At 70.6% G+C, this 55929-nt stretch carries 55 protein-coding genes and 1 pseudogene (1 of these 56 cut by a window edge); 26 read left to right on the top strand and 30 right to left on the bottom strand.

Translation table 11 applies throughout. From position 1 onward, the window contains the following. Positions 1–95 precede the first annotated feature (95 nt). Positions 96–1382: an adenylosuccinate synthase gene (locus tag OG943_RS35345; protein ID WP_328605264.1), complete on the bottom strand. Its 1287-nt coding sequence runs from the start codon at positions 1380–1382 to the stop codon at positions 96–98. 75 nt (positions 1383–1457) lie between these two features. Here OG943_RS35345 and OG943_RS35350 point away from each other — a divergent pair, with 75 nt between their 5' ends. From OG943_RS35350 to OG943_RS35360, 3 genes are all read left to right on the top strand, one after another. Continuing rightward, entirely contained in the window at positions 1458–2135 is a 678-nt protein-coding gene (locus tag OG943_RS35350; RefSeq protein WP_442874613.1) for a hypothetical protein, read from the top strand. A gap of 109 nt (positions 2136–2244) precedes the next feature. Beyond that, entirely contained in the window at positions 2245–2883 is a 639-nt protein-coding gene (locus tag OG943_RS35355) for an HNH endonuclease family protein (protein ID WP_328605265.1), read from the top strand. Between the two features lie 149 nt (positions 2884–3032). Then, positions 3033–3932 carry a glycosyl hydrolase family 18 protein gene (locus OG943_RS35360; RefSeq protein WP_328605266.1) on the top strand — a complete coding sequence of 300 codons (900 nt, stop codon included), beginning with the start codon at positions 3033–3035 and terminating at the stop codon, positions 3930–3932. 33 nt (positions 3933–3965) lie between these two features. Here the strand turns inward: OG943_RS35360 and OG943_RS35365 are convergent, their stop codons facing one another. Further along, on the bottom strand, positions 3966–5870 hold the full coding sequence (locus tag OG943_RS35365) for an FAD/NAD(P)-binding protein (RefSeq protein WP_328605267.1): 1905 nt from the start codon (positions 5868–5870) through the stop codon (positions 3966–3968). Between the two features lie 318 nt (positions 5871–6188). Here OG943_RS35365 and OG943_RS35370 point away from each other — a divergent pair, with 318 nt between their 5' ends. Together OG943_RS35370 and OG943_RS35375 are read left to right on the top strand one after the other, a co-directional pair. Next, the gene (locus tag OG943_RS35370; protein WP_328605268.1) at positions 6189–7448 is read left to right on the top strand and encodes an MFS transporter; all 1260 of its coding nucleotides are present in this window, start codon (positions 6189–6191) and stop codon (positions 7446–7448) included. Between the two features lie 367 nt (positions 7449–7815). Continuing rightward, a complete protein-coding gene (locus OG943_RS35375; RefSeq protein WP_442874827.1) occupies positions 7816–8943 on the top strand; it encodes a GGDEF domain-containing protein in 1128 nt (375 codons plus the stop codon). 125 nt (positions 8944–9068) lie between these two features. Here OG943_RS35375 and OG943_RS35380 read toward each other — a convergent pair whose 3' ends face one another. Beyond that, positions 9069–9479 carry a DUF3151 domain-containing protein gene (locus OG943_RS35380; protein ID WP_091625104.1) on the bottom strand — a complete coding sequence of 137 codons (411 nt, stop codon included), beginning with the start codon at positions 9477–9479 and terminating at the stop codon, positions 9069–9071. 231 nt (positions 9480–9710) lie between these two features. Between OG943_RS35380 and OG943_RS35385 the strand changes: the two genes are divergently transcribed. Genes OG943_RS35385 through OG943_RS35395 form a run of 3 tightly spaced genes read left to right on the top strand, consistent with a single transcriptional unit; the run spans position 9711 to position 11609 of the window. Beyond that, positions 9711–10898 (top strand): hypothetical protein, encoded by a 1188-nt coding sequence (locus OG943_RS35385; protein WP_442874614.1) that lies wholly within the window; start codon positions 9711–9713, stop codon positions 10896–10898. 32 nt (positions 10899–10930) lie between these two features. Further along, the gene (locus tag OG943_RS35390) at positions 10931–11212 is read left to right on the top strand and encodes a type II toxin-antitoxin system Phd/YefM family antitoxin (RefSeq protein WP_328605271.1); all 282 of its coding nucleotides are present in this window, start codon (positions 10931–10933) and stop codon (positions 11210–11212) included. Beyond that, a complete protein-coding gene (locus OG943_RS35395) occupies positions 11205–11609 on the top strand; it encodes a type II toxin-antitoxin system VapC family toxin (protein WP_328605272.1) in 405 nt (134 codons plus the stop codon). Before OG943_RS35390 ends, OG943_RS35395 begins: the two co-directional genes overlap by 8 nt. 63 nt (positions 11610–11672) lie before the next feature. On the opposite strand, the gene fbaA is transcribed toward OG943_RS35395, so the two are convergent. Continuing rightward, positions 11673–12704, bottom strand: a complete 1032-nt coding sequence (fbaA, locus tag OG943_RS35400; RefSeq protein ID WP_328605273.1) for a class II fructose-bisphosphate aldolase — start codon at positions 12702–12704, stop codon at positions 11673–11675. Between the two features lie 114 nt (positions 12705–12818). Next, positions 12819–13640 (bottom strand): LLM class F420-dependent oxidoreductase, encoded by an 822-nt coding sequence (locus OG943_RS35405; RefSeq protein ID WP_328605274.1) that lies wholly within the window; start codon positions 13638–13640, stop codon positions 12819–12821. 179 nt (positions 13641–13819) lie between these two features. On the opposite strand from OG943_RS35405, the gene OG943_RS35410 reads away from it, so the two are divergent. The 6 genes from OG943_RS35410 to OG943_RS35435 all read left to right on the top strand — a co-directional run bounded on the left by OG943_RS35410 (position 13820) and on the right by OG943_RS35435 (position 19729). Beyond that, on the top strand, positions 13820–14737 hold the full coding sequence (locus OG943_RS35410; RefSeq protein ID WP_328605275.1) for an aldo/keto reductase: 918 nt from the start codon (positions 13820–13822) through the stop codon (positions 14735–14737). 97 nt (positions 14738–14834) lie between these two features. Next, positions 14835–15731, top strand: coding sequence for an SDR family oxidoreductase (locus OG943_RS35415; protein WP_328605276.1), 897 nt, complete (start codon positions 14835–14837; stop codon positions 15729–15731). A gap of 71 nt (positions 15732–15802) precedes the next feature. Further along, positions 15803–16276: a pyridoxamine 5'-phosphate oxidase family protein gene (locus OG943_RS35420; protein ID WP_328605277.1), complete on the top strand. Its 474-nt coding sequence runs from the start codon at positions 15803–15805 to the stop codon at positions 16274–16276. Between the two features lie 83 nt (positions 16277–16359). Further along, positions 16360–17832 carry a flavin-containing monooxygenase gene (locus OG943_RS35425; RefSeq protein ID WP_328605278.1) on the top strand — a complete coding sequence of 491 codons (1473 nt, stop codon included), beginning with the start codon at positions 16360–16362 and terminating at the stop codon, positions 17830–17832. Next, positions 17829–18725, top strand: coding sequence for a metal-dependent hydrolase (locus OG943_RS35430; protein ID WP_328605279.1), 897 nt, complete (start codon positions 17829–17831; stop codon positions 18723–18725). Before OG943_RS35425 ends, OG943_RS35430 begins: the two co-directional genes overlap by 4 nt. Beyond that, the gene (locus OG943_RS35435; protein ID WP_328605280.1) at positions 18722–19729 is read left to right on the top strand and encodes a PDR/VanB family oxidoreductase; all 1008 of its coding nucleotides are present in this window, start codon (positions 18722–18724) and stop codon (positions 19727–19729) included. The genes OG943_RS35430 and OG943_RS35435 overlap by 4 nt, the downstream gene beginning before the upstream one ends. A gap of 29 nt (positions 19730–19758) precedes the next feature. Here OG943_RS35435 and OG943_RS35440 read toward each other — a convergent pair whose 3' ends face one another. Continuing rightward, positions 19759–20040 (bottom strand): YciI family protein, encoded by a 282-nt coding sequence (locus OG943_RS35440; protein WP_328605281.1) that lies wholly within the window; start codon positions 20038–20040, stop codon positions 19759–19761. 235 nt (positions 20041–20275) lie between these two features. On the opposite strand from OG943_RS35440, the gene OG943_RS35445 reads away from it, so the two are divergent. The 4 genes from OG943_RS35445 (at position 20276) to OG943_RS35460 (ending at position 24353) form a co-directional block, all read left to right on the top strand. Then, positions 20276–20851 (top strand): SigE family RNA polymerase sigma factor, encoded by a 576-nt coding sequence (locus tag OG943_RS35445; protein ID WP_328612230.1) that lies wholly within the window; start codon positions 20276–20278, stop codon positions 20849–20851. 58 nt (positions 20852–20909) lie between these two features. Further along, on the top strand, positions 20910–22103 hold the full coding sequence (gene nagA / locus OG943_RS35450; RefSeq protein WP_328605282.1) for an N-acetylglucosamine-6-phosphate deacetylase: 1194 nt from the start codon (positions 20910–20912) through the stop codon (positions 22101–22103). A gap of 34 nt (positions 22104–22137) precedes the next feature. Then, complete coding sequence (locus tag OG943_RS35455; protein WP_328612373.1) at positions 22138–23091, top strand: hypothetical protein; 954 nt, start codon at positions 22138–22140, stop codon at positions 23089–23091. A 548-nt stretch (positions 23092–23639) separates the two neighbouring features. Further along, positions 23640–24353, top strand: a complete 714-nt coding sequence (locus OG943_RS35460; protein WP_328605283.1) for a DedA family protein — start codon at positions 23640–23642, stop codon at positions 24351–24353. Positions 24354–24425: 72 nt separating this feature from the next. On the opposite strand, the gene OG943_RS35465 is transcribed toward OG943_RS35460, so the two are convergent. Together OG943_RS35465 and OG943_RS35470 are read right to left on the bottom strand one after the other, a co-directional pair. After that, positions 24426–25820 (bottom strand): FAD-binding oxidoreductase, encoded by a 1395-nt coding sequence (locus tag OG943_RS35465; RefSeq protein WP_328605284.1) that lies wholly within the window; start codon positions 25818–25820, stop codon positions 24426–24428. 354 nt (positions 25821–26174) lie between these two features. Next, positions 26175–27716 carry an MFS transporter gene (locus tag OG943_RS35470; RefSeq protein ID WP_328605285.1) on the bottom strand — a complete coding sequence of 514 codons (1542 nt, stop codon included), beginning with the start codon at positions 27714–27716 and terminating at the stop codon, positions 26175–26177. Between the two features lie 88 nt (positions 27717–27804). Between OG943_RS35470 and OG943_RS35475 the strand changes: the two genes are divergently transcribed. Further along, on the top strand, positions 27805–28335 hold the full coding sequence (locus OG943_RS35475) for a TetR/AcrR family transcriptional regulator (RefSeq protein ID WP_328605286.1): 531 nt from the start codon (positions 27805–27807) through the stop codon (positions 28333–28335). A gap of 699 nt (positions 28336–29034) precedes the next feature. Here OG943_RS35475 and OG943_RS35480 read toward each other — a convergent pair. Further along, positions 29035–29460, bottom strand: a complete 426-nt coding sequence (locus OG943_RS35480; RefSeq protein WP_328605287.1) for a PPOX class F420-dependent oxidoreductase — start codon at positions 29458–29460, stop codon at positions 29035–29037. Between the two features lie 229 nt (positions 29461–29689). On the opposite strand from OG943_RS35480, the gene OG943_RS35485 reads away from it, so the two are divergent. The 4 genes from OG943_RS35485 (at position 29690) to OG943_RS35500 (ending at position 34541) form a co-directional block, all read left to right on the top strand. After that, positions 29690–30208, top strand: coding sequence for a MarR family winged helix-turn-helix transcriptional regulator (locus OG943_RS35485; RefSeq protein WP_328605288.1), 519 nt, complete (start codon positions 29690–29692; stop codon positions 30206–30208). Positions 30209–30213: 5 nt separating this feature from the next. Further along, complete coding sequence (locus tag OG943_RS35490; protein ID WP_328605289.1) at positions 30214–32826, top strand: MFS transporter; 2613 nt, start codon at positions 30214–30216, stop codon at positions 32824–32826. After that, on the top strand, positions 32823–33647 hold the full coding sequence (locus OG943_RS35495; protein ID WP_328605290.1) for a YceI family protein: 825 nt from the start codon (positions 32823–32825) through the stop codon (positions 33645–33647). The genes OG943_RS35490 and OG943_RS35495 overlap by 4 nt, the downstream gene beginning before the upstream one ends. A gap of 219 nt (positions 33648–33866) precedes the next feature. After that, complete coding sequence (locus OG943_RS35500; protein WP_328605291.1) at positions 33867–34541, top strand: DedA family protein; 675 nt, start codon at positions 33867–33869, stop codon at positions 34539–34541. A gap of 76 nt (positions 34542–34617) precedes the next feature. Here the strand turns inward: OG943_RS35500 and OG943_RS35505 are convergent, their stop codons facing one another. The 7 genes from OG943_RS35505 to OG943_RS35535 all read right to left on the bottom strand — a co-directional run bounded on the left by OG943_RS35505 (position 34618) and on the right by OG943_RS35535 (position 40368). Next, a complete protein-coding gene (locus OG943_RS35505) occupies positions 34618–35031 on the bottom strand; it encodes a VOC family protein (protein WP_328605292.1) in 414 nt (137 codons plus the stop codon). Between the two features lie 243 nt (positions 35032–35274). Continuing rightward, the gene (locus tag OG943_RS35510; RefSeq protein ID WP_328605293.1) at positions 35275–36018 is read right to left on the bottom strand and encodes an SDR family oxidoreductase; all 744 of its coding nucleotides are present in this window, start codon (positions 36016–36018) and stop codon (positions 35275–35277) included. Next, complete coding sequence (locus tag OG943_RS35515; RefSeq protein WP_328605294.1) at positions 36015–36650, bottom strand: nucleoside/nucleotide kinase family protein; 636 nt, start codon at positions 36648–36650, stop codon at positions 36015–36017. The genes OG943_RS35510 and OG943_RS35515 overlap by 4 nt, the downstream gene beginning before the upstream one ends. Next, a complete protein-coding gene (locus tag OG943_RS35520) occupies positions 36647–37519 on the bottom strand; it encodes a PfkB family carbohydrate kinase (protein ID WP_442874828.1) in 873 nt (290 codons plus the stop codon). Before OG943_RS35520 ends, OG943_RS35515 begins: the two co-directional genes overlap by 4 nt. Before the next feature lie 7 nt (positions 37520–37526). Continuing rightward, a complete protein-coding gene (locus OG943_RS35525) occupies positions 37527–38360 on the bottom strand; it encodes an ATP-binding cassette domain-containing protein (RefSeq protein ID WP_328605296.1) in 834 nt (277 codons plus the stop codon). Next, the gene (locus tag OG943_RS35530) at positions 38357–39352 is read right to left on the bottom strand and encodes an ABC transporter permease (protein ID WP_328605297.1); all 996 of its coding nucleotides are present in this window, start codon (positions 39350–39352) and stop codon (positions 38357–38359) included. Before OG943_RS35530 ends, OG943_RS35525 begins: the two co-directional genes overlap by 4 nt. After that, the gene (locus OG943_RS35535) at positions 39349–40368 is read right to left on the bottom strand and encodes a substrate-binding domain-containing protein (RefSeq protein ID WP_328605298.1); all 1020 of its coding nucleotides are present in this window, start codon (positions 40366–40368) and stop codon (positions 39349–39351) included. The genes OG943_RS35530 and OG943_RS35535 overlap by 4 nt, the downstream gene beginning before the upstream one ends. Positions 40369–40481: 113 nt before the next feature. Between OG943_RS35535 and OG943_RS35540 the strand changes: the two genes are divergently transcribed. Both OG943_RS35540 and OG943_RS35545 read left to right on the top strand, forming a co-directional pair. Then, entirely contained in the window at positions 40482–41510 is a 1029-nt protein-coding gene (locus OG943_RS35540; RefSeq protein ID WP_328605299.1) for a LacI family DNA-binding transcriptional regulator, read from the top strand. A 107-nt stretch (positions 41511–41617) separates the two neighbouring features. After that, positions 41618–42484, top strand: a complete 867-nt coding sequence (locus OG943_RS35545; RefSeq protein ID WP_328605300.1) for a LacI family DNA-binding transcriptional regulator — start codon at positions 41618–41620, stop codon at positions 42482–42484. 54 nt (positions 42485–42538) lie between these two features. On the opposite strand, the gene OG943_RS35550 is transcribed toward OG943_RS35545, so the two are convergent. The 12 genes from OG943_RS35550 to OG943_RS35605 form a co-directional block, all read right to left on the bottom strand. Continuing rightward, complete coding sequence (locus OG943_RS35550; RefSeq protein WP_328605301.1) at positions 42539–43561, bottom strand: glycoside hydrolase family 76 protein; 1023 nt, start codon at positions 43559–43561, stop codon at positions 42539–42541. A 66-nt stretch (positions 43562–43627) separates the two neighbouring features. Further along, the gene (locus tag OG943_RS35555) at positions 43628–44287 is read right to left on the bottom strand and encodes a TrmH family RNA methyltransferase (RefSeq protein WP_328605302.1); all 660 of its coding nucleotides are present in this window, start codon (positions 44285–44287) and stop codon (positions 43628–43630) included. Positions 44288–44303: 16 nt separating this feature from the next. Beyond that, a complete protein-coding gene (locus tag OG943_RS35560; protein ID WP_328612231.1) occupies positions 44304–44690 on the bottom strand; it encodes a DUF2784 domain-containing protein in 387 nt (128 codons plus the stop codon). Between the two features lie 279 nt (positions 44691–44969). Then, positions 44970–45476, bottom strand: a complete 507-nt coding sequence (locus tag OG943_RS35565) for an Asp23/Gls24 family envelope stress response protein (protein ID WP_328605303.1) — start codon at positions 45474–45476, stop codon at positions 44970–44972. A 115-nt stretch (positions 45477–45591) separates the two neighbouring features. Further along, entirely contained in the window at positions 45592–45894 is a 303-nt protein-coding gene (locus tag OG943_RS35570; protein ID WP_328605304.1) for a hypothetical protein, read from the bottom strand. Next, a complete protein-coding gene (locus OG943_RS35575) occupies positions 45891–46304 on the bottom strand; it encodes an Asp23/Gls24 family envelope stress response protein (protein ID WP_328605305.1) in 414 nt (137 codons plus the stop codon). Before OG943_RS35575 ends, OG943_RS35570 begins: the two co-directional genes overlap by 4 nt. After that, positions 46301–46873: an Asp23/Gls24 family envelope stress response protein gene (locus OG943_RS35580; protein ID WP_328605306.1), complete on the bottom strand. Its 573-nt coding sequence runs from the start codon at positions 46871–46873 to the stop codon at positions 46301–46303. The genes OG943_RS35575 and OG943_RS35580 overlap by 4 nt, the downstream gene beginning before the upstream one ends. Continuing rightward, positions 46864–47430: an RNA polymerase sigma factor gene (locus OG943_RS35585; RefSeq protein WP_328605307.1), complete on the bottom strand. Its 567-nt coding sequence runs from the start codon at positions 47428–47430 to the stop codon at positions 46864–46866. The genes OG943_RS35580 and OG943_RS35585 overlap by 10 nt, the downstream gene beginning before the upstream one ends. Before the next feature lie 201 nt (positions 47431–47631). Beyond that, positions 47632–48195 carry an orotate phosphoribosyltransferase gene (gene pyrE, locus OG943_RS35590; RefSeq protein ID WP_328605308.1) on the bottom strand — a complete coding sequence of 188 codons (564 nt, stop codon included), beginning with the start codon at positions 48193–48195 and terminating at the stop codon, positions 47632–47634. Positions 48196–48232: 37 nt separating this feature from the next. Next, the gene (locus OG943_RS35595) at positions 48233–50761 is read right to left on the bottom strand and encodes an ABC transporter permease (RefSeq protein WP_328612232.1); all 2529 of its coding nucleotides are present in this window, start codon (positions 50759–50761) and stop codon (positions 48233–48235) included. Further along, positions 50761–51531 (bottom strand): ABC transporter ATP-binding protein, encoded by a 771-nt coding sequence (locus OG943_RS35600; RefSeq protein ID WP_328605309.1) that lies wholly within the window; start codon positions 51529–51531, stop codon positions 50761–50763. Before OG943_RS35600 ends, OG943_RS35595 begins: the two co-directional genes overlap by 1 nt. A 76-nt stretch (positions 51532–51607) precedes the next feature. Beyond that, a complete protein-coding gene (locus OG943_RS35605; RefSeq protein WP_328605310.1) occupies positions 51608–52375 on the bottom strand; it encodes an SDR family NAD(P)-dependent oxidoreductase in 768 nt (255 codons plus the stop codon). 69 nt (positions 52376–52444) lie between these two features. Here OG943_RS35605 and OG943_RS35610 point away from each other — a divergent pair, with 69 nt between their 5' ends. Then, positions 52445–53467, top strand: coding sequence for a hypothetical protein (locus tag OG943_RS35610; protein ID WP_328605311.1), 1023 nt, complete (start codon positions 52445–52447; stop codon positions 53465–53467). Positions 53468–53868: 401 nt separating this feature from the next. Here the strand turns inward: OG943_RS35610 and OG943_RS35615 are convergent. Together OG943_RS35615 and clpB are read right to left on the bottom strand one after the other, a co-directional pair. Next, positions 53869–54511 (bottom strand): annotated as a pseudogene (locus OG943_RS35615) (hypothetical protein); the annotation flags it as partial. Positions 54512–54711: 200 nt separating this feature from the next. Continuing rightward, on the bottom strand, positions 54712–55929 hold the end of the coding sequence (gene clpB, locus OG943_RS35620; RefSeq protein WP_328605312.1) for an ATP-dependent chaperone ClpB. Its footprint extends 1386 nt past the window's final position; the window shows 1218 of its 2604 coding nt (coding positions 1387–2604); the start codon falls outside the window, past its right edge; it ends in the stop codon at positions 54712–54714.

Here is a 55929-nt window from a genome sequence, read left to right on the forward strand (position 1 = left end):
AAGAGGGGCCGAGAGGTCAAGCCGGGTGTAAAAGGCTCGCCATCAAAGAAGCCCGCCACCGGCAGAAAACCAGTGGCGGGCCCCAAAGAACAGGCTCAGACGAAATCGTGTCGCACGATGGTCTGCTCGCGGCCCGGGCCGACGCCGATCGCGGAGATGCGGGCGCCCGAGAGTTCCTCCAGGCGTTCCACATAGGACCGTGCGTTGGCCGGCAGCTCTTCGAAGGTCCGGCAGGCCGAGATGTCCTCGAACCAGCCCGGCAGCTCCTCGTAGATCGGGATGGCGTGGTGCACGTCGGTCTGCGTCATCGGCATGTCGGCGGTCCGGAAGCCGTCCACCTCGTAACCCACGCAGACCGGCACCTTCTCCAGGCCGGACAGCACGTCGAGCTTGGTCAGGAAGTAGTCGGTGATTCCGTTGACGCGCACGGCGTAGCGGGCGATCACCGCGTCGAACCAGCCGGTGCGGCGCGAGCGGCCCGTGGTGACGCCGAACTCGCCGCCCTGCTTGCGCAGGTACTCGCCCGACTCGTCGTCCAGCTCGGTCGGGAACGGGCCGGAGCCGACGCGCGTGGTGTACGCCTTCAGGATGCCCAGCACGGTGGTGATGCGGCCCGGGCCGATGCCCGAGCCCGCGCTGGCGCCGCCGGACGTCGGGTTCGACGAGGTGACGAACGGGTACGTGCCGTGGTCGACGTCGAGCAGCGTGCCCTGCGAACCCTCGAGCAGCACGGTCTCGCCGCGCTCCAGGGCCTGGTTCAGCTGCAGCCGCGTGTCCGCGATGCGGTGCGCGAACTTCTCGCCCGCGGCGAGCACCTCGTCGGCGACCTCGTCGGCGTCGAGCGCCTTGCGGTTGTAGACCTTCACCAGCACCTGGTTCTTGAACTCCAGGGCGGCTTCGACCTTCTGGCGGAAGATCTTCTCGTCCAGCAGGTCCTGCGCGCGGACGCCGACGCGGGCGATCTTGTCCTGGTAGCACGGCCCGATGCCGCGGCCGGTGGTGCCGATCTTGCGGCTCCCGAGGTAACGCTCGGTGACCTTATCGATGGCGACGTGGTACGGCATGATCAAGTGGGCGTCGGCCGAGATGAGCAGCTTGCCGGTGTCGACGCCGCGCTCCTCCAGGCCCGCGAGCTCGTCCAGCAGGACACCCGGGTCGACCACGACACCGTTGCCGATGACGTTGGTGACGCCGGGGGTCAGGATGCCCGACGGGATGAGGTGCAGGGCGAAGTTCTCACCATTGGGCAGGACGACGGTGTGACCGGCGTTGTTGCCGCCCTGGTAGCGGACGACCCACTGGACTCGGTCACCCATCAGGTCGGTGGCCTTGCCCTTGCCTTCGTCCCCCCACTGGGCACCGATGAGCACGATGGCCGGCATGTGACACTCCAGGTGTTCGGCAACAGGGAAAAGTGTCCCCGGTGGGACACGGGTGGCGCTGGTAAATGCCGGTGCATGACTGTAACGGAGGTCGCCGGGGTGCGCGGAATCGTGGTGGCCTGCGGTGCTGATCAACACACGATCGCCGGCCTCGGCGACCAGCCCATGATCCGCGTCCCGAGCCGCCCGGGCAAGCCGGAAATCGACCCCTTGCTGGGCGAATACGACCGGCTGGTGATCACGGGGACGGACGCGGACCTCGCCGCCGTCGTAGTGCGGCTGCTGCGGAAGGACCGCGTCTCCGGCGTGTCGGTCGGTTTCGTGCCCACGGCCGCGGATTCGGCCGTCGCCGCGCTCTGGCGGCTGCCCGCGGACCCGGCCGAGGCCCTTGAACTCGCGCTGACGGGTGACGACGCCGCGGTCCCCCTCGTGCGCGAGGACAACGGCGGGGTGCTCGTCGGCCGGGCGACCCTGCGGGACGTCCACGGTCAGGGCTACTGCGACGAGACGGTCGCCTTCGACGGCACGGCCGCCACGATCGAGGTCTCGCCCGACGCTGCGGGCATTGCCGCGCGCGTCACCCGCGGCAAGCTGCTGAAACGGTCCACGACCCTGCGCGGGCGCGCGTTCCAGATCGGCTGCCACCCGACGTCGCTGGTCAGCGACGGTGTCCGCCATCCGCGTGAAGTGACGAAATGGACCTGGTACCGCCACATCGAGGACCTGCGACTGGTGCGACCAGCCGGAACGTGAACACGGGCCGTCTCGTAAAGGTCTGTTACATGTCACCCACAGGTGTTGCGAACGCCACTTCCGTGGTTAAAGGTGAATCCGTCCCCACACCTGACCCGGAGGCAGCAATATGCCTACAACGCGTACTGTTCGTAACTCCTTGACCATCCTGGCCAGCGCCGCAGTCCTCTCGGCGACGGTCGTCGGCGTAGCGAGCGCGACGCCGCCCGGCATCCCGTCGGCGGCGACGGCCAAGAGCGACCTGGCCGGGCTGACCGTGAAAGCCGACGGTTCGCAGGACGGCTACAGCCGCGACAAGTTCCCGCACTGGATCGACCAGGGCAACAGCTGCAACACCCGTGAGGTCGTGCTCAAGCGCGACGGCACCAACGTGCAGACCGGCTCCGACTGCGCGGCCACGTCCGGCAGCTGGTTCTCGCCCTACGACGGCGCGACCTGGACCGCGACGTCCGATGTGGACATCGACCACGTCGTCCCGCTGGCCGACGCCTGGCGCACCGGCGCGTCGGCGTGGACCACGGCGCAGCGGCAGGTCTACGCCAACGACCTGACCGACCCGCAGCTGATCGCCGTGACCGACAACGTCAACCAGCAGAAGGGCGACAAGTCTCCCGACCAGTGGAAGCCGCCGCTCACGAGCTACTGGTGCACCTACGCCGAAATGTGGGTGGCCGTGAAGGCGAAGTTCGACCTCACCGTGAACACCGCCGAGAAGGCCGCGCTGACCGACATGCTCGGACGCTGCTGACCTGCGCGTTCACCGCCGGGACGGGACCGGGCACAACATCGGCCTGGGGTATCTGGGGTAGCCCCGGTCCGTCCCGGCGGGCGCACGGGCCGCGGCGACCTACTGACGGTGGTACCGCGAACACCGCCGGCGAATTTATGGTCTGGACCATGAAGAAGATCGCTGCGGCCGGCCTGGCCGTGCTCCTGGTGCTTTTCGGCGCGGTGCCGGCTTCGGCCGCCACCGGGCGCAGAGTGATCGTTTACTACCAGACCATCTACGACGGCAGCACGTACGTCTCGCCGCTGACGCTGACGCAGAACAACTCCGGCGTGACCGACGTGGTCGTCGGCGCGATCCACCTCAACGACGGCGGCGTCGTCCACCTCAACGACGACCCGCCGGACGCGGCGAAGTTCACGCAGCTGTGGCAGGACCTGGGCACGCTCCGCAGCCAGGGCGTGCACACGCTCGCCTTCGTCGGCGGCGCGGCGCAGGGCAGCTTCGAGAAGCTCGAGAACGACTTCGACACCTACTACCCGGTGCTGCGCAAGCTGATCCAGGACTACTCGCTCTCCGGCATCGACCTCGACGTCGAGGAGCACATGTCCAACGCGGCGATGAACCGCCTGATCGACGCCCTGCGCGCGGACTTCGGCGCGGACTTCCTGATCACGCTCGCGCCGGTGGCCACCGAGCTGAGCGGCGGCGGCGGGCTGTCCGGCATGGACTACGACCAGCTCTACCGCGACCGCGGCGCGCAGATCTCCTGGTTCAACACCCAGTTCTACTGCGGCTGGGGCTCGCTGCAGGACACCAGCGGCTACGACGGCATCATCGGCCGCGGGGTGGTCCCGGCGAGCAAGGTCGTCGCGGGGACTGTGACGAACCCGGCCAACTGCAGTGGTTACGTCGACATGCCGACGCTGCAGTCGACCGTCGGCAGCCTCGTGCAGAAGTACCCGGACTTCGGCGGCGTCGACGGCTGGGAGTACTTCAACTCGCTGCCCGGCGGCACGGGCGCGCCGTGGCAGTGGGCGCAGCAGATCGCCCCGACGGTGAAGGCCTAGGCGACAAAAGACTCGTGAGTGTTTATGACGGTTCTAACCGTCATAAACACTCACGAGCTTCAGGATCTCCCGGGCCAGCGCGTCGTTCTGGCGGAACGACACGGCGTTGGTCCGGGGACGCGTGAACGCGCCGGCCGAGCGGATGCTGGTGTGCGGCCCCATCGCGAACCGGTGCGAGTGCACCGCGCCCGTGGCGTCGAGCAGGCGCGAATCCTTGATGCGCGTCGCGATACGGCCGGACGGCAGGTGGTCACCGGACGGGTCCGGCACGGTCTCCTCGGACAGGAGGCCCGCGACGCGCATCTGCCGCAGCAGCTCGTCGGCGGCGCGGGGGATGCTCGGCTCCGGCAGGCGGGCCTCGATCAGCGTCCGGGCCGTCACGGTCTCCGGGAAGCTCGCGCTGGACGCCGCGAACGCGCCCGCCTCCTCGTCGGCCCTGACGAGCGTTTCCGCGCCCAGGAAGGAAACCAGCCCGGCGTCGGCCAGGGCCAGCAGCTCCTCCAGGCGGCGCGGCGGCGGCCCGCTGGCGTAGTACGAGAAGAAGCCGTGGAACCAGCCGTCCATTTCGGACACCTGCGACGCCGCGGACAGCCGGCCGGTGACCAGCAGCGCGGGCAGCTGGCCGACCACCGAGAGCAGCGCCATGAACGCGCCGAGGTCCGCGCTGTGGCGGACGTCCGCGCGCCGCGCGAGGTCGGCCTCCACGTACTCGCGCACGACCTTGCCGAACTCCTCCGCCGAATCGTAGTGTTTTCCGGCCAGCGGCCGGTCCAGCTTCTCCAGGTCGAGCCGGTCCTCGGCGTCCGGCACGGCGGCGGCGATCAGTGCGTCCATTTCGGACGTTCCCCAGCCGGTGTCCGCGAAGGAGTCCGCGAACACCGCGAAGTCCGTCCGCACCCGGTCGGGGTGGCCGGTGAACAGCTCGGTGTAGTACGCCCAGGCGAGTTCCTTCGCGATCAGCGGCCACACGTCGGCGCGGAAGTCGAGCGGGCCGGGGCGCTCGCCGAGCTTCCCGATCGCGTAGGAGTCGAAGAACCTGGGCAGCTGCAACGGTTTCCCACGCAGGCGGTAGCCGGTTTTCGCGTGGTACGGCACGCCGCGCCGTGAGCCGACGTGCAGCACCGGCTCCGCGCCGCTCGGGTGGTAACGCAGGCCGCCGCCCGGCAGCTCCTCGAAGCGGCCGCCGCGGCCCTCCGTCAGCAGCAGCATGAGGTCGACGAACGCGAGCCCGAACCCGCGCACCAGCACGGGCTCACCCGGTGGCACGGCGGAGTAGTCGACGTCGGCGGTGTAGCCGGCCGGGTAGTAGGCCAGGTCGTGGCGCTCGGCGAAGTCCTGCAGCACCCGCTCGGCCGGGTCCGGCAGCGCGTCGAGGTGCCCGACGGTGAACACCACGGCGTCCGCGACCACCGGCTCCTCGACGTCCGCCAGCCACACCCGTTGCGGTGGCCCGTCTTCGACGCGCACGGCCGCGGCGCGGTGCTCCACCACCTCGATCCCGGGCGGCAGCTCGGCGAGCACCTTCCGGTAGAACCAGGTGAGGTACAGGCTCTGCAGCCGCCGGGTGGGGAAGTCCGTGCTGGCAAGCGATTCGAGTTCCGCGCGCAGGCCCGCGGGCACGTCCCAGCCGATGCGGCCGTCGCGCACCTGCCGGACCCACTCGATCAGCGACGGGCCGGGCCGCACCGGGCCCTCGATCAGCACGCTGTCGTCGGTGAACACGGTGACGTCCTCGGGCATCGAGTTCATCCGCAGCAGCGGCGACTGCTCGTAACGCCAGACCCGGCCCGCGCCCGGCGGGAACGGGTCGATCAGGTGGACGACGAGGCGCCGCCCGCCGAGGAGTTCGGGGGCGTTGGCGGACAGCCGCTCCAGGACGCCGGCCCCACGAGGTCCGGCGCCCACGATGGCGAGCGTGAACGTCGCGAGATCGGTCACCCGATCGAAGCTACGCCCGGCCAGGGCGCAGGCGGTCCGGGTCTCACAGTGCGGACGCGCTGGTCAGCCGGTGTGGCACAAACCACAAACCCGCCGTTCTCGTGATCGTGTCGGTGCGGAGCGCTATCGTCTGGACACTCGGAGAATTGCCTGTGACCCGTTGGATACCGGCGAAAGAACCTAGAGATTCACCAACAGTCACGAGACACTGACCTTGGCAACTCACGTTTTGTGATCGCGCCGTGACCAGTGGGTCCTAAGGTCACCGCCTGATCACCAGTGCGGCACGGTCTGCACACGATGTCGGGGAGAACACGCATGACGGCAGCACCGGAACGAGTCACGTTCCGCGAGGTGTTCGGAGTCGCCGAGTTCCGCGCCATGTGGTTCGGAGAGCTGCTGTCGATAGCCGGCGACCAGCTGGCCCGCGTCGCCCTCTCCGTGCTCGTCTTCACCAGCACCGGCTCCGCCACCCTGACGGGCCTGACCTACGCGCTCACGTTCTTCCCGTCGCTGCTGGGCGGCATCTTCCTGACCGGCATCGCCGACCGCTTCTCCCGGCGGTCGGTGATGGTGACGGTCGACCTGATGCGCGCCGTGCTGATCCTGCTCGTCGCCATCCCCGGGCTGCCGTTCTGGGCACTGTGCATCCTCGTCGGCTGCGTCTCGCTGCTGAACCCGCCGTTCAAGGCGTCCCAGCTCGCGCTGCTGCCGCAGGTGCTCGAGGGCGACCGGTTCGTGGTCGGCATGGGCATCCGCAGCATGACGGTGCAGTCGGCCCAGCTGCTCGGCTTCGCCGGCGGCGGCGCGCTGCTGCTGGCGCTCGACCCGCGGCTGGCGCTGGTGCTGGACGCCGGGACGTTCCTGCTGTCGGCCGCGTTCGTGCGCTTCGGCGTGAAGGCCCGCCCGGCCGCCTCGAGCGGCGAGAAGCGCAAGCCGTTCTTCTCCTCGCTCGGCGCGGGCAGCAAGGTCGCCTTCGCGACGACGGCGCTGCGCTCGCTGATGCTGTTCACCTGGCTGGCCGGGCTGATGCCGGTCTACGAAGGCATCGCCGCGCCGTACGTCGCCTCGTCCGGCGGCGGCCCGTCCGTGATCGGCCTGCTGCTCGCCGCCGACCCGGTGGGCAGCGTGATCTTCACGTTCGCCTACACGCGCTGGGTTCCCGCGCACGTGCGGCCGAAGCTGATCGGGCCGATGACGGGCCTCGCCGCCGTCCCGCTGCTGCTGTGCTTCCTGCAGCCGGGGCCGGTGGCGTCGATCATCCTGTTCGTGATCTCCGGCGGGTTCGGCACGATCGCGCTGCTGCAGGCGACCGCGTCGCTGACCCTCGCGGTGCCGGACGACACGCGGGCGCTGACGATGGGCCTGTCCAACACGGGGCTGACCACGACCATGGGCGTAGTTCCCCTGATTGGCGGAGTACTTGCCGATCACCTGACCGCACAGACGACGGTCGGCATCTTCGGTCTGGCGGGCCTGTTGATTACGATTCCGCTAACGATCATGTGGAAGCGGGCCCTGTCCGGGGGAACCGACGAGGGCACGGCGAAGGAAGCCACACGCGCCGAACATGCATGACATGTTCCACGCGTGGGCTTTGACCTGCGCGACCTTGCGGTGCTGCTACGCGGTCACTGTTCCTTGCTGCGCATAGCTGGTCACCCTTCCTCCGGCGTGTTCGGGAAAAATGTACACACCTAAGGCTCTTGTGGACAGGCGGCAAACGGTCCGAAACTGTCCGTGAGGAACTTGTCACCGGGCATCCGCGCAAGAGCATGGGGGAAAAATGGTCACATCGGGGGAATGGTCTGGACAAGGTTTGATCACCGCGGTCCGGGGGTGGGCGCTGTGGTCACGACCGCGACGGTGGATCACCGTCACGCTCACGAGCATGGCCGTCGCACTGGCCCTGACGATCGCGAGCACCCTGCTGATCTCGGTCACCATGGCCCAGGTCGGGATGTTCGCCCTGATCACCGGCCTGGCCATCGCCCAGACCGAGGTCACGCGGCGGATCGAGCGCCAGCGCCGGATGCTGAGCCACGGCCCGCACATCACCGTGACGTCCGTGTGGCTGCTGCCGGCCGCGCTGCTGGTGCCGCCGCAACTCGTGGCCGCCCTGGGCGTCGTGCTCTACATCTACCTCGCGTTCCGGAGCTGGAACGGCATCCGCCCGGGTGAGGCCCACCGCGTCGCGGCCAACGCGACGACGATGATCCTGTCCGGTTTCGGCGCCGGGCTCGCCGGCTACGTCACGGGCGAGCAGGGCGTCACGGCCGTCGCCGCGGCCGCGCTCGGCTACTTCCTGGTGAACACCGCGCTGACCGGCCTCGGCCTGTTCCTCGCCGACCCGGCGAAGGCGACGCCCGCGTCCTGCCTCGGCACCATGGACGACAACCTCCTCGAGGCGTCGATCCTGTGCGTCGGCGGCCTGCTGACGATGGTCCTCACCAACGAGCCGCTGCTGTCGCTGCTGGTCATCCTGCCGCTCTACATCCTGCAGCGGTCGGTGCTGATCAAGCGGCTCGAGGAGCTGGCCACCACCGACCAGAAGACGCAGCTGCTCAACGCCACCACCTGGCAGGACGGCGCGCAGCGCGAGATCTCCCGCGCCGAGCGCGAGGACAGCAGCTTCGGCGCGCTGATGATCGACCTCGACCACTTCAAGCACATCAACGACAGCTTCGGCCACCTAGCGGGCGACGACGTGCTCAAGGCCGTCGCCGCGGTGGTCAAACAGGAGACGCGCGCCCACGATCTAGTGGGCCGGTTCGGCGGTGAGGAGTTCGTGGCGCTACTACCGTCGACGTCCAAAGAGGACGCGATCGTGACGGCCGAGCGGATCCGGCAGCGCATCAGCGAACTGGTGATCCAGACCCGGACCAACGAAGGCGAACAAGTCGCGATCGAACGGCGGACCGCGTCGATCGGCGTCGCGGCCTTCCCGATGGACGGCTCCAGCATCGAGGAAGTGATGGCCGCCGCCGATGCCGCCGTGTACGTGGCGAAGGACAGTGGCCGTAACCGCGTCGTCGGCTCGGTCGTCAAACCGGCCTTGGCTTCGGTCGCCTGACGGCCGGCGGGCCCGGCCTCCTCCCCCCAGCGGCCGGGCCCGCTCCTTCAGCGCGCAAAAGCCGTTAAGGCCTCCTTACCCGCGTCCGACGCGGGTAAGGAGGCCTTAACGGTCTGGTCAGCGAGTCACTTCAGGCCGGTCGCCTCGGCCGCGGCCGGGTCGGAGTCGGCGAGGAAGGTGCGGCAGCGCTCGTACTCCTCGGTCTCGCCGATGCGGCCTGCGGCAAGGCCGAGCACGGCCAGCGCCCGCAGGAATCCCTGGTTCGGGGCGTGCGACCACGGCACCGGGCCGAAGCCCTTCCAGCCCGCGCGGCGGAGCTGGTCGAGGCCGCGGTGGTAGCCGGTGCGGGCGTAGGCGTAGGCGGCGACGGTCTCGCCGGATTCCAGCGCCTTCTCCGCGAGCGCGGCCCACGCCGCGCTGAAGTCGGGGTGTTCGGCGGCGACGGCGGCGGGATCGGTGCCCGCGTCGAGCGCGGCCTGCGCGGCGGTGTGCTCGGGCAGCAGGGTCGGCTCGGGGCCGAGCAGGTTGTGCGTCATGCCGCCATTCTGCCCACCGCCCGGCGGATCAGAGGAACAGGCCCGCGAGGACCCCGCCGCCGGCCAGCACCAGTGCGGCGATCACGACAGCGGCGACTACTCGTTTCGGCATCATGGCGCGACAGGATGCCGAAACCGGAGCCGCGGAGGCAAATCCGCCACCCGTAGGGGTGAACCCTGATCTTCGAGCGGTTTGCCACGTTTCGGCCCCTGCCGATACCCCGGCCGGGAATGATGTCCGCCATGACCAACGCAGTTGCCGACGTCGTCGTCCCGCGCAGCCCGCTCGGGAAGACCCTGCTCTTCTTCGCGCGGCACTGGCACCGCGGCGCCCCTGGGCAGCCGACGCCCGCGTGGGTCCTGCGGTTCTGCTACGGCATGTGGCTGACGGCGTTCGCGTTCAAGCTGGTCGGCTCGTCGTGGGACATGTCGTGGCACTTCATGTGGCTGCGCGACGACCTCGCGCCGCCGCACCTGATCAACACCGTCGGCACCGTGATCATCGTGGTGCTGGTGGCCATCCACAGCTACACGGGCCTCGGCTGCGACAAGCCTTCGCTGCGACTGATGCAGACCGGGCTCGTGGTGTTCCTCGTGGCCGCGCCGCTGGACGTGATCAACCACCGCGTGAACGGCCTCGACCTCACCGCGTGGAGCCCGTCGCACATGATGCTGTACCTCGGCACCGGCATCATGCAGGCCGGCGTGCTGCTCGCGTGGTTCCGGCTGGCGCCGCCGGGGCGCTTCCGCACCGGGGTGCTGCTGGCGCTGTGGGCGTTCTTCCTGGAGAACACGTTCTTCCCGAACGGCCAGCAGGAGTACGGCATCCTCGGCCTGCGCGCGTGGGAGCGCGGGGCGCCCGAGGCCGAGCCGTCGCTGCTGTCGTTCGCCGCGAACCAGATCGGCCACCCGGTGGACCGCACCGCGATCCTGCACTTCACGATGCCGATCCCGTCATGGGTCTACCCGCTGTGGGGCATCGCGGTGTCGGGCCTGATCCTGGCGCTGGCGCGGCACACGCTGGGCCGCCGCTGGTCGGCGCTCTCGGTGGCGGCCGCGTACGTCGCATACCGCTCGGTGATGTGGCCCCTGCTGCTGGGCCTTGGCTTCCCGGTCTCGACGGTCCCGTTCTACCTGCTGGCCGTCGGCCTCGCCGTGGACCTGGCCTTCCGCATCGGCGCCAGCCACCGCGTCGCCACGGCGGGCATCGGCGCGCTGCTGGTGACGGCCTTCGGGTACGGCGCTTTGTGGCTGCAGTCCCAGTTCCGCCCGTGGCTGCTCGGCGACGCGCACACGGAGTCCGCGCCGCCCGTCGCGTACTGGACGGCGCTGGCCGCCCTGGTGGGCGTCTTCGTCCTGTGGGCGGCGGCTTCCCCGGCGACCCGGTGGTGGGGAAACCGGCGGCGCGTCACCAAGTAGCCCTGTGTGCTACAGGTGGCTACACTGGGTCTATGACAATGAGCTTGATCAGCCAGCGGGAGTTCCGCAACAACTCGGCTGCGGTCATGGACGCGGTCGAGGCGGGCGAGACCTTCCGCATCACCCGCAACGGGGTCGAGGTCGCCGAAGTGCGCCCGGTCCCTCGTCGTCGTCGGCTGACCGCGGAGGAATTGGTGAGTCGTCACAAGCGGCTGCCACAGGTGGACGCCGCCGAACTGCGCCGGGACTCGGACGAGCACTTCGGCGACGACCGCCTCGACGCCACCGATCCGTGGGAGCGCTCGCGTGGCTGACCGCCACGAGGCCGGCATCCTCGACACCTGCACGTACATCGACCTCGCCACACTGGATCCCCGCGACCTGCCGCACTTCCCGGCGCTCACCTCGATCACCATGGCCGAGCTGCACCAGGGCATCGCGATGGCCAAGGATCCCTCGGTTCGCGCCGCGCGAACCGAACAACTGGGTGCCGCGCTCACCGAGTTCACGCCGCTGCAGTTCGACGACGAAGCCGCGGCCCGCTACGGAACCCTGGTCGCGCTGACGATCGCGGCGAACCGGGATCCCAAGCCCCGCAAGCTCGACCTGATGATCGCCGCCGTGGCGTCCGCGTGCGGGCTGCCGCTCTACACGCGCAACGCCGCGGACTTCAAGGGGCTCGAGAGCATGCTGGAAATGGTCGCGGTCTGAACGGAGAACGGCCCTTCCCGCCACCCGGCGGGAAGGGCCGTTCTCGTTGCTGCAGAACCAGAATCAGCCGAGCTTCTTGCCCGCCGCGCCCAGCGCCTCGACAGCCTCGACGACGCGCTTCGCCATGCCGGTCTCCGCGGCCTTGAGGTAGCTGCGCGGGTCGTAGACCTTCTTGTTGCCGACCTCGCCGTCGATCTTCAGGACGCCGTCGTAGTTCTTGAAGAAGTGGTCGGCGATCGGGCGGGTGAAGGAGTACTGCGTGTCGGTGTCGACGTTCATCTTCACCACGCCGTACGACACGGCCTCGCGGATCTCCTCCGGCAGCGAGCCCGAGCCACCGTGGAAGACGAGCTCGAACGGCTTCGAGCCGGCCGCCAGGCCGAGCTTCTTCGACGCCGCCTCCTGGCCGCCCTTGAGCACGTCCGGGCGCAGCTTGACGTTGCCCGGCTTGTAAACGCCGTGCACGTTGCCGAACGTCGCGGCCAGCAGGTAGCGGCCGTGCTCGCCGGAGCCGAGCGCGTCGATCGTCTTCAGGAAGTCGCCCTCGGCGGTGTAGAGCTTCTCGTTGATGTCGTGCGCGACACCGTCCTCCTCGCCGCCCACGACGCCGATCTCGACCTCGAGGATGATCTTCGCGGCGGCGGTCTTCGCCAGCAGCTCCTGCGCGATCTCGAGGTTCTCGTCGAGGTCGATCGCGGAGCCGTCCCACATGTGCGACTGGAACAGCGGGTTCTGGCCGTTCTTGACGCGCTCGGCCGAGATCTCGATCAGCGGGCGGACGAAGCTGTCCAGCTTGTCCTTCGGGCAGTGGTCGGTGTGCAGCGCGACGTTCACGTCGTACTTCGCCGCGACCACCTGGGCGAACTCCGCCAGCGCCGCGGCGCCGGTGACCATGTCCTTGACCTTCTGCCCGGACGCGAACTCGGCGCCGCCGGTGGAGAACTGGATGATCCCGTCGCTCTCCGCCTCGGCGAACCCGCGGATGGCGGCGTTCACGGTTTCCGACGAGGTCACGTTGATGGCCGGGAAGGCGTACTCGTTCGCCTTCGCCCGGTCGAGCATCTCCGCGTAGACCTCGGGGGTGGCGATGGGCATCGTTTCCTCCTCGAGACGGCTTGCCTGTACAGCCGCATCGTACGAGGTGGACCGGTCACGTGGACCGGTCCTACCTCACTCGCCACAGAACCCGCGGCCGAAAGGTGGACCGATTCAGATCAGCTCGGCCGCCAGCGCCCGGTAAGCGGGGAACGGATCGTCGCCCAGCACCTGGATGTTCACGTGGTCCGCGCCCGCGTCGAGGTGCGCCCGCAAGCCCGTGGCGATGGTCGCCGCGTCGCCGTGCAGGGCCAGTGCGTCGACCAGGCGGTCGCTGCCCTCACCCGCGAGGTCTTCGTCGGTGAAGCCGAGTTTCCGCAGGTTGGCGGTGTAGTTGGACAGCCGGAGGTAGAACTTCACCGACTGACGGCCGACCGCGCGCGCCCGCTCGGGATCGGTGTCGAAGACGACTTTCTGCTCCGGCGCCAGCAGCGGCCCGGCGCCGAGGATCTCCCGCGCCGAGCGCGTGTGCTCCGGCGTGGTCAGGTACGGGTGCGCGCCCGCTGTGCGGTCGCCGGACAGCTTGACGACCTTCGGGCCCAGCGCCGCCAGCGCGCGAGCCTCCTTCGGGACGCCGCCGGCGTCCAGCCCGTCGAGGTACTCGACCAGCGCGCCGTACGGCTTGGTGTACTGCTGCGTCGCCTCCGGGTGCCCCGCGCCGACGCCGAGGAGGAAGCGGTCCGGGTACTTGCCGTTGATCCGATGGAAGGCCTTCGCGATGCTGCCGGCGCCGTCGGACCAGATGTTGACGATGCCCGTCGCGACGACGAGGTGCTCGGTCGCGGACAGCAGCTCGTCCACGATCTTCAGGTCACCGCCCGGTGAGCCGCCGAGCCACAGCGCGCCGTAGCCGAGCTTCTCCACCCCCGCGGCGAACTCGCCGTTCGTCTGCGTCGCGGAACGCCAGATGCCGATCCTGCCCAGTTCGATTGCCATACCGCGGTCCAACGCACGCGGGCGGCGATTTCCTCCCGGATCCCACCAGGCGGACGCCCCACTTTCGGGGTTAGCAATCCGGCCAAAAGTAGGCGGAGCGGGTGGTGACGGCCCGTGCACGGCCGATTCCGCCGTGGCTGTGGCCGGATTGCTGACGATCAGCACAGTAGTTTCGAGGTATGACGAAGATCGGCACCTCAGAACTCGACGTGTACGGCCTCAACCTCGGCTGCAACGTCTTCAACTTCACCGCCGACGAGCAGGCCTCGCACACGGTGCTCGACGCCTACACCGCCGCGGGCGGGAACTTCCTCGACACCGCCGACCTGTACGGCGGGGGCGGCGGTTCCGAGCGTTTCATCGGCACCTGGCTGGCCAAGCGCGGCCGCCGCGACGACCTCGTGATCGCGACGAAGGTCGGCATGTGGGACGACCGGCCCGGCCTGTCCGCGAAGAACATCGCCGCCGCGGCGGAGGACTCCCTGCAACGCCTGCAGACCGACCACATCGACCTCTACTACGCACACCGGGACGACCCGGGCACCCCGCTCGAGGAAACCCTGACGGCGTTCGACACCCTTGTCCGCGCTGGAAAGGTGCGCTACATCGCGGCCTCGAACTACGAGCCGGCCCGCCTTGCCGAAGCACTGTCCATTTCGGACCGTGAAGGCCTCGCGCGGTACGTCGCGCTGCAGCCGCAGTACAACCTCGTGGAGCGGGATTACGAGAAGGAGCTGGGGCCGCTCGTCCAGCGTGAGGGCCTCTCGACGCTGCCCTACTTCGCGCTCGCTCTCGGCTTCCTCACCGGCAAGTACCGCTCGAAGGACGAGCCCGGCGACTCGCCCCGCGCCCCGCGCGCCCTGAAGTACCTCGACGACCGCGGCGAGCGGGTGCTGGCCACCCTCGACGAGGTCGCCGCGGCGCACAAGACGTCCGTGGCCGCGGTGTCGCTGGCGTGGCTGCGCTCCCAGCCGACGATCGCCGCGCCGATCGCGAGCGCGCGGAACACCGACCAGCTGAAAGACCTGATCGCGTCGGTCTCGCTGGAGCTGTCGACCGGCGAGATCGCCGCGCTGAGCGAGGCCTCCGCCAGCTGAGCACGCCGGCCGAGTGAACCTACCTTTCAGTAGCTTACTCAGGGTAGGTTGAGTTACGGTGCCCTCCACAGGCGGAAACGAGGCCAAGGAGGGCACCGTGGCACTGCTCAGGAACACCGGCGTCAACGGCAAGGTCGTGCTGATCACCGGGGCGGCGCGGGGCATCGGGGCGGGGCTCGCCGAGCGGCTGGCCGCGCGCGGCGCGAAGGTCGCACTGGTGGGCCTGGAGGCCGAGGAGCAGGCGAAGGTGGCCGCGAAGATCGGCCCGAGCGCGCACGCGTGGGAGGCCGACGTCACCAGCTGGGACGCTCTCGAAAGCGCAGTCACGGGCGTCGTCGAGCACTTCGGCCGGATCGACATCGTGATCGCCAACGCCGGGATCGCCACGGCCGGCTTCGTGCGGTCCGTGGACCCCGCCGCGTTCGAGAAGGTGATCGAGGTCGACCTGCTGGGCGTCTGGCGGACGTTCCGCGTCACGCTGCCGCACGTCATCGAGAGCAAGGGGTACCTGCTCGCCATCTCCTCGCTCGCCGCGATCACGCACGCGCCCGGCATGGCGAACTACTCCGCCGCGAAGGCCGGCGTCGAGGCGTTCTCCAACAGCCTCCGCGCGGAGGTCGCGCACCTGGGCGTGAAGGTCGGCGTCGCGCACCCCACGTGGATCCGCACCGACCTGGTCGAGAGCGCGGACGAGCACCCGGTGTTCGGCAAGCTCCGCTCGTCGATGCCGGGGCTGATCGGCAAGACCTACCCGCTGGACGTGGCGCTGGACGACCTCGAAGCCGGCATCCTCAAGCGCGCCAGGACGATCCACGTGCCGCGCTGGGTGGGCGGGCTCAAGCTGCTGCGCGCGTTCCTCCCGCCGATCATCGAAATCGGCTCGCGGTCCCGCGTGCCGGCCGCGGACAAAGCCGCGCTGGCCGACATCAAGGAGCGCGGCGCGTTCGAATCGGCGGTGACCGGCCACGGCGGCCGCGCCGCGACCAAGCGCTAGCTCGGGCTCGACACGGGCGGCCGCCCGGAGGATGGTTGACGCACTGACAACTACCCCCCGGGAGGCCGCCCGTGTCGCGTCGTGACCAGATCAGGATGACCGAGGACGAGGTCCGCGAGTACTTCGACGAGCAGAAGGTCATCAACGTCGCCTCGATCGGGCCGAACGGCAGGCCGCACCTGGCGCCGCTCTGGTACTACCCGCACGAGGACGGGGTCGCGACGTGGACGTATGCCACGTCGCAGAAGGCGAAGAACCTGCAACGGCTGCCCGAGGCGACCGTGCTGGTCGAGGACGGCGACTCCTACGAGAAGCTGCGCGGCATCTCCATGGAGGCCGACGTCCAGCTGGTCGAGGACACCGCCGAAGTGACCCGGATGGGGATCACGCTGATGCAGCGCTACGCCGGCGCCAAGCCGGGCGACCCGGTGCCCGACCAGCTGCGCTCGTTCATCGAAGGCCAGGCCCCGAAGCGAATCGGGCTGATCTTCCGCCCGACCAAGGTGGTCAGCTGGGACCACACGAAGCTCGGCGGTTCGTACTAGCGAGTAGGTTGTACTTCCAAGTAACTGTTACCTGAGGTAACATCATCTTCGGCAGACCCCCCAGCGCAGCGGAGGCCGAGGAGATGACCGAGCGGTTCAAGGTCGTGGTCGTGGGCACCGGGTTCTCCGGGCTCGGCCAGGCGATTCAGCTCGAAAAGGCCGGTATCCGGGACTACGTGATCCTGGAGAAGGCCGACGAGGTTGGCGGCACCTGGCGGGACAACTCGTACCCCGGGTGCGCCTGCGACGTGCAGTCGCACATGTACTCGTTCTCCTACGAGCAGAACCCGGACTGGTCCCGGTCGTTCTCGCCGCAGCCGGAGATCTTCGAGTACCTGAAGGGCGTGGCGGACAAGCACCGGCTGCGTGAGAAGACCCGGTTCGGCATCGAGATCACCGGCGCGCACTGGGACGACCGCGAGCGCCGCTGGACCGTGAACACCAAGGGCGGCGCGGAGTTCTCCGCCCAGTTCCTGGTCTCCGGCGTCGGCGGCCTGCACATCCCGCAGGTCCCGAAGCTGCCCGGCATCGAGGCGTTCAAGGGCCAGTCCTGGCACTCCGCGCAGTGGAACCACGAGTTCGACCTGGCCGGCAAGAAGGTCGCCGTCGTCGGCACCGGCGCCAGCGCCATCCAGTTCGTGCCGCGGATAGCACCGGCCGTCGGCGAGCTGACGCTGTTCCAGCGCACCCCGCCGTGGATCATGCCGAAGCCCGACCACCAGATGTCCGGCTGGGCGAAGACGCTCTTCAAGCGGGTCCCGGGCGCCCAGCAGCTGTACCGCGCCCTGCTCTACTGGGGCCGCGAGGCGCAGGGCCTCGGTTTCAACGGCCACCCGGTGATCATGAAAGCCGGCGAGCAGCTCGCGAAACGGCACATGGCCAAGGCGATCAAGGACCGGGCGCTGCGGCGCAAGGTGACGCCGGACTACACCATGGGCTGCAAGCGTGTGCTCCTGTCCAACGACTACTACCCGGCGCTGGCCCGCGACAACGTCGAGGTGAACACCGACGGGGTGCGGGAAGTCAAGGCGCACAGCGTGGTCGACGGCGCCGGCGTCGACCACGAGGTCGACGCGATCATCTACGGCACCGGCTTCCACGTCACGGATGCCTTGGAGTACCTGGACATCACCGGCTCCGAGGGCCGCAGCCTGGCGAAGTCCTGGGCCACGGAAGGGATCCAGACGCACAAGGGCATCACCGTCGCCGGCTTCCCGAACCTGTTCTTCCTGCTGGGCCCGAACACCGCGCTGGGGCACAACTCCGTGGTGTTCATGATCGAGTCGCAGTCGCGGTACGTGGTCGACGCGATCAAGCTGGCGGACTCCCACGGCGCCGCGGCGCTCGACGTGCGGCCGTCCGTGCAGGAGAAGTTCCAGGCCGAGATCCAGGACAAGCTGGTCAAGGGCGTCTGGACCCGGGGCGGCTGCAAGAGCTGGTACCTCGACGCGAAGGGCGTGAACCGGACCATCTGGCCCGGCTCCACCTGGTCGTACTGGCTGGAGACCCGCCGCGTCGACCCCAGCGACTACGAGCTGAGCGGGCGGGCGTCATGAGCGCGGAGCCGATCAACCACGAGCAGATCGTGCTGCACGCCCGCGACGTCGAGTTCGACTGGGCCGCGCTGCCGATGCACTGGGTCCCCGGCGAACCGCAGGCCACGCACACCGTCAACGTCCTGCACATCGCGCTGCCCGAGGGCGAGCGCTGGTTCGTCGAGGTGTTCAAGCAGGCCGTGCCGCTGATCCGCGACGAGCGGCTCAAGGAGGACGTGCTCGGCTTCATCGGCCAGGAGGCCATGCACGCCGAGGCCCACGACGGCGCCGCGGCGCACCTCGAGACCGCGGGACTGCACGTCCGGCCGTACATCGCGCAGATGGAGTGGCTGTTCCGCAAGCTGCTGGGCGACCACGATCCGCGCGGGCGGACCCGGCGGGCCGGCCAGTCGGAAGAGGAGTGGCTGATCGAGCGGCTCGGGCTGATCGCGGCGATCGAGCACTACACGGCGTTCCTCGGCCAGTGGGTGCTCGACGCGAAGGCGCTCGACGAAGCGGGCGCCGACCCGACGATGCTCGACCTGCTGCGCTGGCACGGCGCGGAGGAGGTCGAGCACCGTTCCGTGGCGTACGACCTGTTCTGCCACCTCGACGGCCGTTACTCGCGACGGGTGCGGAGCATGGCCGTGGTGACGCCCGCGTTGTTCTGGGTCTTCGCGCGCGGCACGCGGTTCCTGATGGCGAACGATCCGACCCGGCCGGGAAAGGCGTCCTTCCGCGGCTACCTGGGCGCGGCGAAGAAGGGGCTCCTGCCGGGCCCGCGGGACCTGCTGCGGGAGATCCGGCCGTACTTCCGGAAGTCCTACCACCCCACCGAAACCGGCAACACCGACCAAGCTGTCGCGTACCTCGCCGGCTCGCCCGCGGCCCAGGCGGCCGACGCACCGAAGTGAACACGCCCGACTTCCCGGCGAGGCTCGACGGCAGCGGGCGGCGCGACCGGCTGATGTCCACGCTGATCGGGGTGACCGCGGCCTACCGCCGGCTCGCGGACCGTTCCGGCCGCAGCCGCCCGCCCGTGCGCGAGGTGGACCGGAACCTGGAACTGCTGGTGGGGGCCGTGCGCGAAGAGGCCGACGGGGTGGTCAGCCTGCGGCTGACGCGCCCGGCCGGCGGGCCGCTGCCGGACTGGCGGCCGGGCGCGCACCTGGACCTGCTGCTGCCCTCGGGCCTGCTGCGGCAGTACTCGCTGTGCGGCGACCCCGGCGACTCGTCGTACTACCGCGTGGCGGTGCGGCGGATCGGGGCGGCGTCGGCGGAGGTGCACTCGCTGCGGCCGGGCACGAAGGTGGTGGTGCGCGGGCCGCGCAACGCGTTCCCGTTCGTTGCAGCGCCGGACTACCTGTTCGTGGCCGGCGGCATCGGGATCACGCCGATCCTGCCGATGGTGCGCCGCGCGGCCGCGAGCGGCGCCGGCTGGCGGCTCGTCTACACCGGACGGGACCGCGCGTCGATGCCGTTCCTCGACGAGCTGGCGGACCTGGACGGCGACCGCGTGTGGATCCGGCCGGACACGGAGTACGGGATCCCCGCGTCGGGCGCGGAACTGCTGGAGGGCGTGCCGGACGGCGCCTCGGTGTACTGCTGCGGGCCGGTGCCGATGATCACCGGCGTGCGCGTGGACCTGGCGCTCACGGGCGCCGCGGCGGTGTACTTCGAGCGGTTCTCGACGCCGCCGATCGTCGGCGGGCAGCCGTACCGGGTGCGGCTGCGGCGCACCGGCGTGACGCTGGACGTGCCCGCGGACCGCTCGACCCTGGACGTGGTCCGCGAGCTGCTGCCGGACGTGCCGTACTCGTGCCGTCAGGGCTTCTGCGGCACCTGCGCGGTGCCCACCCCGGACGGCGGATCGGTGCGGATCTGCGTGGACCGCGGACCCGCCGTCCTGGAGTTGTGATCTTGGGAACAGCGGCGATCTCGGGACAGCTAGGCCTGCGGCACCCAGGCCCCGAGCACGGGCTTGAACTCGCGCACCGTGCGCTCGGCGACCACGCCTTCGAGGTAGTACGGGTCGGCGTTGATCAATTCGGTGAGCGCGGCCTCGTCCTCGGCCTGCCAGAGCGTGAGGCCGCCGGTGCCGTCGCCGAGCGGGCCCGCGACGGCGACCCGGCCCTCGGCGGCGTGGCCGGACAGGTACTCGCGGTGACGGGGCCGGACGTCGGCCAGCTTCTCCTGTACGTAACGGATTTCGACGAGGTACCAGGCCATGTGGATCTCCCGGGTTGGCGCGACGGTGACAGTTCCGACGCTACCTGTCACGACCGTGGCGGTCCGAGCATCCGATCGGTGGCGGGTGGGGGCCAACCCGATACGCTAGGCGTGCGTCGGTGGCTGTGTGAACGCTGTGAATCTCGTGACCAGGCCGCGGACGCGGCACACCGTGCCCGATCCCGCCCGGGACCACCGGCACGGATTCACCGGGGTCGAGGACAGGCAGGGGTTCATGCTGGAGGGCAACGCGGAACGCAGCGTCGAGGCGACCCTCGGCCACCTGCGGACCATCGACGGACCGGTAGCGGCGCAGCCGCCTGCCGCGCCACTGAACCTCGAGGACCTGTACCGCCAGCACCGGATGCGGCTGGTCCGGCTGGCGATCCTGCTGGTCGACGAGCCGGCCACGGCCGAGGACGTCGTGCAGGAGGCCTTCACCGGGCTGCACCGCAACTGGGGACGGCTGCGCGACGCGGCCGCGGCCGTCGGCTACCTGCGCACCGCCGTGGTCAACGGGTCGCGCAGCGTGCTGCGCCGGCGCAAGACGGCGCGCGAGTACGTGCCGCCGCACGCGGTGAACGCGCGGTCCGCGGAGAGCCTCGCGATGCTGTCCAGCGAGCACCAGGCCGTGGTCAGCGCGCTTTCGAAGCTGCCGCCGCGCCAGCGTGAGGTGCTGGTGCTGCGCTACTACGGCGGGCTGAGCGAGGCCGAGATCTCCGAGGCCGCCGGCATCTCCAAGGGCACGGTCAAATCGACCGCCAGCCGGGCCCTGGAGGCACTGCAGAAGGCCATGCAGACCCAGAAGTGACCCGGGTGGACCAATCCCATCACTGAGTAGCGTGCCCACGCTTGGTCCAGACCAATATATGCTGGACGACGTGAAGCACGCCGCAGACTTCGTCATCACGGGTGGCCGGGTCGCCGCCCCGGACCGCGTACTCGACGACGGCTGGCTGTCCGTCGCCGACGGGCGGATCGCCGCAGTGGGCACGGGCACGCCTCCGGGCGGCCCCGATCTCCAGCGCATCGACGTGGGCGGGGCGCTGGTCGTCCCCGGGTTCATCGACACGCACTGCCACGGTGGTGGCGGTGGCTCGTTCTCCACGCTGGACCCGGACGAGATGCTCACCGCGGTGCGCGCGCACCGGCGGCACGGCACCACGACCACGCTGGCCAGCCTGGTGTCCGACCCCGTCGACCTGCTGACGGAGCAGATCGCGGCCCTGCGTGAGCTGGTGCAGGACGGCGAGCTGGCCGGCATCCACCTGGAGGGGCCGTTCATCTCGCGCGCCCGCTGCGGCGCCCACGACCCGAACACGCTGCTCGAACCGGACACCGGCACGGTGGAGAAGCTGCTGCGCGCCGGCCATGGCGCGATCCGGATGGTCACGCTCGCGCCGGAGCTGAACGGCGGCGTCAAGGCCGTCCGGCAGCTCGCGGAGTCGGGTGTGACCGCGGCGATCGGGCACACCGACGGTGTCGCCGACCAGCTGGTCCCGGCCATCGACGCGGGCGCCACCGTGGCCACGCACCTGTTCAACGGCATGCGCCCGCTGCACCACCGCGAGCCGGGCCCGGTGGGCGTGCTGCTGGACGACGAGCGCGTCACGGTCGAGCTGATCTGCGACCTCGTCCACCTGCACCCGACCGTGGTGCGGCTGGCCGCGTCGCACGCCGGCCGCGGCCGCACGGTGCTCATCACCGACGCCATGTCGGCCACCGACGCCGCCGACGGCCGCTACACGCTGGGCCGCCTGGAGGTCGACGTCCACGACGGCGTCGCCACCCTCGCCGACAACGGCTCGCTGGCCGGCAGCACCTTGACGATGGACAACGCCTTCCGCAACCTGGTGAAGGGTGCGAAACTCGGTGTCCTCGACGCCGTCCGGGCGACCTCCGGACGTCCCGCCGAGCTGTTGGGCGTCGCGGACCGGACGGGCTCGCTGCGCCCCGGCCTGACGGCCGACGTGGTCGTCCTGGACGACGACCTGCGCCCGGTGAAGGTGCTCCGCCGGGGCGAATGGGTCGCCGAGGTCGGCCGGGCTACCTTGAGCACGTAACGATCCAGCCACGACACGGGGGAAGACGATCGGGATGACCGAGCCGAAGGACCCGGAGCGACTACTGGCCGACGCGTTGCGCGCGCAAGCCGTCTTCGCCCCGCACACCTCGCCCGGTCCGCCCAGCGTCCCCCGCGAGGACGCCGAGGGTGACGGAGCCGGGACTTCCGGTGGTGCTGGCGGTACCGGTGGCATTTCCGGTGGTACCGGCGCTTTCGGTGGCACGGGTGGCACTGGCGGCGGGACCGGCGCCGATAGCGGCACTGGCACTGGCGGCTCGACTGGCAGCGGCGGCGTGACCGGCCCGGGCGGCGGTGCGAGCAGCACAGGCACCGGCCCGACGGCGGAACTGCCGCCCCGCTACGGCCTGCTCTCCGGCGCCAGCGCGGACTCACTGGAACGCGAACGCGCCGCACTGGACTGGGCCGACGGCACGACGGACTCCGGCACCGCCGCAGCCGGCCAGGGCTCCGGCCCGTTCGCCGGCGGCTACGCAGGCGCGAGCGGCGGCTACCCGGCCGCCAATGGTGGTCAGGCGGGCGCCGCGGGCTATGCGCCCGGCGGCAGCGGCCACGCAGGCGGTGGCGGTTACGCAGCTGGCAGCGGCGGCCACGCAGGCGCCGGCGGTTATGCAGCCGGCGGCAGCGGCCAATCGGGCGCTGGCGGTTATGCGGCCGGCGGCGGTCAGGCAGGCGCTGGCGGCTACGCGGCCGGTAGCGGCTATGCAGCCGGCAACGGCGGCCACGCAGGCGCCGGCGGTTACCCGACAGGCAGCGGCTATGCGGCCGGTGGTGGCCACGCGAGCGGCGGTCACCCCGCAGCGGCCGCGAACGCCCAGTTCGCCCCGCCCCAGTCGCCCGACGCCGCGACGGTCCGCCAAACCCCAGCGTCGACGAGCACCCCGCTGCCGGTCCACTGGGTTCTCCTGCTCGCCCTGCTCCTCGGCCTGGCCGCGGGTTCGGTGATCGGGCTCCTCACGCTGGTCTGACCCCAGCCGTCACGCCCTGTCCAGACATCCCGGCCCCGGCCCAAGACGCCCGGGCCAGTCGCCACACCGCTGCCCGCCCCGGCCGGATCCCTCCGCCGCGGCGCGGCCGGGCCCGACCGTCACACCCTTACCCGGAACGCCGGATGTCCCGCGCGCCCGGGACATCCGGCCCGGCCGGGCACGTCCCCATCCGGAACGCCCAGCCCCCGCCCGGCGCGTCCACTGCTCAACCGCCGCACCCCCGTCCCGAACGCCCGATTCCACCCGCTCGGCGCATCCAGGGCTCAGCCGCCACACCCCCGTCCCGAACGCCCGATTCCACCCGCTCAGCGCGTCCAGGAACTCAGCCGCCCCAGCCCCGTCCGGAACACCCGATTCCACCCGCGCGAGGGGTCCAAGGCCCAACCGCCAAACCCTGCCCGGAACGCCCGATTTCCCCCGCGCGAGGCGCCCGGGACCTCGCCGCCGGGCCCGCGGTCCAGTCGCCATGTGACCTGCGGTTCCTTGCCCGGTGAAGGCACACAGCGTCACCCTGTACCGTTTTCGGTGTGATTCTCGCCCAGAGCACAGTGACAACCATGTCCCTCCTGCCGTCGTGGCTGGACCCGCAGCACCTGCTGACCGGGCTCACCGCGCCGGTCATCGCCGTGCTCTGCCTGATCATCTTCATCGAGAGCAGCATTTTCCCGGTTCTGCCGGGCGATTCGCTGCTGTTCACCGCCGGGCTGTTCATCGCGAACGACACCCTGCAGGCGCCGCTGTGGCTGGTCTGCGTGCTGGTGACGGTCGCGGCGCTGCTCGGCAACGTCTGCGGCTACTACCTCGGCTACTTCGTCGGCCCGAAGCTGTTCAACCGGCCGGATTCGAAGTTCTTCAAGAAGGAGTACGTCGACAAGACACACGCCTTCCTCGACCACCACGGGCCCAAGGCCGTCGTGCTGGCGCGGTTCGTGCCGTTCGTCCGGACGTTCATCACCTGGATCGCCGGCGTCGGCCGCATGGACCCGAAGCGCTACTTCACGTACACGGTGCTGGGCGGCATCCTGTGGGCGGCCGGCATCACGGTGCTGGGCTCGCTGCTGGGCAACATCGGCTTCATCCGCGACAACGTCGACGCCATCTTCGTGGTGATCGTGCTCGTGTCGGTCGTCCCGATCGGCCTGGAGTACCTCAAGAGCCGCCGCGAGAAGAAGGCGCGCGGGGACGCGGCAGCCGAGACCCCGGCCGAGGTCACGCAGCGGATCCCGCGCGTGCGCGACTGACGCGAACTGACACAAGGCGAATTCGCCGAAACGGCGCCGGCTCCCCTCGGGGGACCGGCGCCGTTCGCCGTTTCAGTCCGTCATCGAGAACATCGAGCCCGGGTTGAACAGGTTCCCCGGGTCCAGCGCCTGCTTGATCTGCCGGTGCACCCGCAGGCCGACCGGGCCGATCTCGCGCACGAGCCAGTCGCGCTTGATCTTGCCGACGCCGTGCTCGCCGGTGACGGTGCCGCCCAGCGCGAGGCCGATCTCCAGGATCTCGTCGAACGCCTGCTGGGCGCGCGCGAACTCGTCCTCGGAGTCGGGTGAGTAGACGATCGTGGGATGCATGTTGCCGTCACCCGCGTGCCCGACGACGGCGATCTTCAGGCCCACCTTCTCGCTGACCTGCTCGCAACCGTGGATCAGCTCCGCGATGCGCGTGCGCGGCACGCAGACGTCGTCGGTCAGCCAGGTCCCGTACGTCTCCAGCGCGGTGAGCACCACCCGTCGCGCCTGCAGCAGCATCTTGCCCTCTTCGAGGTCCTCGGTGGCGTACGCGAGATCGGCGCCGCAGTCGGTGCAGATCTGCTCCAGCGCGGCGAGTTCGCGTCGGGCGGCCTCGCCACCGGCGTCGGACTGGGCGAGCAGCAGGGCGCGGCAATCGGAGCCGGCGCCGAGGTCGGTCTTCAGGTAGGTCTCCGACGCCTTGATCGACGCCGCGTCCATGATCTCCAGCAGCGACGGCACAAGCCCCTCCCGCACCACGCGCGCGACGGCCTCACCCGCCGCCTCGGTGGTGCTGAACCCAGCCACGAACGTCGCGGGCGCCTGCGGCAACGGCTTCAGCGCGACAGTCGCCTGCGTGATCACGCCGAGCGTGCCCTCACTGCCGACGAACAGCTTCGTCAGGTCGTATCCCGCCACGCCCTTCACCGTGCGGCGCCCGGTCTTGAGCAGCGAACCGTCGGCCAGCACGACTTCCAGCCCGAGCACGGAGTCGGTGGTGACGCCGTATTTGACGCAGCACAGCCCGCCGGCGTTGGTGGAGAGGTTGCCGCCGATGGTGCACCAGTCGTAGCTCGACGGGTCCGGCGGATAGAACAGGCCGTGCTTCTCGACGGCGTTGCGGAAGTCCAGGTTGACCACGCCGGGCTGCACCACGGCGAGCCGGTTGCCCGCGTCGACCTCGACGATCTCGTTGAGCTTGGTCAGCACGAGCACCACACAGCCGTCGATCGCGTTGGCCGCGCCGGAAAGCCCGCTGCCCGCGCCGCGCGGCACGATCGGGACCTCCGCCTCGGCGCACGCCTTGACCACGGCCTGCACCCCCGCGGTGTCGACGGGCAGCACCACCGCCAGCGGCTTCCCGACGGGGGCCAGCGGCATCATGTCGCGCGAGTAGCTGTCGGTGACGTCGGCGTCGGTGAGCACGGCGTCCTTGCCGAGCTCGTCACGAAGTCGCTGGACCAGGGCCTCATAACTCATGCCGACATCGTAAGCGATGAGATCTCCGCAGTGCGGAATTTTTCTTCCGATTAAGCATGATGGCCGCGTGACTGCCGCCCATGATCATCGCCGCGGTCGGCAGTCACCCGAGGCGATGGGCCTGGGCACACTCGCCTACGCGGGACTTGGTGCGGGAAACCAGGTCGCGCCGACCTGGCTCCAGCAACCAAAACTCGCCGACGGTGTCGGTCCTGATCGGACTGATTGGCGCGAGGCCCGCCCCTCTCATCGATCGACCCGGCAGCCGCTGGAGCTGCTCGACGCCGAGCAACTCCAGCGGCCGGACACGTTGCCCGCGCGGGCAACTGGCCGGTTGACCACGCGAGCAGCCGGTCACACGGGCAGCGGCGCCTCCTTGCTGCTGCTGTTGCGACGGCGGCCGCGGGTGAGCAGGAAGTAGGCCTGCACCGCGGTGTAGACGAGGATCGCGGCGCCCGCCCACGCGGTGACGTGCAGCCCCGAGACAAAGGCCTCGCGGGCCGACGTCACAAGGGCCTCCGCAGCCGGGGCCGGCAGGGAGCCCGCCGCGGCCACGGCGCCGCCCAGGGTGTCGTGGGCCGCCGCGACGGCGGTGTCCATGGCGGCGTCGTGTGGTGCCGCGTTCAAGGAGCCGGCCAGGCCGGACTGGTAAACGGCCGTCGCCAGGCTGCCGAGCAGCGCGGTGCCGAGGGCGCCGCCCAGCTCGTAGCCGGTTTCGGAGATGGCCGAGGCCGCGCCGGCGCGATCGACCGGGGCCGCGGAGATCACCAGGTCGTTGGTGAGCGTCTCGGACAACGCCACACCGCCGCCCACCAGCACAAACGCGACGACTACCGCGGCGAGGCCCGCCGTGGTGCCGATGGCCGTGAGCATCAGGAAGCCGGCCGCGCCGAGCAGCAGGCCCACGCTGACCAGCACCGGCACGCGGACCCGACGAGCCAGCCGGACCGCGAGCAGCGCCCCGGCGATTCCCGCGACAGTGGCGGGCAGCATCCACAGCGCCGCCGTGATCGGGGACAGCCCCAGCACCAGCTGCAGGTACTGCGGCACCAGGAACAACAGCCCCACCAACGCGAACACGCCGAGCAGGTTGGTCACCACCGAGGCGGTGAACATCCGGTTCGAGAACAGCGCCAGGTCCAGCATCGGCCGCTCCAGCCTGCGCTGGCGACGGACGAACAGCACCCCGAGCCCCAGCCCCACCACGATCGCCACCGCCGCGGACCAGGTGAAGCCCGACGTGGCCGCGATCTTGACGCCGTACACCACCGGCAGCATCGCGCCCAGCGAGAGCAGCGCGGACAAGAAGTCGAACCGGCCCGGGTTCGGGTCGCGGTGCTCCGGCAGCAGCAGCGGCCCGGCGACCAGCAGCACCAGCATCACCGGCACGTTGATCAGGAAGACCGAGCCCCACCAGAAGTGCTCGAGCAGCCAGCCGCCGACCACCGGCCCCACGGCCATGCCGCCGGAGAACGCCGCGCTCCACACACCCACAGCGGTGCGGCGGCGCCGGTCGTCGGTGAAGATGCTGCGGATCAGCGACAACGTGGACGGCATCAGAGTCGCGCCGCCGACGCCCAGCAGCGCGCGAGCCAGGATCAGCATCATCGACGACGTCGCGAACGCCGCCAGCACCGACGCCAGCCCGAACGCCACCGCACCCGCCAGCAGCAGCCGCCGCCTGCCGATGCGGTCGCCCAGCGTGCCCATGAACACCAGCAGCCCGGCCAGCACGAACGAGTAGACGTCGACGATCCACAGCTGTTCCGCGCCCGTCGGCCCGAGGTCCTCGCTCAGGTACGGCAGGGCGAACCCCAGCACCGTCGCGTCCACGCTGATCAGCAATACCGGCAGCACCAATACCGCCAGTGCCCACCACTGCCCGCGCCTCTCCATGGCGCACTCTTCCCTTCTTGCACCGTCTGGACGGTACAGTTTCGCTCCTGATGTAGAAGATAAACCGTCCGGACGGTACAGTCAAGGTGTGCCCAAGCCCTCCGCCCGTGAACGCATCCTCGACTCCTACGAGGTCATCCTGATCGAGCGCGGGCCGGTGGAGATCACGCTCGACGCGGTCGCGGCGCGCGCCGGGGTGTCCAAGGGCGGCCTGCTCTACCACTTCGGCTCGAAGGACGCCCTGCGCGACGGCCTGCTCGACCGCCTGGTCCAGCTCAACACGGAGGACATCGAGCTCGCGCGCGCCGCCCCGGAGGGCGTGGTCCGCTACTACCTGCGCACGGCGATCACCGACGTGACCCGCAACCTGCCGCTCCACCGCACGACGATGGCGACCATCCGGCTGGTGCTCAACGACCCCACCGCCGCCGAGGTCTCGCAGCGCTGCATGAACGACATCCGCGAGCTGCTGCTGGACAACGCCGAGGACCGGCTGGCCGCCGAGCTGGTGATGCTGGTCAGCGAGGGCCTCTACATGCGCGCGGCACTCGGCGAAGAGGACAGCGGCAGCCTGCTCGACCGGATCGACGACATCGCCGGGCGGCTGGAGCAGCCGTGAACCGGGTGCGGCGGATGCCCGCGGCCGGCGCGGGCGGCGCGGTTTTCGCGGGATCAGCTGGGACTGCCGGACCAGCCTGATCAGCTGGGCCGGCTGGGCACGACAGGTTAGTCGCGCACAGCGGAACGGCCAGGTCCAGCGGGATAGGCGGGTCCAGCCAGGTCAGTCAACGGTGACGACCGGGCCGGCAGAGCAGCCAGATCCGGTGAGCCAGCCGGGTGTGGCCAGGTCAGCCAGGCCCGACGAAGTAGCCAGGCCCGACGGGTGAGCCGGGCCCAGCGGAGCAGCCAGACCCAACGGGCCAGCCGGTTTGGCCAGGCCCGGCAGGTTAGCCAGGCCCGACGGGTGAGTCGGGCCCAGCGGAGCAACCAGACCCGACGGGCCAGCCGGGTTTGGCCAGGTCAATAGCGTCAGCCGGGTCTGGCGGAGCAGCCGGGCTCCGTGGCCGACCGCATCGGCCGGGGATGCCGGTTCAACCGCGCAAGCAGGTCCGCCGCGCCAGCCAGGCCGACCGCGTTAGCCGGGTCGGCAACGCCAGCCAGGCCGGCATCGTCAACCGGACCGCGGGCAGGTCGACAGCCGCCTCGACCGGGCCCAATGAGCCACGGGCCCAGCGAGTCACGGGCCTAGCGAGTCACGGGCCTAGCGAGTCACGGGCCTAGCGAGTCATTGGCCCAATGAGTCCAGCGGCCCAGCGAGTCAGCGGACCATGCCGTAAACCCGGTCGATGCGCAGCGTCAGCACCAGCCGCTGGTCGGCGACCATCGCGGCGCGGTATTCGGCCCAGTTCGGGTGTTCGCCGCCGATTTTGCGGTACAGCTCGATCAGGGCCTCGACCGTCGCGTCGTCGGGGGTGGCGGCGACCGGGGACAGCTCCGCGATGCCCTCCGCGACCGCGTACGACCAGCCGTTCTCGCTGCCCACGTGGTAGCTGACGCGCGGATCGCGGCGCATGTTCTTCGTCTTCGCGCGCGTCTCGGTGATGGAGACGAGCAGGGTGCGCGCGTCGGCGTCGAAGTGGTGCGTGACAGTGGACAGCTGCGGGCGCCCGTCGCGCTTCAGGGTGGCCAGCACGCCGTTGCGCTGGGAGCCGATGAGGTCGTACAGCGCTGTGTCGTCGGTCATACCCCTAACAACCCGTGGGTCACCGTCTTGTTCCCACCGGTAACCGTCCACAGGACGAAACGGACCAACCACCACGTGGAAATCTGCTTGCATGCAACAACTAAGGTGTTGTGTGACACAACCGGGTGCTTCTCGCTTGCACAAACGTTGAATTAAGAACACCCTTGCCATAGGCAACTAGTTGCAGCCGCCAAACAACGGTTCGTTCACCCGCGAGAAAGACCCACCCATGGCACCGAACAGCTCCGCCACCAGGCCCAAGGCCGAACTGGAACTGGCCGACCAGCTCAGCAACGAGCTGGTCCGGTTCATGCGCCTGATCACCAAGGCCAAGTCCCAGGTGGCCAAGCAAGGTCCGGACGGGATCGAGAGGGCCGCGTACGCGATCCTCTTCTGCCTCATCCACGAGGGTCCGCAGCGCACCAGCAAGCTCGCCGAGTTCCTGCATTCGGAGATCTCCACGATCAGCAGGCAGTCGAGCTCGCTCGTGCAGCACGGACTGGTGGAGCGCCAGGCCGACCCCGAGGACGGCCGGGCTTGCCTGCTCGCGCCCACCACCGAGGGCCTGCGGGTCTTCGACGAAAACCGCAAGCAGCGCAACCAGTGGCTGGCCGACGTGCTCGGCGACTGGAGCCAGGAGGACCGCGAGACTCTGAACGACCTGTTCGAGCGGCTGAACACCGGTATCGAGAACAATTTTCCATCACTGTCTGACACCCCCGTGGTGTCGCAGGCCAAGGGGGCCTAAGCATTATGACGTCCACCGTCGAGAAACAACCTCGGACCCAAGGGGGAGTGCCCGGATCGCCGGGGACTCCGGGGCTGAGCCACCGCCAGATCATCACGATCCTGAGCGGCCTGATGTGCGGCATGTTCCTTGCCTCGCTCGACCAGACGATCGTGGGTACCTCGATCGTCAAGATCGCCAACGACCTGCACGGCTTCGAGCTGCAGGCCTGGGCGACCACGGCGTACCTGATCACCTCGACCATCGTCACGCCGATCTACGGCAAGCTGTCCGACATCTACGGGCGCAAGCCGTTCTACCTGACCGCGATCACGATCTTCCTCGCCGGCTCGCTGGCCTCGTCGTTCTCGACGTCGATGTACGAGCTGGCCGCGTTCCGCGCGGTGCAGGGCCTCGGCGCCGGCGGTCTGATGTCGCTGGCCATGACGATCATCGGTGACGTGGTGCCGCCGCGGGAACGCGCGCGGTACCAGGGTTACATCCTGGCCGTCTTCGGTCTGTCCACTGTGCTCGGCCCGGTGCTCGGCGGCTTCTTCGCCGGCTTCGACACGCTCGGCGGCCTCGACGGCTGGCGCTGGGTCTTCCTGATCAACGTGCCGATCGGCATCCTCGCGCTGTTCGTGGTCGCCAAGGTGCTGAACGTCCCGCACACGCCACAGAAGCACAAGATCGACTGGTGGGGCGCGCTGAGCCTGATCATCGCCGTGGTGCCGTTCCTGATCGTCGCCGAACAGGGCCAGAAATGGGGCTGGGGCGATTACAAGGCGATCCTCTGCTACGTCATCGGCGCAGTGGGCGTGATCGCGTTCATCCTGGTCGAACGGATCATGAAGGACGCCGCGCTGATCCCGCTGCGGCTGTTCAAGAACTCGACGTTCACCGTGGCGATCATCGGCGGCGTCATCGTCGGTGTCGCGATGTTCGGCGCGATCACCATGATCCCGCAGTACATGCAGGTGGTGCAGGGCTACACGCCGACCCAGTCCGGTCTGCTGATGCTGCCGCTGATGGGCGGCCTGATGATCAGCTCGATCGTGTCCGGCCGGATCACCTCGAAGACCGGTCGGTACAAGATCTTCCCGATCGTCGGCACCCTGCTGATCGCGATCGGCGCGCTGTTCTTCGCGCAGGTCAAGTACGACTCGCCGGTCTGGCACCCGCTCGTCGCCGCGGCCATCATCGGCCTCGGCCTCGGCCAGTGCATGCAGACGCTGGTGATCGCGGTGCAGAACGCCGGGCCGCGCAGCGACATGGGCGCGTCCACCGCTTCGGCGACGTTCTTCCGCCAGATCGGTGGCACCGCGGGTGTCGCGGTGTTCCTGACGATCCTGTTCAACGTCCTGCCGGGCAACATCACCAAGGCGTTCGGCGGCAACCCGCCGGCCGGCGCCGGCGCCAAGCTGGCCGACATCCAGAGCAACACCAGCATCATCGAGACGCTGCCGCCGGCGCTCAAGACGCCGATCCTGATCGGCTTCACCGAGTCGATCACCACGGTGTTCTACGTCGCCGGCGGGGTGGCGCTGCTGGCCACGATCGTCCTCCTGTTCCTGAAGGAGATCCCGCTGGCCGGCATGTCCGCGGCCTCGACCATCGAGGGTGGCGAAGCGCTGCTCGACGCGGACGACGCGCCGACCGAGATCGTCGAGCCGGTGGCCAAGCCGGGCTCCCTGTTCGAAGAAGCCCCGCGTGAGCCGGTACTGGTCGGCGCGGGCGGAAGGCACTCGTTGAACGGAAACGGTCACGGCGACCCGGAAGCGATCTCAGGCTCCCTGCCCATGCCGATCAGCAACTCGGTGGCGGGCGCGGGCGTCGACGTCCCGACCGGCAACGGCGGGGTGCCGGTGACCGGCCACGTGCGGCGGCAGGACGGCAGCCACGTCAGCGGCGCCGCGCTCACCCTGATCGACCAGCAGGGCCGTCAGGTGGCGCGGGCGACCGGCAACGGCGACGGCAGCTACACCGTGCCGACGCAGGGCCCTGGCACGTACGTGCTGATCGTGGCGGCCCCCGGGCACCAGCCGCAGGCCTCCAGCGTGGTGGTCGGCGGCGGCCCGGCGAAGCTGGACGTGACGCTCACCGGCTCGGGCGAGCTGACCGGTGTGGTGCGGTCCGTCGGGCTCGGCAACCCGCTGGTCAACGCGACGGTGACGCTCACCGACTCGCGCGGCGAGGTCAACGGCGCGTTCATCACCGCCGACGACGGCGTCTACACCTTCAACGGGGTCGGCGCCGGGCAGTACACGCTGGTCGCGAGCGGCCCGCACTACCGCCCCGTCGCGGTCACGCTGACCGTGCCGGACAGCGGCGTGCTGCGGCACGACGTCGAGCTGGCCGGTGCCGTGCTGCTGCAGGGCACCGCGCGCACCGAGGGCGAGCGGATCGTGCCGGACGCGCGGATCACGGTGCTGGACACGAACGGCAATGTCGCGGCCGTGGCCCGCACGGACGGTGAGGGCCGGTACGTGGTGAGCGACCTGCCGACCGGCTCCTACACGGTGGTGGCGAGCGGCTACCCGCCGGCCACCAGCCAGGTGTCGCTGAGTGACGGCGAGGCCGAGCACGACGTTCGCCTGAGCTACGACCAGGCATTCGACGAGCTGGTCGAGCGGTCATGAGTGGCGGCCTGCGCGCGCAGCTCCGCGCGAACGGAGGCTGGCCGGTCGAGAACGCCGTGCTGACGGTGACGGACCTCAACGGCCGCCAGGTGGCGCGGCAGGTCACGGACGCGAAGGGGGCGGTGGCGACCGAGCCGCTGCCCCCGGGCGTCTACACCGCCGTGATCACCGCGCCGGGCTACAACCCGATGGCGCGCACGGTGCAGATCGGCTCCGACGGCGCCGGCCTGCTGGGCGACATCTCCCTCGCGCCGGTCGCGGAGGCTGTGGAGCTGCCGCCGGCGGGCCCGTGGACGATCGACCCGGTCCACTCGTCGGTGGTCGCGACCGCGCGGCACATGGGCATCGCCAGCATCAAGGTGCGGTTCCCGGACGTCGGCGGGCGGATCGAGATCGCCCGCCCGATCGAACGGTCGACGGTGCAGGCCGAGATCAAGGCCGGCAGCATCGAAACGGGCATCAAGATGCGCGACGACCACCTGCGCTCGGCGGAGTTCCTCGACGTCGACGTGCACCCGGTCATCGGTTTCCAGAGCACCGGCCTCTCTCAGCGCGGCACGGACACCTGGACCCTCGCGGGCGAGCTGACCCTGCACGGTGAGCGTCGCCCGGTCGAGCTGGCGCTGCGCTACAACGGGCACGGCCCCGACCCGTGGGGCGGCGTCCGCGCCGCCTTCCACGCCGAAACCCAGCTGCACCGCAACGACTTCTCGATCAACTACAGCGCGATGGTCCGCGCGGGCGTCGCCGCGATCGGCACCACGGTCAAGGTGGAGCTCGACATCGAAGCTGTGCAGGGAGAGTCGCTGCCGCAGTTCTGAGGTCTCACCGCTGCCAACGAGAAGGCCGCCCGTGACGGGAACTGTCACGGGCGGCTTTTTCGTTTCATCACGAAACGTTGGCGCGAAAGGAACTTCTCCCCGCGCACCGCGAAAACCCGCCGTGAACGACCCGTTCACAGCAGGAATACCCAAAGTGACCGAAAGGCACGATCCGATGGTTCGGTATAACCCGGCTCCCCGGCCACGTAGGCTCGACGCGTGAAGGTCGAAAGCATCGAGGCCGCGGGCGTGGGCGTGAGCTGGCTGGACACAGCCGGTCCGGTCCTCGTCTGGGTCATCGTGCTGGGCTTCGTGTTCGCGGAGTGCGCGTTGATCGTCGGGTTGTTCCTGCCGGGCGATTCGCTGCTGTTCGCGGCTGGGGTGGTGCTCGCGCAGCACGGGTCGGACGCCAATGCGTGGTTGCTGTCGGGGGCGGCGCTCATCGTGGCGGTGCTGGGGAACCAGGTGGGCTACTACATCGGGCGCAGTACCGGCACGCGGCTGATCGCGCGTCGCGGCGGGAAGGTGCTGAACCGGCACAACCTCGACCGGGCGCAGGCGTTCCTGGACCGCAAGGGGTTCTTCGCGATCGTCGCCGCGCGGTGGATCCCGTGGATCCGGACGCTGGCGCCGCTGGTCGCCGGGGCCGCGCGGATGGACCCGCGCCGCTTCATGCTCGCCACCGCCACCGGCGGGCTGCTCTGGGTGCCGACGCTCGTGCTGCTCGGCTACTACGGCGCCGGCCTGCTCGACTCGCTGCCGTGGCTCAAGACGGCCGCGCTGTGGGCGAGCGTCGCGTTCTTCGTGCTCGGCACCGGCTACGGCGTGTACCGCTACCGCCTGGAGATGCGCCGCCCGGTCGACGAGCCGGACGACACCAACGCGCCCGCCTGAGCCCGAGCCTCAAAGACTCGTGAGTGGCGATGACGGTTAGAACCGTCATAAACACTCACAAGTCTGTGGTGCGGCACTAGATCTCCGGTTCCGACCAGATCTCGAGCTGGATCCCGTCCGGGTCGCGGAACACGACCACCGACGAGCCCTCGAACGTGCGTGAAGCGGTCGACGGCAGATACGACACGCCGAACTCGGCGAGCCGCGCCTCCCAGTCACCCAGCTCGGCCTTGGACGACACTGAGAACGCGACGTGGTCGAGGCCGGTGCGACGCTCGTCGAACTCGCGGCGACCGGTGTCCGGGTGCTGCACGAGGACAACGGAGAAGCCGTCACCCGCCGATCTCAGCACCACCTTGTGGATCCCCGTGTCCGGATCCTCGCGGCGGTGGCTCTCCTCCAGGTCGAGCACACGCGCGTACCACGGGACGCTTCGGTCCACATCGGTCACGGTGAGCGCCAGATGGTGCACAGACGTGAGCTTGGGCATGACTTTAACGGCCGTCCTTTCCGACCCCCCATAACGCACCCGGTGCGATTTCCAGTGCGGGTTTCACCCGCCGCCGGGCGTCACCCACCCCGTGAACCGCCGGCTCCGCCAGAGTGACACAGCCGCCCCACGACGATGGGAGGATTCACCGACTTCCGCCACGAATTGTGATCTCCTCGTCGCCGGGCGTCCCACAAGCCGGGATGACACCGGTCCGAGACCCGCCCGACACGAGAAGGTGCTTCAGCGTCCTCCGCCGACTTCGAGCACCGCGCCCGCCGTGAACGAAGCCGCCGGAGACAGCAGCCACAGCACGGCTTCCGCGATCTCGTCCGGCTCGCCGGGACGGCCCATCGGGATGCCAGGAGCCAGGCGCTGCAGCCGGTCCGGCATTCCCGCGGCCGCGTGCAGGCCGGTGGCGACGAGGCCCGGCGCGACGGCGTTCACGCGCACTCCCTCCGCGGCGACCTCCTGCGCCAGGCCGAAGGTGAGCGTGTCGACCGCCGCCTTCGACGCCGCGTAATGCACCCACTCGCCGGCCGAGCCCGTGCGCGCCGCGGTCGAGGAGATGTTCACGATGGCGCCGCCGGGCCCGCCGTACTTCGTCGACAGCCGCCGCACCGCCTCGCGGCAGCACAGGAACACCCCGCCGACGTTGACCTCCAGCACCCGCCGCACGGTGTCCGCGGACTGCTCGTCCAGCCGTCCCGGCGTGTTGCCCGTGACCGCGGCGTTGTTGACCACCCCGGCCAGCGAGCCCACCTCGCCGGCGACGCCGAACAGCTTGCGGACCTGCCGCTCGTCGGCCACGTCCGCGCGCACGGACAGCGCTTTCCGGCCCAGCTCGCGCACGCGGTGCACGACGCGCTCGGCCGGCTCGGAGTCGCCGGAGTAGTTGACCACCACGTCGTAGCCGCGCCGGGCGGCCAGCTCGCACACCGACGCACCGATCCCCCGGCTACCGCCGGTGACGACAAGAACGCTCACAGGGCGAAGTTCACCAACGGGAGGTTCTCCAGCACGAGGTCGGCGCGGTCGCGGGTGCTCGAGATCAGGTCGGCGTTGCGCTGGTCGGAGCCGAGCGCGCGCTGCCGCGCCTCGACCAGTGACCGGCCGTAACGGCGGTGGCGCGAAACCAGCCGCTCGATCCGCTCGGGCTCGTCCGGCGCCAGGTACCAGGCCTCGGTGAGGTGCGGGCGGACGCCGCTCCACGGGTCGTCCGGCAGCAGCAGGTAGTTGCCCTCCGTGATGACCAGCTGGACCTCCGGCGCGACGGGGACCGCGCCCGCGATCGGCTCCTCGATCTCCCGGCGGAACTCCGGCGCGTAGACGGTCTCGTTGCCGTCCGCGAGACGGCGGATCAGGTGGACGTACCCGGCGGCGTCGAAGGTGTCGGGCGCGCCCTTGCGGTCGGTGCGCCCGAGCCGCCGCAGCTCCACCTGCGCGAGGTGGAAGCCGTCCATGCCGACGACGGCCGCGCGCGAGCCCAGCGCGTTCGCGATCGCCCAGGCCAGCGTGGTCTTGCCGGACGCGGGCGCGCCGATGATGCCCAGCACGCTGCGCTGCCGCGGCTTGGCGAGCCCTTCGGCCCGCGCCAGGAGGTCCTCGAACGCCGTCATCGCACTCCCTTTCCCAACTCCCTGATCGCGGCCGTCCACGACCGCGGCCCCACGTGGCGGACGCGCTCGGCGGCCACCTCGTTCGCGTGCCGGACCCAGCCGGCCACGTCGTTTCCCAGGCCCGCCACCGCGAAGGCGAGCGCACCGTGCCAGACATCGCCTGCCCCCAGTGTGTCCCGCGCGGCGACCGCGGGGACAGCCACCGCACCTGTGTTCTCCACAATGTCTTCCCAAGTATCTTCCCGAATGCTCCAGCGCACGGGATCCGGGCCCGCCGTCGTGATCACGACGGGCACCCCGCGCTCGTGCAGGCCGGGGCCGGGGGCGCGGAAGTGCGCGGAGCACGCGGCGACGTCGACCAGCGGCAGCAGGTCGTCCAGCACCGGTTTCCAGCTGCCCGCGTCGAGGACCACCGGCACGCCCAGCTCCTTCGCGGCGCGCGCGGCCTTCAGCGCCAACGCCGGGTGATGGCCGTCGACGAGCACGGCGCCGACACCCGCGAGGTCGAGCTCGGGGACGGGGAAGTCGGCCTGCGCGGCGGCATTGCGCGAGACGACCGTTCGCTCCCCGTCGTGGTCACGGACGGCGACCGCGCTCACGGCCGGTGCCGCCGCCAGGGCGGGCACAAGATCAACGACGCGGACCCCGCACGTGGCGAGGTCCGCGCGGGCGAGTGCGGCCAACGGGTGCGCGCCGAGGACCGTCACGAGCGTCGCCTCGGCGCCGAGCGCGGCCACGGTCACCGCGGCGTTCGTCGCGGGCCCACCGGCCGCGACGTCCACCGCGAGCGACTGCACCTTCTCGCCCGGTGCCGGGAAATCGGCGACCCGCTGGACGACGTCGACGGTGCACAGGCCCGCCAGCAGCACTCTCACGTCAGGTCAGCCCGGCGTGCGTGGTGGCCGCGACCTCGGCCACCTCGCCGTTCTCGTCGAGCCGCAGCGCGCCGGTCAGCAGGCCGACGACCTGGTTCATCGTGTGTGTCTTCGGCGAGACCAGCGCGACCCGCTTGCCGAGCCGGTGCACGTGGATGCGGTCCGCGATGTCGAAGACGTGCGGCATGTTGTGGCTGATCAGCACCACGGGCAGGCCGCGGTCGCGGATGCGCCCGATCAGCTCCAGCACCTTCGCCGACTCCGCGACGCCCAGCGCGGCCGTCGGCTCGTCCATGATCACGGCCTTGGTGCCGAACGCCGCCGCCCGCGCGACGGCGACACCCTGGCGCTGCCCGCCCGAAAGCGTCTCCACGGCCTGCGTGATGGACTTGACCTGGATGCCCAGCTCGTCCAGGATCCGCTGCGCTTCGGCCCGCATGGCGGCCGTGTCGAGCTTCCGGAACAGCGCGCCGAACGGCCCGCCGCGGCGCTTTTCCCGGCCCAGGAACATGTTCGACGCGATGTCCAGCGCCGGCGCGACGGCCAGGTCCTGGTACACCGTCTCGATCCCGTAGTGCCGGGCGTCCAGCGGGGTCTTGAAGTGGACGGTCTTGCCGTCCACTTTGATCTCGCCGGCGTCGGGGACCACCGCCCCGGACAGCGCCTTGATCAGGCTGGACTTGCCGGCGCCGTTGTCGCCGACCACGGCGAGCACCTCGCCCGGGTACAGGTCGAAGTCGGCGCCGTCGATCGCCGTCACGCGGCCGTAGCGCTTCACCAGGCCGCGGGCCGACAGCGTGGTTTCCTTCTGTGGCTCAGAAATCTCGGAAGTCATGACTGCTGCTGCCTCCGTGCGATCCGGTCCACGACCACGGCGACGATCAGCAACGCGCCGGTCGCGAGGTCCTGGTAGTTGCCGTCCACGCCCATCTGCGTCAGCCCCGAGCGCAGCACCGCCACGACCAGCGCGCCGAACAGGGTGCCGAGCACCGAGCCGCGGCCGCCGAACAGGCTGGTGCCGCCCAGCACCACGGCGGTGATGGAGTCGAGGTTGCCGAGCTGGAACTGGTTCGGGTCGGCGTTCGGCGTGCGGCCGAGCGCCTGCCACGCGGCGATGCCGAAGCACACGCCCGCGACGACGTACACGGAGATCACCGTGCGGTTGACCTTGATGCCGGACAGCCGCGCCGACTCCGGCGCGTTGCCCACGGCGTAGACGTGCTTGCCCCACGCGGTTTTCGTGAGCGCGTACCAGACGATCAGGAACATGATCAGCGCGAGCGTCATGCCGTAGGTGATCGGGATGCCGCCGAAGAGGTAGCGCTTGGTGCCGAGCCACTGCAGCAGCCCGTCGGTGACCGGCACGGCCTGGCCGCCCGCGATCAGCTTCGCCACGGCGGTCAGGCCGGTGAACGTGCCGAGCGTGATGATGAAGGCGGGCAGCTTGATCCGCGTCGCGAGCGTGCCGATGAACAGGCCGACCACCACGGTCAGGATCAAGCCCACGACCAGCGCGAAGAAGCCGTTCGTGCCCGCCGCGGCCAGTTTCGCCATCACCAGCGTGGCCACGACCATCGACGACGCGTTGGACAGGTCGATGCCCGCGATCAGGATGATCAGCGTCTGGCCGAGCGCCAGTGTGCCGACGACCAGCGACTGCTGGACCACTGTGGACAGATTGTCGAGGTCGAAGAACGTGTCCGTGGCAAGGGAAAACACCACGATGGCCACGATCAACGCCAGCGCGGGGCCCACAGCCGGGGCCCGGAGGAGGAACTCGCCGAGCGACTCGCGCTCACGGTTCCCGGTCACCGTCGCGGTGGTCATTTCGTGCCTCCCCAGCAGTTCTGCAGGCCCCACGTGGTGTTCTGGCTCGGGACGCCGGGCATCGGCTTGTCGGTGATCACCGTGGACCCGGTGTTGACGAAGCCGGTCGGCTTCTTGCCGGTCTTCGCGTACTGGACCGCCGCCAGCACGCCCTGCTCGGCCATCTTCTTCGGGAACTGCATCACCGTGGCGCCGTACAGGCCGTCCTTGACGTTCTGCACGCCCTCGCAACCGCCGTCGATCGAGCCCATGACGACCTGCCCGGTCAGCCCGCGGGCCTTCAGCGCCGCGTACGCGCCGCGGCCCATCGGCTCGTTCATCGAGTACACCGAGTTGATGTCCGTGGTGCGCTGCAACAGGTTCTCCATGCCCTGCTGCGCGAGGCTCTGGTCGCCGTTGGCCGCGGTGTGGCCCTTGATCTGCGGCGACGAGTCGGTGAGCCCGATGCCCTTGAGGAACCCGCCGTGGCGCTCGGTGTCGACGGAGCTGCCCGCGGTGCCGTCGACCATCAGCAGCTTCGGGTCGGCGCCGGCGAGCGCGGCCTTCACGTACGCGCCCTGCTGCTGGCCGGCCGCGAAGTTGTCCGTCGCGAACGTGGCGTCGACGGCGTCCGCGGGCTCGGTCGCGGTGTCGAGCGCGATCACCAGGATCCCCGCGTCACGCGCGTCCTTGATCGCCTTGAGCACGCCGGTGGACGAGCTCGGGGTGATCAGGATGGTGTTCACGCCCTGCTGGGTGAGGTTCTCGATCGCGCGGACCTGGCCGTCGTTGTCACCGTCGAACTGGCCGGCGAGCGCGCTGAAGTCGGCGCCGTTCGCCCGGGCGGCGGCGCTGGCCGAGTTGCGGAGCTCCACGAAGTACGGATTGGTGTCGGTCTTGGTGACCAGGCCGATCTTGGCCTTGCCGCTGCCCGCCGTGGTCGAGTTGCCACCCCAGTGGCGCTCGACGGTGCACCCGGCCGTGCCGACCGCGACCGCGGCCACCAGGGCTAGTGCGGTGAGACTGCGCTGTCTCATGGAGATGCCCTCCGAAGGTGCGAGGTTGCCGATGGTCGGCAAGGTAGACAGACTCAAGGCCTGGCGCAAGCGTTTGCGCAAACGCTTGCGAGTGAACTTGGTGAAGGACTGACATGCCACAACCCCGCTCCTCCCGGCCGACCCAGCGAGACATCGCGGAGCTGGCCGGCGTGTCCATCACGACGGTCTCCCACGTCGTCAACGGGACCCGCGCCGTCGCGGAGGACACCAAAGCCGCGGTGCTCCGGGCGATCGAGACGACCGGGTACACCGGCGACGCGATCGCGCGATCCCTTGTCACGGGCGGCACGCGGTCGATCGGGATGGCGATCTCACTGGTCGCGAACCCGTACTTCGCGTCGTTGATGCAGGCGATCGAGCGGGAGGCGTCGGCGAACGGATACACCGTCATCCTCGCCGACACACACGACACCGCCGCGACCGAGCGTGACGTGGTCCGGGCGCTTCGCTCCCGTCGCGTCGACGGGCTGCTGATCACGCCGGCGCCCGGCGACGGCTCGGTGATCGGCGAGCTGGTCTCGCTCGACGTGCCCACGGTGCTGATCGACCGGCTCGCCACCCGCGGCGACGTCGACCAGGTCGGAGCCGAGAACATCCAGGCGACGTCGGCGCTCACGGCCCACCTCGCGTCGCTCGGGCACCGGCGGATCGGCATGGTCAGCGGCGTCCCCGGCCTGACCACGTCGGAGGAGCGGGTGCTCGGCTACCGGCTGGGGCTGGGCCGTTCCGGGCTGACCTGGTCGCCGGACCTGGTGGCGTGCGGGAATTCCTCGCGCGAAGGCGGGGCGCTGGCGGTGAGCACGCTGCTCGCGCTGCCCGAGCCGCCGACGGCACTGGTGGTGGCCAACGACAGCATGATGGTCGGCGTCCTGCACGAGGCCCGGCGGCGCGGGCTGCGGATCGGCCGCGACCTGCCGGTGGTGGTCTACGACGAGGTCGAATGGGCCGACCTCGTCGACCCGCCGCTGACCACGATGGCGCAGCCGATCGAGGACATCGGACGCCAGGCCGTGCGGCTGCTGCTGGCCCGGCTGGCGGACCCCGGGCGGGCCGCCGAAACCGTCCGGCTGCCGCCGACACTGCGGCACCGGGGATCGTGCGGCTGCCCGGAAGTACCCTAGGCATTCACTCGGACTGGTGAACCTTGGCAAGTCGGCCGTTCTCACGTCCCGCCGAGCCCGAGCCAGAGGTTACCGTTGGGTAGGTAACTACTACGAGAGCACGGGAAATGACCGCTCTGGCGCCGGAGATCCCCCTCTGGACCCCACCGGTGGCGCGCCGGTTAAGGGTGGTCATGGGGATGCACGCGAGCCCGTATTCGGGCGAGTTGTTGCGCGCCATGCGGGAGGCCGCGGCGCAGGCGGGCTGCTACCTCGTGCTTACCGACACCGGCGACACCGTCAGCGAAGAGGCCGCAGTCGTCGACACGCTCGAAGCCGATCATGTCGACGGCGTCCTGCTGGTCCCGGCGCCCGGTGACGAGGCGGTGATCAACGGGCTGGTGCGCTCGGGAGTGCCCACGGTGCTCGTCGACCGGATCGCCGGGCGCAACGACGTGGACCAGGTCGGCTCCGAAAACATCCAGGCCGTCTCGGCGCTGGTGTCGCACTTGGCCGGACGACGGCACCGCCGCATCGCGATGATCACCGGCGAAGAGGGCTCGACAGTCAGTGAGGAGCGCGCGCTCGGCTACCGGCTCGGCATCGGCCGCGCGGGCCTGCGGTTCAACTCCGAGCTCGTGGCCTCCGGCATGTCGTCGGCCGGCGGCGCGGCGCGCGCGGCCGCCCGGCTGCTCGACGGCTGGCCCTCGCCGTCCGCGGTGGTGGTCGGCGGCGAGTCGATGCTCATCGGCGTCCAGTGGGAGGCCCACCGACGAGGCATCCGCATCGGGTCGGAGCTGGCGGTGGTCGGCTACGGCGACATGGAGTGGGCCCGCACGGTCTCGCCCGCCGTGACCACGATGGCGCAGCCGATCGCCGAGATCGGCCGCAAAGCCGTCGAGCTGCTGCTCTCCCGCGTGACCGACCCGAACCGGCGGCCGGAAGCGGTCCGGCTGGCGCCCCGCTTCCGGCACGGCGCCTCCTGCGGCTGCTGAACCACTCGTGAGTGTTTATGACGGTTCTAACCGTCATAAACACTCACAAGCAGTTCAGGCCAGGGTGGCGGCGGCTTCCAGGAGCATCCACGCTCCAGTTTGGACAGACAGGTCCCGCTCGGGCGCGTCCGCGGCCAGCGGGTGCGAGGGAGCCGGCCTCGACCATTCCGCGCTGAACAGCGGGCCGTCCGGGGCATCGGTGGCGCCGGACCAGCAGGCCTCGGCCGAGGTCAGCACCAGCGTGCGGGCGGTGGCCGCCTCCGGCTCGGGCAGCTGGGGCACCGCGAGCGCCAGGTAACGCGCCAGGATGGCGGCGAACAGGCCGCCGTCCCCGCCGTTCTGCCCGCGCAGGACGCCGCCGGGCGCCAAGTGCTCGGCGACGGCGCGGACGGTGCGCGCCGCGTCCTCCGGTTCGGACTGCTCCAGGCAAGCGCCCAGGTAGACGCCCTGGCAGTAGGTGAAGATGTGCTTGATCAGCTCGCCGGTGTCGGCCCTGACGCCGTCCCAGACCAGCCCGCTGGACGGGTCGACCAGGATGTCGCTGAGCCAGTCCGTCATCTCGCGGGCCCTGGCGACGTCGCCCTGGCGGGCGTGGAAGATGGCGGCCGGGCCGTTCGCGGGCGCGTTCTTGAACCGGTCCCCGCGCCGCCACCAGATGCCGCCGCCGGCGTCGGCCGTCCAGCCTTCGTGGAGCTGGGCGTCGATCGCGGTCAGCGCTTCGTCCACATCAGACAAACCCAGTGCGCGAACCCGTTGCAGGGCAAGGCCGAGCCACGCGATGTCGTCGTAGTACTCGTTGGTCCAGCGGCCGAAGTTACGCGCGCGCACGGACGTGACGAACCGGCCGATCAGCTCACCGCGCTCGGTCGACGGCGTGCGCAGCTGGGCGTCGACGAGGCTGTCCAGCAGGTGCGCCTGCCACCAGTAGTTCCAGTGCCAGTGCAGCCGCTGCCCGAAGCTCGGCGGCCACCCGCTGCGGCCCAGCACGGTCCCCGGCCGGCCCCAGACCCGGCGCAGGTGCCGGGCGCACACGGCCCGCTCGGCAGTGGCGGCGCAGTCGGCCCACTCGACGGTCATTCCGCGATTCTGCCCTGTTCACCGGGCCCGCGCACTCCCCCACCCGGTCGAGTGTCCTCTATGGACTCACCAGGACTGGGACAGGTCCGCGTGCTGGCGCACCCACGCATGCATCACGATGCCCGCCGCGACACCCGCGTTGATGGAGCGGGTGGTGCCGAACTGGGCGATCGACACCACCAGCGCGGCGGCCGACTGGGCCTCCGCCGAGAGCCCGGGGCCCTCCTGGCCGAAGAGCAGCAGGCAGTTGCGCGGCAGCTCGGCCGTCTCGACCGGCTGGGAGCCCGGGGTGTTGTCCACGGCCACCAGCGCGATCCCCGACTCCGCGCAGAACGCCAGCAGCCCGCTCACGTCCGCGTGGTGGCGGAGGTGCTGGTAGCGGTCCGTGACCATCGCGCCGCGGCGGTTCCAGCGGCGGCGGCCGACGATGTGCACCTCCGCGGCGGCGAAGGCGTTCGCGGTCCGGACCACGGTGCCGATGTTGTGGTCGTGCTGGAAGTTCTCGATCGCCACGTGGAACGGGTGCCGCCGGGAGTCCACATCGGACACGATGGCCTCACGGCGCCAGTAGCGGTAGGCGTCGACGACGTTGCGGCGGTCGCCGTTCGCCAGCAGCTCGGGATCGTAGCGCGGATCGTCCGGCCAGGGGCCCGGCCACGGTCCGACACCGACCTCTTCGCGGCCCACCCACTCGGTGGGGCCGATTTCCTGCGATTCCGTCGTCATCAACGACGATTCTCGCTCAGCCCAGGCGGACGCGGTGCGCCGCGGTGTCCTCGTGGCGGTGACGCCAGCGGTGGTAGGCACCGACGTATGAGAAGACCAGCAGGCCCAGGGCCACGACGATCACCACCGGCAGCAGCGAACGCGGGATCACCGTGTCGTAGAGGTAGTACGCGTTGAAGCCGCCCGGCAGGTCGCCGAGGCCCTCCTGCTGGCGGAAGAAGTTCTCCGCCGCGGTGAGCGGGCAGGGCACCGGCGTCACGTTGACCAGCACGCCCCAGATCGCGAAGAACACGTGCACGAAGACGACCTTGGGCCAGCGCCAGGCGAGGAAACCGCCCAGCCCGATGAACAACAGGGCCAGGATGTGCACCGCGACCGTCAGGTCAGCGAGGAAATGAGCCACCGATTCGTTCACCGCCGCCCCCCTTCCCGAACCCCCTACCTGCGACGATACTCCGCCGAAGTCGTGTGGGAGCAGGAAAAACGGCCGCTCGCTGTGATGTTCAACCCACAGGAGCAACCTGTTCACCCGGGCGGTAACGGAGTCGTAACTCCGGGTGGGACCTCCTCCAGCCGGGTCCGGGTTGTTCCGCCCCAATGTGGCGTTGGTTGCGTTGGACGCACCGAACGCCACATTGGGTGCGTTGAGCGCACCGAACGCCACATTGGGGCGCGTTCCGCGCTACCGGACGCGATCCCCGCCGGAAGAAGGCTCGTCGTCGGTGCTCGGGATGTACACGTCGCCGACGTTGATGTTCACCTCGACGACCTCCAGCCCGGTCATCCGCTCGATCGAGCCGACGACGTTGCGCCGCACGGAGCGCGCCAGGTCGGCGATGGGCACGCCGTACTCGACGACGATCTCCAGGTCCACCGCGGCCTGCTTGGCGCCGACCTCGACGCTCACGCCCTGGCCGGCACTCGCGGACGCGCCCGGGATGCGGTCGCGCAGCGCGCCGAACGCCCGCGCGGCACCGCCGCCGAGTGCGTGCACGCCGGACACCTCACGCGTCGCGAGGCCGGCGATCTTCTGCACCACGGTGTCGGCGATCGTGGTGGTGCCCTGCTCGGTGACGAGCGGGCTGGTGTCCGTCCTGGTGGCCACCTCGGCCGGCTTCGCCACCGGCTTTTCGGCGGCGCTGCCGGCGGGCTTCTGGGCCGGCTTCACGGTCTTCTCGACGGTCGTCATCAGGTTCCTCCCTCGATTGCCTTAGTCACACAACGGTTTCTTGCCCCGTCAGCCCTAACGACACACCTGTCCGACGATCGTCACGACCCGATCGTGTGACGCGGGCCGCAGGATTTCAGAAGGCCGCGCCGTCGATGTCGGTGACGACCAGCCGCAGCTTCGCCGAGTCCCATCCGGTGCCGTCCAGCGCCGCGCGCACCGCCGCCGAGGCCGCTTCCAGCAGCGGCGGGAGCGGCAGCCGGGTCGCGATCAGGCGGATCTGCACCGTTTCCGGGCCGAGGTCGACGGCCGCGCCGGACCAGTCGCCGGGCACCCATGAGTGGTCCGGCGCGATGGGCGTCGCCGGCCGCAGGCCGTCCACCTTTTCCAGCGCGGCGACGATGCGGTCCGTCGTCTCGCGGGCGGTCGTGGTCGTCACCGGCCCTCCGGCTCGACGGGAGAAACGGGCCCGACCGGCAAAGCGGGCGGAGCGGGCTCGATGTCCAGCACGGACACCACGACCTCGTCCACGGCCAGCCCGGTCTGCTCGGCGACCACCCGCGTCACCGCGCGCTGCACCGCGCGGCCGACGGCGGCGGCCTGGTCCACGCCGGAGGTCACGAGGTCGACCTGCACGGTCAGCCGCCCGTCCGCAGTGCGCACGCGGACGCCGTCAGCCGGCGCCGGGTCGAGCCCCTTCCAACGCTGGCGGGCCGCCCGCGTCCACGCCGTCACGAGCCCCACCAGGCCCGGTTCGAGCCGCACCACACCCGACGTGGCGAGCGCGGCGCGCGCGGCGACACTCGCCACCACCGGGTCGGCGATCACGTACTCGGCCTCGACTGTCATTCCCCGTCCTCGTACACGTCTTCCACCAGCAGGTCCAGCTTCGCGAGCGAGAGTCCCACCCGTGCCGCGGCCGCGGCCACGACGCGCTCGCGCACCCTGGCCAACGTCTCGCCGCCGTCCGCGTTCCCCAGCCGCACGACCAGGGTGAGCTCGACCTCGACGACGCTCGCGCCGTCCGCGTCGACGCCCTCGGTCCGCACCCGGCACCGCCGGGCCCGCACGCCGCCGACCGAGTCCGCGGCGTACCGCAGGATCACGGCGACGGCCTGTTCGCTCACCTCGACCCCGCCGGGCTCCGGCGTCGGCAGGCTCAGCATCTGCCCGCGCCGCACCTCCGCGCGGACCGCCGACATGATGCGCCCCACCAGGTCCGGCGGGGCCGGATCGGGTTCTTCGACCAGCTCCTGCGTCGCCTCGCGCAGAGCCAGGAGGCTCTCCCGCGCGGTGCGGCAATGGGGGCAGGTCAATTCGTGCTCGTCCGCGTGCCCGGACCCGACCTCGTCGAGCCGGTCCCAGACCGTGTCCAGGTCCCGGCCGCACGGGAGTTCGTAACTCTGGTTCACCGCCACGGCTTCATCACCTCCGCCAGCTGCGCGCGGGCCCGCGCGATGCGGCCACGCACCGCTGTCCCGTTGGCACCGACGACCTCGCCGATCTCGTCGTAGGAGCGACCGTGGACCTCGCGCAGCAGCCAGCACGCTCGTTGTTGCGGGGTGAGCTGCTGCAGTGCCTCGTTCAACGCGGCCAGCTGGCCGCTGACCTGCGCCGCGTGCTCCGGCTGGGTGTCCGTCCGCGGGGACTCGGCCAGGTCGAGGTCGACGTCGGCCAGTGGGCGGCGGGCCCGGATCACGTTGAGGCAGCGGTTCGTCGTGCTCCGGTAGAGCCAGCCGACGAACGCGTTGTCGTCGCTGAGCTGCGCCAGCTTGCGCCACGCGCCGAGGAACACCTCCTGCACGACGTCCTCGGCGTCGCCGCGATGGTTGAGCATCTTCACGGCGAGCCGGAACATCGGTCCCTGGTAGCGCAGCACCAGCTGTTCGTAGGCCCGGACGTCGCCGTCGCGAGCGCGGCCCACGAGGGTCACGTCGTCGAGCGGCGTTCCGGGCTCCGCGCTGGCTGTGGTCACGGCACCTCCTGCAAGGAGGACACCGCGGGGCGGGCGAACGTCACGCACGCATTGTCGGTGATGGTGGTCACGACGGCGAATCCGTGACCGCCCGTGTTCAAGAAGTGAGCGGTGCCCTGAAGGCCACCATGAGGGCACATACGTCCCTGAAGGTGGCCTTCAGGGCACAAGGTCGGCAGTGAGGAGACTGCCGCCGTCCGCTCAGTTCAGGCCGAGGTCGTCCTTGCCGAGGATGTAGCGGTACTCGAGGCCTTCCTTCTCGATGGCCTCGCGGGCGCCGGTGTCCCGGTCGACCACGGTCGCGACGCCGGCCACGATCGCCCCGGCCTCGCGCAGCGCCTCGACGGCGGCGAGGACGCTACCGCCGGTGGTGGAGGTGTCCTCGACGGCCAGCACGCGCTGGCCGCGGACCTCCACGCCCTCGATCCGGCGCTGCATGCCGTGCTCCTTGACCGCCTTGCGCACCACGAACGCGTCGAGCACCATGCCGTCCGCCGCGGCGGAGTGCAGCATCGCCAGCGCGACCGGGTCGGCGCCGAGGGTCAGGCCGCCGGCGGCGACGTAGTCCCAGTCATGGGTGAGCTGCCGCAGGAGCTTGCCGATCAACGGCGCGGCCGCGTGCTGCAGGGTCGCGCGGCGGAGGTCGATGTAGTAATCGGCTTCCTTGCCGGAGGAGAGAGTCACCTTGCCGTGCACCACGGCCAGTTCGGTGACCAGCCTGGCCAATTCGAGTTTCGCGGTCTGATCCAACCCGGGGTACGCCACGGCCCAGAGTCTTACACACGACGCGGCGGACGGCGGGTCACTCCCCGACGGCGGCCGCGTCGATGGGGCGTGCCCGCGTGGCGGCCCAGGCCGGCACCAGTGAGGCGAACAGCGCGAGCACCACGGCGATCCCGACCACGGACAGGTAGATCGCGGCCGGGCCGGTCGGCAGCACGGAGTCACTGGCCACCAGGCAGAACGGCACGATCGCGCCCGCCGAGACGACGGTGCCGAGCAGCACCCCGATCGTCGCGACCAGCCCGCCCTCGACGCCGGCCATCCGCAGCACCTGGGTGCGGGTGAAGCCGCCGAGGCGCTGCAGGCCGAACTCGCGCCGCCGCCGCGCGGTGGCCATCACGAGCGTGTTCACCACCGAGATCACCGTGTACGCGATGATCATCCCGATCATCAGGTAGTTCACCCACGCGCCGACCTGGTCACCCTTCGCGTGCGCGGCGACGAGCGAATCGCGGTCGCCCACGGACACGCCGGTCCCGGCGGTCGCGGCCTTCAGGTTCGTGGTGAGCGTGGCCGCGTCGACCCCAGGGACGGCGCGCACGAGCAGCTGCGGCGGCAGGCCGGCGGTCGTGTGCGCGGCGAGCAGCCCGGCCGGGAAGACCAGGCTCTCGAACCCGGTGCGCTGGCTGACGAGCGCGACGACGCGGACGCCCGCCCGGCTCCCGTCACCGAGCCGCAGCGTGATCCGGTCGCCGACGGTCCGGTGCAGAACCGCGGCGACCGTGTCCGGCAGCGCGACGGTCTCGCCGGTGAGCGCGTCGAGGCTGCCCGCGGTGACCTTGACCGACAGCGTCTGCGCGGCCGCGCCGCCGGTGACGCCGATCGCGGCACTGCCGTCCTTGTCCTGGCTTTCGTCGAACGGCTCGGTGACGAATACCGTGCTGGTCACGTACTCCGAAACCCCGCCGACGCCCGGCGTCTGCTGGATCCGGCGCGTCAGCTCGGACGTGACGCCGGCGGGTGCGGCGACCACGGCGTCCGCGCGCAGGTCCTCGGTGAAAGCCTGCTGGGACACGGCCTGCTGGGTGGTCTGCAGGTAGATGTTCGCCGTCGCGATGCCGACGGCCAGCATGATCGGTGTGACGGCGCCCGACACCCGCAGCGCGCCGGCCCGGGTGTTGATCAGCGCGGTCCGCCCGACCACCCCGCCGAACGCCCGCATCGGCAGGTGCAGCAGCGCGGCCACCAGCTTCGTGACGCCGGGGCAGATCGCCGCGACGCCGATCGCCCAAAGCATCACCGCGGGCCCGGCGGTGCTCGCCGCGATCGGGCCGGTCATGACGGCCAGCGTGACGATGCCGAGGGCCGTCCCGCCGCCGAAGGACAGCACGGCCATGATCAACCGCACCGGCGTCAACCAGCCGCGCGGCACGGCCGACTCGGCCAGCGCCTCCGTCGGGCGGACCCGACCGGCCCGCCGGCCCGCGACGAACGCCGCGATCAGCACGGCCACGAGCGTCGCCCCCGCGGCGACCACCTTCGGGAGCCAGCCCAGGTGGAACTCGACGACCTCGGCGACCGCCCCGGCGCCGGTCAGCCGGTCGAACAGCCACCGGCCGAGCAGCGGGCCGAGGCCCGCGGCGGCCGCGGCGGCGAGCACGCCGACCACCAGCGCCTCGCCCAGCACCATCCGGCGCAGCTGGCGCGGCGTGGTGCCGATGGCGCGTAACAGAGCCAGTTCTCGTTGCCGCTGCTGGGTGGAGAGCAACAGGGTGCTCGCCACCACGAAGACTGCGACCATTGTGGACAGTCCACCGGTGACGGCGGAGAGCACGACCAGGTTCTCGCCGCCCGACGCGGCCTCCGGGAACTCGGCGTGGCCACGGTCGTCGCCGGTGAGCACCACCGCGTCGCCGATCCCGGTGATCCGGCCCGCGACGGTCGCCGCGTCCTGGTCGGTGAAGACGCCGAAGTCGTCCACCTGGCCGGGATGTCCGGAGAGGCGCTCGGCGTCGGCGGCCGCGAAGAAGACCGCGGGCTGAGTGGTGGTGTGCGGGGCGGCGGCGATCCCGGCGACGCGGTAATCGGCCGTGGCGCCGTGGGCCGCGAAGGCGAACGAACTACCCGGTGTCAGGCGCTTTTCCCGCGCCAGCACGGCATCAACGACAACCTCACCCGCGGCGGGCGCGTGCCCGGCGGTGAGGGCGTACGGCGTCAGCACGGCGGAATCCCAGGCGTGGCCCAGCGCGCTCGCGCCCGGCAGCACCACGGGGAAGTTCAGCTCACCGACCACAGTGGACACACCGGGCGTGGCGCGAAGCCGGTCCGCGATGGTGGCGTCGAGGCGGGCGCGCTCGGGTAACGTCGCGCTCCTCGTCTTGACTTTGCCGTCCTCAGCCGGATTTTTCTTGTACATCTGGATTTCCTGCGGGCCGCTGACGACAATCGGCGCGGCCGCGAGCCGCTGTGGCGGCGCGTCGGCGAGGATGCCCGTCTCCATCAGACCGCCGCACGCCGAGATCATCAGCGCGCCGAAAAACGCGGCCACGAACGTGGCGACGAAACCACCCTTGCGCAGGCGGAGGGTGCGCAGTGCGAGACGGAACATCATGCCCCGCCCACGGCGACGCGACGCTGCGCGGCCCACGCGCCCAGGTGCGTCATCCGCTCGGCGACCGCCTCGGCGCTCGGGCGCTGCAGCTCGTCGGCCACCTGGCCGTCGGCGAGGAAAACGACGCGGTCGGCGTAGGAGGCGGCGACCGGGTCGTGCGTCACCATCACCACGGTCAGGCCGCCGCTGACGGACTGGCGCAGCAGGCCCAGCACGTCGGCCGCGGTGCGGGTGTCGAGCGCGCCAGTCGGCTCGTCGGCGAAGAGCACGGCGGGGCGCGTCACCAGCGCCCGCGCGATGGCGACGCGCTGCTGCTGGCCGCCGGAGAGCTGTCCGGGCAGGTGCTTGCGGCGGTCGGCGAGCCCGACGTGCGTGAGCATGTCCGCCATCAGCCGCTTGTCCACTCGCTTGCGCGCGAGCTGCAGCGGCAGCACCACGTTCTGCTCGACGGTGAGCGCGGGCAGGAGGTTGAACGCCTGGAAGACGAAGCCGACACGGTCGCGTCGCAGCTTGGTCAGGTCGGTTTCCGACAGTTTCGCCAGGTCCTGGCCGTCGAGCCAGACCGAGCCGGACGTCGGCCGGTCGAGGCCCGCGGCGCAGTGCAGGAAGGTGCTCTTGCCGGACCCGGAAGGGCCCATCACGGCCGTGAAGCCGCCGCTGGGGAACGCCAGGCTCACCCCGCCCAGCGCCGCGACCGCCTCCGCGCCCCGCCCGTACTCCTTGCGGACCGCGTCGAGCCGGACCGCCTCGTTCCACCCAGTCGTCATGGGGAAAACGCTAGGCAGAACGGCGGGCGCGCACCCTGGTGCCAGCTCGCCGGGACGGGGTGGGGACAGCCCTACCTCACGTGCGGCCGCGGTTGCCGAAGCTGCCGCTGATCCGGCGCAGCACCCCGCGCGGCAGCAGCCCGCCGACGGCGACCACCGCCTTGTACTGCAGGCTCGGCACGGAGATGACCTTGCCGCGGCGCAGGTCCGCCAGCGCCTCGTCCACCACCTGCTCGACCCCGAGCCAGAACGCCTTCGGCCCCTCCTTCTCCAGCCCCGCGCGCTCGTGGAACTCGGTCGTAGTGAAGCCGGGGCAGAGCGCCATCATCCGCAGGCCCGGCGGCAGTGACGTCGCGATGCCCTCGGTGAACGACGTGACCCAGTTCTTGCTGGCGGTGTAGGTGGAGCCGCGGCCCGAGAAAAACCCGGCGACGCTGGAGAGGTTGATGATGTCGCCCCGGCCGCGCTCGACCATGCCGGGCAGCACGGCGCGGGTGAGCCGGAGCACGGCGGTGACGTTCACGTCGAGCTGGCGCTGCAGGGCGTCGGGCGGGATCTCCCAGAACTGGCCGCTCAGGCCGAAGCCGGCGTTGTTCACGAGCAGGTCGACCGGCCGGGCGGCGAGCAGCTCCTCGACCGCGGTGCGTCCGTCCACTTCGGACAAATCGGCGGACAGGGCCTCGGCCGCGACACCGTGGCGTTCGGCCAGCTCCGCCGCGAACGCGGTCAGGCGCGCTTCATCACGGGCGACGAGCACCAGGTCGTACTTCTCGGCGGCGAGCCGGCGCGCGAACTGCGCGCCGATTCCGGCGGTGGCCCCGGTGATCACGGCGGTGGTGGTCATGGGGGTGAACCTACCCCGCGCGGCGGCACGAATTGTGCATTTGTGCTGGCCCGGACGTATCGTCCGGCCATGGGCAAGCACACCCAGCGGAAGCCCGGCTACCTGCCCAAGGTAGCTGCCAGTGCGGCACCACTCGCACTGCTGCTCGCCGCCCCCGTCACCGCGCTCGCCGAACCGACCCAGCCGATCGAGGGTTTGCCGCTGGGCCACCAGGAAAGCGCGACTTTCGACCACGACCTGCACACCACCACCGACACCGCGCACGGCTCACTCGGCCTGACGCGCCACGATGCTCTGCCAGTCGGCGCGGGCGGCTTTTCCGCGCTGTCGGACTTCCGACACGCGCTCGCCGACACGCAGGATCTGACCGGCGGCGGTTCACTCACAGCGGTGAAGTCGTCGAACGGCACGGCGGCGCTCTCGCGGAGCCAGCGCCACGACGTCCGGCTCGGCTCGCCGGTCCGCCTGATGACCGGGAACGAGCAGCACGTCACGCGTTCCCTCTCGGGCGCGCTCGACCCCGTCGGCGCGCGCGGCGCGGACACCCGCCTGGCCGGCGTCGGCGGATCGGCGGAGAACGGCGTCTGGCTGCCCTACGGCGTCGACGCGCTCAGCCAGGACTCGGGACAGGTCGACGTCGGGCGCGCGCTGTCCTTCGACGCAGGCCACTTCACCGGCGACCTCCGCGGCGGCGCGGGTGTGCACCGCTCGGCGGCGCAGGCCGTGGACGCCGGGCCGCTGGGCTCGGTGGTGGTGAATTCGGAGCAGCACGGGCTGGGCCAGTTCACCGGCCGCCTCGACCACGCCCTGCCCGGCAACTTCGGCACGACCCACATCGCGGCCGGCAACTTCGGCCCGGTCTCGGGCCTCGTCTCAGCCACCCAGTCCGCCGACAGCGGCTCGGCCGCGAGCTCGTTCCGCGGCGACCTGTCCGTCGACCAGGTCGCCTCCACCCACGGCGCCCTCACGACGTCCACGGCCGACGGCCGGCTGGCGTTTTCCCCGTCCATCGCCGGGACGGCACTGGGCCAACCGCCGGTCGCCGAAGGGTGGACTGTTTCGGCGCCACCGTTGGCGATCACGCCTCAGTAAGCGTCAGGCCTCGTCGTCGGGTTGCCGGGGAGCAGGCTCGCCCGGGTTCGGCGCGGGGAACGGCTGGGGGCCGACCGAGCCGGAGGTGCTGGGGCCGCTTGACGGGGCCGCCGCGCGAGTGTCCATCTGAGTCGTCGCGCGGGTGTCCACCGGGGTGGTCGCGCGGGTGTCGAAGGGCGACGGGGCGCGGGTGCCCGCTGGGGACTGGGCGTCGGTGGTGGAAGGCGCCCGGGTGCCCGAAGGCGGCCGGACGTCGGTGGCCTGCGCCGCGCGGGGTTCGGGCGGGAGCGGGGTGCCCGCAGGCGGAGTCCAGTGCCGTCCGGAGCCGCCAGCCGTCGCGCCCGGGTCGTAAGCACCGCCGGTCGTCGCGGCCGGGTCGTAGGGGGTGCCGCCCATCGGCTCGTAGTCCTCGTCGAACGGGTCGACGATGTCGGCGATCTCGCCGAGGTCGCGGAGCAGGCGCTCGAGACGGGACGGGCCCGCGTTGGGCGTGACGCTCGCCAGCACCCACTCGTTCTCCAGCCACGCCACGCCGACGTCGCCGCCCAGCTGGTCGGCCGCGTCGACGAGCTCCTGGGTGATGACCTGGCGCGCGCCCTCCGCGTCGTCCGCGAAGGCGTAGCGCTGGCCGATCGGGCCGAGCATCTCCGGCATGTTCTCGCGCTGGAACGGCACGCTGGACAGCCACATCTCCACCGGCACGCGGTGCGTCTTGTTGCAGCGCACAGCCACGACGACCGCGGGCACCTGGCCCTCGGACTCGATGTCGAAGATGAACACCGGCCGCCTGCCGTCGGAGGTGAAGGTGGAGCCCGCGACGACGTTCACCGCCGCGTCGGCCCCGAAGTAGCCGATCGCGCCGCCCGACCACTGCTGCGGCAGCCGCTCGTCCTCTTCCACGAACTGCCAGCCGCGCAACTGGGCCCAGCGCATCCGCTCACGGTTGCGCGAGCCCTCCTTGGCCCGGTCGGCAGCGAGCAGCCCGAGCCCCGCCACCAGCGCGACGGCGGCGATGACGAACCAGATCCACGCCGAGATACCCACGTCGGCCAGGGTATCGCTCCCAGCCCGTCTCACCCCGGCGCCCGCACCGTGTCGGCGCGCCCCTTTCGAGGATTACCACGGTGAATTCATCGACAAATCGCTTAATTACCCGGGCGGGCGGCTGCGCTGGGCCGAACGCCGTCAAGGCCTCCTTACCCGCGTCGGACGCGGGTAAGGAGGCCTTGACGGACCTTGACCGATCAGCCGGCGTCGACGCGCTCGACGGCGAGCGTGCCGCCCGTCTCGAGCTCCGGGAGGTCGACCCGCACGGTGTCGCCGTCGCGGATCTCACCCGCCAGCAGCTTGCGCGCCAGCTGGTCGCCGATCGCCGACTGCACCAGCCGCCGCAGCGGCCGGGCGCCGTAGATCGGGTCGAACCCGTTGATCGCCAGCCATTCGCGGGCTCCGGCGGTGACCTCGAGGTGCAGCCGCCGCTGGGCCAGCCGCGCCGCGAGCCGGGCCACCTGGATGTCCACAATGGACGTCAGCTGCTCGGTGCCGAGCGCGTGGAACACCACGATGTCGTCCAGCCGGTTCAGGAACTCCGGCTTGAAGTGCCGCTGCACGGTCTCCATCACGGCGTCGCTGCGCTGACGCTCGTCCAGGCCCGGGTCGGCGATCGCCTGCGAGCCGAGGTTCGAGGTCAGGATCAGGATGGTGTTGCGGAAGTCCACCGTCCGGCCCTGGCCGTCGGTCAGCCTGCCGTCGTCGAGCACCTGCAGGAGCACGTCGAACACGTCCGGGTGCGCCTTCTCGACCTCGTCGAGCAGCACCACCGTGTAAGGGCGGCGCCGCACGGCCTCGGTCAGCTGGCCGCCCTGGTCGTAGCCGACATACCCCGGCGGGGCGCCGACCAGGCGGGCCACCGAGTGCTTCTCGGAGTACTCGCTCATGTCGATGCGCTGCATCGCGCGCTCGTCGTCGAACAGGAACTCCGCCAGCGCCTTGGCCAGCTCGGTCTTGCCGACGCCGGTCGGGCCGAGGAACAGGAACGAGCCGGTCGGGCGGTCCGGGTCGGCGACGCCGGCCCGGGTGCGGCGGACGGCGTCCGCCACCACCTGCACGGCCTTCTCCTGCCCGATCACGCGGTGGGTGAGCTCGTCCTCCATCCGGAGCAGCTTGCCCGTCTCGCCTTCGAGCAGGCGACCGGCCGGGATGCCGGTCCACGCGCTGACCACGTCGGCGACGTCGTCGGCACTGACCTCTTCCTTCAGCATCACGTTCTGCGCGCTCGCCTCGCTGGCCTCGGTCGCGGCCTCGAACTCCTTCTCCAGCGCGGGGATCCGGCCGTAGCGGAGTTCGGCGGCCTTGCCGAGGTCACCGTCGCGCTCGGCGCGTTCCGACTCGCCGCGCAGCTGCTCCAGCTGCTCCTTCAGCTCGCGGACGCGCTCGATGGAGCCCTTCTCGTTCTGCCAGCG

This window comes from Amycolatopsis sp. NBC_00345 (assembly GCF_036116635.1).
Lineage (GTDB): Bacteria > Actinomycetota > Actinomycetes > Mycobacteriales > Pseudonocardiaceae > Amycolatopsis.

Excerpts from the sequence above, each read along its gene's own strand:
- OG943_RS35345 (WP_328605264.1), bottom strand. The coding sequence starts at position 1,382 with ATGCCGGCCATCGTGCTCATCGGTGCCCAGTGGGGGGACGAAGGCAAG.
- OG943_RS35350 (WP_442874613.1), top strand. The coding sequence starts at position 1,458 with ATGACTGTAACGGAGGTCGCCGGGGTGCGCGGAATCGTGGTGGCCTGC.
- OG943_RS35355 (WP_328605265.1), top strand. The coding sequence starts at position 2,245 with ATGCCTACAACGCGTACTGTTCGTAACTCCTTGACCATCCTGGCCAGC.
- OG943_RS35360 (WP_328605266.1), top strand. The coding sequence starts at position 3,033 with ATGAAGAAGATCGCTGCGGCCGGCCTGGCCGTGCTCCTGGTGCTTTTC.
- OG943_RS35370 (WP_328605268.1), top strand. The coding sequence starts at position 6,189 with ATGACGGCAGCACCGGAACGAGTCACGTTCCGCGAGGTGTTCGGAGTC.
- OG943_RS35375 (WP_442874827.1), top strand. The coding sequence starts at position 7,816 with ATGGCCCAGGTCGGGATGTTCGCCCTGATCACCGGCCTGGCCATCGCC.
- OG943_RS35380 (WP_091625104.1), bottom strand. The coding sequence starts at position 9,479 with ATGACGCACAACCTGCTCGGCCCCGAGCCGACCCTGCTGCCCGAGCAC.
- OG943_RS35385 (WP_442874614.1), top strand. The coding sequence starts at position 9,711 with ATGATGTCCGCCATGACCAACGCAGTTGCCGACGTCGTCGTCCCGCGC.
- OG943_RS35390 (WP_328605271.1), top strand. The coding sequence starts at position 10,931 with ATGACAATGAGCTTGATCAGCCAGCGGGAGTTCCGCAACAACTCGGCT.
- fbaA (WP_328605273.1), bottom strand. The coding sequence starts at position 12,704 with ATGCCCATCGCCACCCCCGAGGTCTACGCGGAGATGCTCGACCGGGCG.
- OG943_RS35405 (WP_328605274.1), bottom strand. The coding sequence starts at position 13,640 with ATGGCAATCGAACTGGGCAGGATCGGCATCTGGCGTTCCGCGACGCAG.
- OG943_RS35410 (WP_328605275.1), top strand. The coding sequence starts at position 13,820 with ATGACGAAGATCGGCACCTCAGAACTCGACGTGTACGGCCTCAACCTC.
- OG943_RS35425 (WP_328605278.1), top strand. The coding sequence starts at position 16,360 with ATGACCGAGCGGTTCAAGGTCGTGGTCGTGGGCACCGGGTTCTCCGGG.
- OG943_RS35430 (WP_328605279.1), top strand. The coding sequence starts at position 17,829 with ATGAGCGCGGAGCCGATCAACCACGAGCAGATCGTGCTGCACGCCCGC.
- OG943_RS35440 (WP_328605281.1), bottom strand. The coding sequence starts at position 20,040 with ATGGCCTGGTACCTCGTCGAAATCCGTTACGTACAGGAGAAGCTGGCC.
- OG943_RS35445 (WP_328612230.1), top strand. The coding sequence starts at position 20,276 with ATGCTGGAGGGCAACGCGGAACGCAGCGTCGAGGCGACCCTCGGCCAC.
- nagA (WP_328605282.1), top strand. The coding sequence starts at position 20,910 with ATGCTGGACGACGTGAAGCACGCCGCAGACTTCGTCATCACGGGTGGC.
- OG943_RS35455 (WP_328612373.1), top strand. The coding sequence starts at position 22,138 with ATGACCGAGCCGAAGGACCCGGAGCGACTACTGGCCGACGCGTTGCGC.
- OG943_RS35465 (WP_328605284.1), bottom strand. The coding sequence starts at position 25,820 with ATGAGTTATGAGGCCCTGGTCCAGCGACTTCGTGACGAGCTCGGCAAG.
- OG943_RS35470 (WP_328605285.1), bottom strand. The coding sequence starts at position 27,716 with ATGGAGAGGCGCGGGCAGTGGTGGGCACTGGCGGTATTGGTGCTGCCG.
- OG943_RS35480 (WP_328605287.1), bottom strand. The coding sequence starts at position 29,460 with ATGACCGACGACACAGCGCTGTACGACCTCATCGGCTCCCAGCGCAAC.
- OG943_RS35485 (WP_328605288.1), top strand. The coding sequence starts at position 29,690 with ATGGCACCGAACAGCTCCGCCACCAGGCCCAAGGCCGAACTGGAACTG.
- OG943_RS35490 (WP_328605289.1), top strand. The coding sequence starts at position 30,214 with ATGACGTCCACCGTCGAGAAACAACCTCGGACCCAAGGGGGAGTGCCC.
- OG943_RS35495 (WP_328605290.1), top strand. The coding sequence starts at position 32,823 with ATGAGTGGCGGCCTGCGCGCGCAGCTCCGCGCGAACGGAGGCTGGCCG.
- OG943_RS35505 (WP_328605292.1), bottom strand. The coding sequence starts at position 35,031 with ATGCCCAAGCTCACGTCTGTGCACCATCTGGCGCTCACCGTGACCGAT.
- OG943_RS35515 (WP_328605294.1), bottom strand. The coding sequence starts at position 36,650 with ATGACGGCGTTCGAGGACCTCCTGGCGCGGGCCGAAGGGCTCGCCAAG.
- OG943_RS35525 (WP_328605296.1), bottom strand. The coding sequence starts at position 38,360 with ATGACTTCCGAGATTTCTGAGCCACAGAAGGAAACCACGCTGTCGGCC.
- OG943_RS35530 (WP_328605297.1), bottom strand. The coding sequence starts at position 39,352 with ATGACCACCGCGACGGTGACCGGGAACCGTGAGCGCGAGTCGCTCGGC.
- OG943_RS35535 (WP_328605298.1), bottom strand. The coding sequence starts at position 40,368 with ATGAGACAGCGCAGTCTCACCGCACTAGCCCTGGTGGCCGCGGTCGCG.
- OG943_RS35540 (WP_328605299.1), top strand. The coding sequence starts at position 40,482 with ATGCCACAACCCCGCTCCTCCCGGCCGACCCAGCGAGACATCGCGGAG.
- OG943_RS35545 (WP_328605300.1), top strand. The coding sequence starts at position 41,618 with ATGACCGCTCTGGCGCCGGAGATCCCCCTCTGGACCCCACCGGTGGCG.
- OG943_RS35550 (WP_328605301.1), bottom strand. The coding sequence starts at position 43,561 with ATGACCGTCGAGTGGGCCGACTGCGCCGCCACTGCCGAGCGGGCCGTG.
- OG943_RS35555 (WP_328605302.1), bottom strand. The coding sequence starts at position 44,287 with ATGACGACGGAATCGCAGGAAATCGGCCCCACCGAGTGGGTGGGCCGC.
- OG943_RS35565 (WP_328605303.1), bottom strand. The coding sequence starts at position 45,476 with ATGACGACCGTCGAGAAGACCGTGAAGCCGGCCCAGAAGCCCGCCGGC.
- OG943_RS35575 (WP_328605305.1), bottom strand. The coding sequence starts at position 46,304 with ATGACAGTCGAGGCCGAGTACGTGATCGCCGACCCGGTGGTGGCGAGT.
- OG943_RS35595 (WP_328612232.1), bottom strand. The coding sequence starts at position 50,761 with ATGTTCCGTCTCGCACTGCGCACCCTCCGCCTGCGCAAGGGTGGTTTC.
- OG943_RS35600 (WP_328605309.1), bottom strand. The coding sequence starts at position 51,531 with ATGACGACTGGGTGGAACGAGGCGGTCCGGCTCGACGCGGTCCGCAAG.
- OG943_RS35605 (WP_328605310.1), bottom strand. The coding sequence starts at position 52,375 with ATGACCACCACCGCCGTGATCACCGGGGCCACCGCCGGAATCGGCGCG.
- OG943_RS35610 (WP_328605311.1), top strand. The coding sequence starts at position 52,445 with ATGGGCAAGCACACCCAGCGGAAGCCCGGCTACCTGCCCAAGGTAGCT.